The 55,921-nt window shown below is 68.4% G+C and carries 56 protein-coding genes (2 of these 56 running past the window's edge); 34 read left to right on the top strand and 22 right to left on the bottom strand.

Features of this window, described 5'->3' with window-relative positions; translation table 11 throughout:
• From G4H71_RS05040 to G4H71_RS05000, 9 genes are all read left to right on the top strand, one after another.
• On the top strand, positions 1-385 hold the 3' portion of the coding sequence (locus tag G4H71_RS05040) for a methylamine dehydrogenase light chain (RefSeq protein ID WP_072738093.1). It extends 281 nt beyond the left edge of the window; 385 of the gene's 666 nt are visible here — the last part of the coding sequence; the start codon falls outside the window, past its left edge; it ends in the stop codon at positions 383-385.
• Entirely contained in the window at positions 382-1,707 is a 1,326-nt protein-coding gene (locus tag G4H71_RS05035) for a hypothetical protein (RefSeq protein ID WP_072738018.1), read from the top strand. The genes G4H71_RS05040 and G4H71_RS05035 overlap by 4 nt, the downstream gene beginning before the upstream one ends.
• Positions 1,704-3,305 (top strand): multicopper oxidase family protein, encoded by a 1,602-nt coding sequence (locus tag G4H71_RS05030; protein ID WP_072738017.1) that lies wholly within the window; start codon positions 1,704-1,706, stop codon positions 3,303-3,305. Before G4H71_RS05035 ends, G4H71_RS05030 begins: the two co-directional genes overlap by 4 nt.
• A 10-nt stretch (positions 3,306-3,315) precedes the next feature.
• A complete protein-coding gene (locus G4H71_RS05025) occupies positions 3,316-3,660 on the top strand; it encodes a cupredoxin domain-containing protein (RefSeq protein WP_072738016.1) in 345 nt (114 codons plus the stop codon).
• Positions 3,657-4,004, top strand: a complete 348-nt coding sequence (locus G4H71_RS05020) for a cupredoxin domain-containing protein (RefSeq protein WP_072738015.1) — start codon at positions 3,657-3,659, stop codon at positions 4,002-4,004. Before G4H71_RS05025 ends, G4H71_RS05020 begins: the two co-directional genes overlap by 4 nt.
• 96 nt (positions 4,005-4,100) lie before the next feature.
• Positions 4,101-4,955, top strand: coding sequence for a methylamine utilization protein (locus G4H71_RS05015; protein WP_072738014.1), 855 nt, complete (start codon positions 4,101-4,103; stop codon positions 4,953-4,955).
• A gap of 224 nt (positions 4,956-5,179) precedes the next feature.
• A complete protein-coding gene (locus G4H71_RS05010) occupies positions 5,180-6,094 on the top strand; it encodes a tyrosine-protein phosphatase (RefSeq protein WP_072738013.1) in 915 nt (304 codons plus the stop codon).
• A gap of 12 nt (positions 6,095-6,106) precedes the next feature.
• On the top strand, positions 6,107-7,225 hold the full coding sequence (locus G4H71_RS05005; RefSeq protein ID WP_072738012.1) for an esterase-like activity of phytase family protein: 1,119 nt from the start codon (positions 6,107-6,109) through the stop codon (positions 7,223-7,225).
• A gap of 61 nt (positions 7,226-7,286) precedes the next feature.
• Complete coding sequence (locus G4H71_RS05000) at positions 7,287-7,775, top strand: DUF2505 domain-containing protein (RefSeq protein ID WP_072738011.1); 489 nt, start codon at positions 7,287-7,289, stop codon at positions 7,773-7,775.
• Positions 7,776-7,779: 4 nt separating this feature from the next.
• On the opposite strand, the gene soxR is transcribed toward G4H71_RS05000, so the two are convergent.
• Positions 7,780-8,244: a redox-sensitive transcriptional activator SoxR gene (gene soxR, locus G4H71_RS04995; protein ID WP_072738010.1), complete on the bottom strand. Its 465-nt coding sequence runs from the start codon at positions 8,242-8,244 to the stop codon at positions 7,780-7,782.
• 197 nt (positions 8,245-8,441) lie between these two features.
• Here soxR and arcA point away from each other — a divergent pair, with 197 nt between their 5' ends.
• The gene (gene arcA, locus G4H71_RS04990; protein ID WP_072738009.1) at positions 8,442-9,707 is read left to right on the top strand and encodes an arginine deiminase; all 1,266 of its coding nucleotides are present in this window, start codon (positions 8,442-8,444) and stop codon (positions 9,705-9,707) included.
• 21 nt (positions 9,708-9,728) lie between these two features.
• Here arcA and arsC read toward each other — a convergent pair whose 3' ends face one another.
• Positions 9,729-10,061: an arsenate reductase (glutaredoxin) gene (gene arsC, locus G4H71_RS04985; protein WP_072738092.1), complete on the bottom strand. Its 333-nt coding sequence runs from the start codon at positions 10,059-10,061 to the stop codon at positions 9,729-9,731.
• Between the two features lie 185 nt (positions 10,062-10,246).
• Between arsC and G4H71_RS04980 the strand changes: the two genes are divergently transcribed.
• Together G4H71_RS04980 and G4H71_RS04975 are read left to right on the top strand one after the other, a co-directional pair.
• The gene (locus G4H71_RS04980) at positions 10,247-10,948 is read left to right on the top strand and encodes an SDR family oxidoreductase (RefSeq protein WP_072738091.1); all 702 of its coding nucleotides are present in this window, start codon (positions 10,247-10,249) and stop codon (positions 10,946-10,948) included.
• 69 nt (positions 10,949-11,017) lie between these two features.
• Positions 11,018-11,377, top strand: coding sequence for a GntR family transcriptional regulator (locus G4H71_RS04975; RefSeq protein WP_072738008.1), 360 nt, complete (start codon positions 11,018-11,020; stop codon positions 11,375-11,377).
• A gap of 21 nt (positions 11,378-11,398) precedes the next feature.
• On the opposite strand, the gene G4H71_RS04970 is transcribed toward G4H71_RS04975, so the two are convergent.
• Positions 11,399-12,952 (bottom strand): dolichyl-phosphate-mannose--protein mannosyltransferase, encoded by a 1,554-nt coding sequence (locus G4H71_RS04970; RefSeq protein ID WP_072738090.1) that lies wholly within the window; start codon positions 12,950-12,952, stop codon positions 11,399-11,401.
• Positions 12,953-12,981: 29 nt separating this feature from the next.
• Between G4H71_RS04970 and rsmI the strand changes: the two genes are divergently transcribed.
• A complete protein-coding gene (rsmI, locus tag G4H71_RS04965; RefSeq protein WP_072738007.1) occupies positions 12,982-13,809 on the top strand; it encodes a 16S rRNA (cytidine(1402)-2'-O)-methyltransferase in 828 nt (275 codons plus the stop codon).
• Positions 13,810-13,857: 48 nt separating this feature from the next.
• Here rsmI and G4H71_RS04960 read toward each other — a convergent pair whose 3' ends face one another.
• From G4H71_RS04960 to G4H71_RS04935, 6 genes are all read right to left on the bottom strand, one after another.
• Positions 13,858-14,733, bottom strand: a complete 876-nt coding sequence (locus G4H71_RS04960; protein ID WP_072738006.1) for an RNA polymerase sigma-70 factor — start codon at positions 14,731-14,733, stop codon at positions 13,858-13,860.
• A complete protein-coding gene (locus tag G4H71_RS04955; RefSeq protein WP_169847151.1) occupies positions 14,730-15,872 on the bottom strand; it encodes an NAD(P)/FAD-dependent oxidoreductase in 1,143 nt (380 codons plus the stop codon). Before G4H71_RS04955 ends, G4H71_RS04960 begins: the two co-directional genes overlap by 4 nt.
• 194 nt (positions 15,873-16,066) lie before the next feature.
• Positions 16,067-16,582 (bottom strand): hypothetical protein, encoded by a 516-nt coding sequence (locus tag G4H71_RS04950; RefSeq protein ID WP_072738005.1) that lies wholly within the window; start codon positions 16,580-16,582, stop codon positions 16,067-16,069.
• 141 nt (positions 16,583-16,723) lie between these two features.
• Positions 16,724-17,869, bottom strand: coding sequence for a DUF2786 domain-containing protein (locus G4H71_RS04945; protein ID WP_072738004.1), 1,146 nt, complete (start codon positions 17,867-17,869; stop codon positions 16,724-16,726).
• Positions 17,870-17,963: 94 nt separating this feature from the next.
• Positions 17,964-19,523 carry a methionine--tRNA ligase gene (gene metG / locus G4H71_RS04940; RefSeq protein ID WP_072738003.1) on the bottom strand — a complete coding sequence of 520 codons (1,560 nt, stop codon included), beginning with the start codon at positions 19,521-19,523 and terminating at the stop codon, positions 17,964-17,966.
• Positions 19,524-19,530: 7 nt separating this feature from the next.
• On the bottom strand, positions 19,531-20,406 hold the full coding sequence (locus G4H71_RS04935) for an SDR family oxidoreductase (protein ID WP_246442562.1): 876 nt from the start codon (positions 20,404-20,406) through the stop codon (positions 19,531-19,533).
• A 91-nt stretch (positions 20,407-20,497) separates the two neighbouring features.
• On the opposite strand from G4H71_RS04935, the gene G4H71_RS04930 reads away from it, so the two are divergent.
• Both G4H71_RS04930 and G4H71_RS04925 read left to right on the top strand, forming a co-directional pair.
• Positions 20,498-21,340, top strand: coding sequence for a TatD family hydrolase (locus tag G4H71_RS04930; protein ID WP_072738088.1), 843 nt, complete (start codon positions 20,498-20,500; stop codon positions 21,338-21,340).
• Between the two features lie 98 nt (positions 21,341-21,438).
• On the top strand, positions 21,439-21,864 hold the full coding sequence (locus G4H71_RS04925; RefSeq protein WP_072738001.1) for a DoxX family protein: 426 nt from the start codon (positions 21,439-21,441) through the stop codon (positions 21,862-21,864).
• A gap of 172 nt (positions 21,865-22,036) precedes the next feature.
• On the opposite strand, the gene G4H71_RS04920 is transcribed toward G4H71_RS04925, so the two are convergent.
• Both G4H71_RS04920 and G4H71_RS04915 read right to left on the bottom strand, forming a co-directional pair.
• Positions 22,037-22,801 (bottom strand): amino acid ABC transporter ATP-binding protein, encoded by a 765-nt coding sequence (locus tag G4H71_RS04920; RefSeq protein WP_072738000.1) that lies wholly within the window; start codon positions 22,799-22,801, stop codon positions 22,037-22,039.
• Positions 22,798-24,198: an amino acid ABC transporter substrate-binding protein/permease gene (locus tag G4H71_RS04915; RefSeq protein WP_246442795.1), complete on the bottom strand. Its 1,401-nt coding sequence runs from the start codon at positions 24,196-24,198 to the stop codon at positions 22,798-22,800. Before G4H71_RS04915 ends, G4H71_RS04920 begins: the two co-directional genes overlap by 4 nt.
• A gap of 295 nt (positions 24,199-24,493) precedes the next feature.
• Here G4H71_RS04915 and G4H71_RS04910 point away from each other — a divergent pair, with 295 nt between their 5' ends.
• The 5 genes from G4H71_RS04910 (at position 24,494) to G4H71_RS04890 (ending at position 28,496) form a co-directional block, all read left to right on the top strand.
• Entirely contained in the window at positions 24,494-25,621 is a 1,128-nt protein-coding gene (locus tag G4H71_RS04910) for a resuscitation-promoting factor (RefSeq protein WP_072738086.1), read from the top strand.
• A gap of 15 nt (positions 25,622-25,636) precedes the next feature.
• The gene (locus G4H71_RS04905) at positions 25,637-26,764 is read left to right on the top strand and encodes a resuscitation-promoting factor (RefSeq protein ID WP_072737999.1); all 1,128 of its coding nucleotides are present in this window, start codon (positions 25,637-25,639) and stop codon (positions 26,762-26,764) included.
• A 25-nt stretch (positions 26,765-26,789) separates the two neighbouring features.
• The gene (rsmA, locus tag G4H71_RS04900) at positions 26,790-27,704 is read left to right on the top strand and encodes a 16S rRNA (adenine(1518)-N(6)/adenine(1519)-N(6))-dimethyltransferase RsmA (protein WP_072737998.1); all 915 of its coding nucleotides are present in this window, start codon (positions 26,790-26,792) and stop codon (positions 27,702-27,704) included.
• A gap of 51 nt (positions 27,705-27,755) precedes the next feature.
• Positions 27,756-28,022: a hypothetical protein gene (locus G4H71_RS04895; RefSeq protein ID WP_072737997.1), complete on the top strand. Its 267-nt coding sequence runs from the start codon at positions 27,756-27,758 to the stop codon at positions 28,020-28,022.
• A 270-nt stretch (positions 28,023-28,292) separates the two neighbouring features.
• Positions 28,293-28,496, top strand: a complete 204-nt coding sequence (locus G4H71_RS04890; protein ID WP_072737996.1) for a cold-shock protein — start codon at positions 28,293-28,295, stop codon at positions 28,494-28,496.
• A gap of 85 nt (positions 28,497-28,581) precedes the next feature.
• Here the strand turns inward: G4H71_RS04890 and G4H71_RS04885 are convergent, their stop codons facing one another.
• Positions 28,582-29,070, bottom strand: a complete 489-nt coding sequence (locus G4H71_RS04885) for a hypothetical protein (RefSeq protein WP_139183110.1) — start codon at positions 29,068-29,070, stop codon at positions 28,582-28,584.
• Between the two features lie 51 nt (positions 29,071-29,121).
• Positions 29,122-30,090 carry a helix-turn-helix transcriptional regulator gene (locus G4H71_RS04880; protein ID WP_072738084.1) on the bottom strand — a complete coding sequence of 323 codons (969 nt, stop codon included), beginning with the start codon at positions 30,088-30,090 and terminating at the stop codon, positions 29,122-29,124.
• Between the two features lie 117 nt (positions 30,091-30,207).
• Here G4H71_RS04880 and G4H71_RS04875 point away from each other — a divergent pair, with 117 nt between their 5' ends.
• From G4H71_RS04875 to G4H71_RS04850, 6 genes are all read left to right on the top strand, one after another.
• Entirely contained in the window at positions 30,208-31,137 is a 930-nt protein-coding gene (locus tag G4H71_RS04875) for a 4-(cytidine 5'-diphospho)-2-C-methyl-D-erythritol kinase (RefSeq protein WP_072737995.1), read from the top strand.
• Positions 31,138-31,191: 54 nt separating this feature from the next.
• Complete coding sequence (locus G4H71_RS04870; protein ID WP_072737994.1) at positions 31,192-32,973, top strand: ABC-F family ATP-binding cassette domain-containing protein; 1,782 nt, start codon at positions 31,192-31,194, stop codon at positions 32,971-32,973.
• Between the two features lie 111 nt (positions 32,974-33,084).
• Positions 33,085-34,746: a DUF262 domain-containing protein gene (locus tag G4H71_RS04865; RefSeq protein WP_072737993.1), complete on the top strand. Its 1,662-nt coding sequence runs from the start codon at positions 33,085-33,087 to the stop codon at positions 34,744-34,746.
• The gene (locus G4H71_RS04860; RefSeq protein ID WP_072737992.1) at positions 34,743-35,975 is read left to right on the top strand and encodes a type II toxin-antitoxin system HipA family toxin; all 1,233 of its coding nucleotides are present in this window, start codon (positions 34,743-34,745) and stop codon (positions 35,973-35,975) included. The genes G4H71_RS04865 and G4H71_RS04860 overlap by 4 nt, the downstream gene beginning before the upstream one ends.
• Before the next feature lie 117 nt (positions 35,976-36,092).
• Positions 36,093-36,569 carry a nuclear transport factor 2 family protein gene (locus tag G4H71_RS04855; RefSeq protein ID WP_072737991.1) on the top strand — a complete coding sequence of 159 codons (477 nt, stop codon included), beginning with the start codon at positions 36,093-36,095 and terminating at the stop codon, positions 36,567-36,569.
• 9 nt (positions 36,570-36,578) lie between these two features.
• Complete coding sequence (locus tag G4H71_RS04850) at positions 36,579-37,328, top strand: pyridoxine/pyridoxamine 5'-phosphate oxidase (RefSeq protein ID WP_072737990.1); 750 nt, start codon at positions 36,579-36,581, stop codon at positions 37,326-37,328.
• Positions 37,329-37,368: 40 nt separating this feature from the next.
• Here the strand turns inward: G4H71_RS04850 and G4H71_RS04845 are convergent, their stop codons facing one another.
• Together G4H71_RS04845 and G4H71_RS04840 are read right to left on the bottom strand one after the other, a co-directional pair.
• The gene (locus G4H71_RS04845) at positions 37,369-37,881 is read right to left on the bottom strand and encodes a hypothetical protein (protein WP_072737989.1); all 513 of its coding nucleotides are present in this window, start codon (positions 37,879-37,881) and stop codon (positions 37,369-37,371) included.
• 114 nt (positions 37,882-37,995) lie between these two features.
• The gene (locus G4H71_RS04840; RefSeq protein WP_072737988.1) at positions 37,996-39,681 is read right to left on the bottom strand and encodes a peptide chain release factor 3; all 1,686 of its coding nucleotides are present in this window, start codon (positions 39,679-39,681) and stop codon (positions 37,996-37,998) included.
• Positions 39,682-39,917: 236 nt separating this feature from the next.
• Between G4H71_RS04840 and G4H71_RS04835 the strand changes: the two genes are divergently transcribed.
• Positions 39,918-41,552 (top strand): fatty acyl-AMP ligase, encoded by a 1,635-nt coding sequence (locus G4H71_RS04835; RefSeq protein ID WP_072738083.1) that lies wholly within the window; start codon positions 39,918-39,920, stop codon positions 41,550-41,552.
• Between the two features lie 163 nt (positions 41,553-41,715).
• Here the strand turns inward: G4H71_RS04835 and pth are convergent, their stop codons facing one another.
• The 5 genes from pth to G4H71_RS04810 form a co-directional block, all read right to left on the bottom strand.
• The gene (gene pth, locus G4H71_RS04830; protein ID WP_072738082.1) at positions 41,716-42,288 is read right to left on the bottom strand and encodes an aminoacyl-tRNA hydrolase; all 573 of its coding nucleotides are present in this window, start codon (positions 42,286-42,288) and stop codon (positions 41,716-41,718) included.
• Positions 42,289-42,366: 78 nt separating this feature from the next.
• A complete protein-coding gene (locus tag G4H71_RS04825) occupies positions 42,367-42,984 on the bottom strand; it encodes a 50S ribosomal protein L25/general stress protein Ctc (RefSeq protein WP_072737987.1) in 618 nt (205 codons plus the stop codon).
• A gap of 199 nt (positions 42,985-43,183) precedes the next feature.
• On the bottom strand, positions 43,184-44,662 hold the full coding sequence (locus tag G4H71_RS04820; RefSeq protein WP_072737986.1) for an FAD-dependent oxidoreductase: 1,479 nt from the start codon (positions 44,660-44,662) through the stop codon (positions 43,184-43,186).
• Positions 44,663-44,776: 114 nt separating this feature from the next.
• On the bottom strand, positions 44,777-45,961 hold the full coding sequence (locus G4H71_RS04815; RefSeq protein WP_072737985.1) for an aminotransferase class V-fold PLP-dependent enzyme: 1,185 nt from the start codon (positions 45,959-45,961) through the stop codon (positions 44,777-44,779).
• A 13-nt stretch (positions 45,962-45,974) separates the two neighbouring features.
• Positions 45,975-46,220: a DUF2630 family protein gene (locus tag G4H71_RS04810; RefSeq protein WP_072738081.1), complete on the bottom strand. Its 246-nt coding sequence runs from the start codon at positions 46,218-46,220 to the stop codon at positions 45,975-45,977.
• Positions 46,221-46,337: 117 nt separating this feature from the next.
• On the opposite strand from G4H71_RS04810, the gene G4H71_RS04805 reads away from it, so the two are divergent.
• Both G4H71_RS04805 and G4H71_RS04800 read left to right on the top strand, forming a co-directional pair.
• Positions 46,338-46,982: a phosphate signaling complex PhoU family protein gene (locus tag G4H71_RS04805; RefSeq protein ID WP_072738080.1), complete on the top strand. Its 645-nt coding sequence runs from the start codon at positions 46,338-46,340 to the stop codon at positions 46,980-46,982.
• A gap of 142 nt (positions 46,983-47,124) precedes the next feature.
• Positions 47,125-48,081: a phosphodiesterase gene (locus G4H71_RS04800; RefSeq protein WP_083342782.1), complete on the top strand. Its 957-nt coding sequence runs from the start codon at positions 47,125-47,127 to the stop codon at positions 48,079-48,081.
• On the opposite strand, the gene G4H71_RS04795 is transcribed toward G4H71_RS04800, so the two are convergent.
• A complete protein-coding gene (locus tag G4H71_RS04795; protein ID WP_169847152.1) occupies positions 48,045-49,520 on the bottom strand; it encodes a stealth family protein in 1,476 nt (491 codons plus the stop codon). The two genes, G4H71_RS04800 and G4H71_RS04795, sit on opposite strands and share 37 nt — an antisense overlap.
• Before the next feature lie 677 nt (positions 49,521-50,197).
• Between G4H71_RS04795 and egtA the strand changes: the two genes are divergently transcribed.
• The 5 genes from egtA (at position 50,198) to G4H71_RS04770 (ending at position 55,728) form a co-directional block, all read left to right on the top strand.
• A complete protein-coding gene (gene egtA, locus G4H71_RS04790) occupies positions 50,198-51,430 on the top strand; it encodes an ergothioneine biosynthesis glutamate--cysteine ligase EgtA (protein WP_072737984.1) in 1,233 nt (410 codons plus the stop codon).
• Complete coding sequence (gene egtB, locus G4H71_RS04785) at positions 51,430-52,734, top strand: ergothioneine biosynthesis protein EgtB (protein ID WP_072738078.1); 1,305 nt, start codon at positions 51,430-51,432, stop codon at positions 52,732-52,734. The genes egtA and egtB overlap by 1 nt, the downstream gene beginning before the upstream one ends.
• Complete coding sequence (gene egtC / locus G4H71_RS04780) at positions 52,734-53,480, top strand: ergothioneine biosynthesis protein EgtC (RefSeq protein WP_072737983.1); 747 nt, start codon at positions 52,734-52,736, stop codon at positions 53,478-53,480. The genes egtB and egtC overlap by 1 nt, the downstream gene beginning before the upstream one ends.
• Positions 53,477-54,448, top strand: coding sequence for an L-histidine N(alpha)-methyltransferase (gene egtD / locus G4H71_RS04775; RefSeq protein ID WP_072737982.1), 972 nt, complete (start codon positions 53,477-53,479; stop codon positions 54,446-54,448). The genes egtC and egtD overlap by 4 nt, the downstream gene beginning before the upstream one ends.
• A 74-nt stretch (positions 54,449-54,522) precedes the next feature.
• The gene (locus tag G4H71_RS04770; RefSeq protein WP_072737981.1) at positions 54,523-55,728 is read left to right on the top strand and encodes a PQQ-dependent sugar dehydrogenase; all 1,206 of its coding nucleotides are present in this window, start codon (positions 54,523-54,525) and stop codon (positions 55,726-55,728) included.
• 47 nt (positions 55,729-55,775) lie between these two features.
• Here G4H71_RS04770 and G4H71_RS04765 read toward each other — a convergent pair whose 3' ends face one another.
• A protein-coding gene (locus G4H71_RS04765; RefSeq protein WP_072737980.1) for a DUF3558 family protein crosses the window boundary here: on the bottom strand, positions 55,776-55,921 show its final stretch. It continues 406 nt past the right edge of the window; the window shows 146 of its 552 coding nt (coding positions 407-552); its start codon lies beyond the right edge, outside the window; the stop codon is at positions 55,776-55,778.

The raw sequence follows: 55,921 nt of genomic DNA, 5'->3' as shown, positions 1-55,921 counted from the left end.
CGCCGAATGCGAGTACTGGCGCTGGTGCAACATGGACGGTACGTCCTGTGCCGCCTGCAACGGTGGCGGCGTCACCACCTGCGCTCCGGGTTCCAAGCCCGGCGCCGAGTTCTGGGTCGGATGCTGTACCGATCCCGACGACGGGAAGACCTATCTCATCGCCTACTACGACTGCTGTGGCGCGCCGTCCTGTTCGAACGCGTTCTGCGGCGAGCCCGACACGCAGGCGATCATGTACAACCCCGTGTCGGGCAGCTACGACCAGGAGATCATCTGGTGCGTGTCGGACGAGTCCCAGTCCTACACCTGCACGATGGCTCCCATCATCGGCGAGGACTGCCAGGTCACCCCGGCGGTGCGGCCGAAGGTGGGGGCGGGATCATGACACGTCGTTCCCGGCAGGTGTCCGGACGGACCTTCGTCCGTTCGGCCGCGGTTCTCGTTCCGGTCACCGCACTGGTGGTACTGACGGGATGCGGGTCGAACGACGACGAGCCGTCGTCGTCGGGCGAGGTCACCTATCAGACGGTCCCGGTCATTCCGCCCGAGGACGGCATCACCGTCGGATCCGAGGACCAGGAGATCGGAGAGATCCCGGAGAAGGTCTACACCAACGAGATCGATCCGATCGGTCCGAACGAACTACTCGCCGTGGCAGGAGGTTTCGGAAAGCTCGAACTCGGCGTCAACGTCATCGACCCGGTCACCGGCGTCGCCGGAAGCCGGATCGTGGTGGGGCCGGGAATCTGGGACCCGGTCATCCACGGCTTCGTCGGCGAGCAGTCGAGCGATCCCGCGGTGCTCGCCGCCGAGGTGTGGCGTCCACGCGGATCCCGTGGCGCCGCGGACTTCACCGTCACCACATACTCCGGCAACCTGATCGAACCCGACGAGGTGTTGCTGCCGGACTACGCCCGCGTGCATTCGCGCCCGGGTTCGAACGCGGTGACGTCGGACGGCAGGTACTTCGTCACGTGGGACGACGGCCTCTACGGCATCAGGGTCGTCGACCTCGAGGCGAAGGAGGAGAGCGGGTCTCTTCAGGTGATCGGCTGTGGTCCGTTCACCTGGATGGTCGGACACGAGCTGTACAGCGTGTGCGAGGACACCGGCGAGTTGCTGCACGTCGGCATCGACGACTCGGGTGTGCCGTCCGAGACCGCGCGCAGCGCAGTGCTCCCGGACGACTTCGTGAGCAACCGCAAGGCGGCCTGGGCGGCGGACGCCGATTCCGCTCTGCTGGTGGGAGCGAACGGGGACGTCTACGTCTTCGACTTCTCCGACGGCCTCCCGGAATCGGAGATCGCTCCGATCGGCAACGCCGGCCGGGACGGAGGCCGGTTCGCCGAGAACACGATCTCCGCCGACGGCACCCGGATCGCGATCGAGTACACCGATTCCGTGGTGCATCCACACTCGGCGCGCGCCGGAGACGTCGTGAGGATCGAGTTGTTCGACGCCGAGGGACTCGCCACCGTCGCGAGCCTCGATCTCGAGGCCCTGGGGCTCACTTCCATCGACAGCACGACCTTCTCGGTGGACGGAAAGACGCTGTACGTTCTCGGCAGTGGTCCGGAACAGGACGGCGAATCGGGTCAGAAGATCGTCGGGATCGCCGCGGAGGACGGCGCACAGGTCAGTTCCGCCGACGTCTCCGGCAACGTGGACGATCTCGGGACCCTGCTCACCCCGCAGGTGATCGAATGACACGACCCGACAACGGGTCGGTGCTCGGCCGGCGCCGGTTCCTCGCTCTCGGCTCACTCGGTGCCGGGGCGGTGGGTCTCGGTGCCCTCGGGTTCGGCGCCGCCGGCTGTAGCCCGGATTCGTCCGGGGCACAGTCGGCGGCGGCCGATCTCGACTACATCCTGCCGACCGACCCGGAAGTGGCCGCTGCGGAGGCGGCGCGCGAGACGAGCGGTGACGTAGCCGCATTCGCGCTGTCCGCCGGGTTCGCCACGGTGGACCTGGGCGGCCGGCTGGTGGACACGTGGGCGTACGGGGGTAACGCGGTCGCTCCCGAGTTGCGGATGACGAAGGGGGACCGCGTCGACGTCACGGTCGCGAACGGGCTGGATGCCGACACCACGCTGCACTGGCACGGAATCCGGATCCGCAACGACATGGACGGAGCTGCACCGGTCACCCAGCCGCCGATCCGGCCCGGCACGACGTTCGACTACAGCTTCGTCGTCCCCGATCCCGGTACGCACTGGTATCACTCGCACAGTGGGCTGCAGGCGGACCGGGGGTTGTTCGGGGCCTTCGTGGTGGAGGACCCGGACGACACGACCGGTGCCGACGTCGATGCCGTGCTCGTTCTCGACGACTGGGTCGACGGCATGGGTACCACGCCCGAGGCCGTGCTCATGGCGCTCAACCCCGACATCTCGGGGGGACACGGCGGACACGGGGGACACGGGGGATCGAGTACCCCGGCCACACATACCGACTCCGAGATGGCCGTCGCCGTCGAGCTCATCTCGGCCGGGCACGGGAACTCGGTGCCGCTGGGTGGGATGACCCAGCACGTCGCCTATCCGCTGCACCTGATCAACGGCCGCCCGCCGAATGATCCGGATCCGATCGTGGTGCCCCCGGGCAGCCGGCTCCGGCTGCGTGTCGTCAACGCCGCCGCGGAGACTCCGTACCGTTTCGCGGTGGCCGGCCACGAGATGACGGTGGTCGCGGCCGACGGGTTCGACACTGTTCCCCGGACGACGGACACCTTGATCATCGGTATGGCGCAACGGTACGACGTGCTGGTGACGGTGGCATCCGGCACGTGGCCGGTCGTCGCGAAGGTCGAGGGTCGGGACGGCTATGCCTCCACGGTCCTGCGTACCGACGATGCCGCACCGATGGCGAATCCCGATGTGGGGGGCTCGATCCCGGAGCTCGCCGGTCGGCTGCTGGCAGAGAGTGAACTGCGCCCCGCGGAGTCGGTGACGCTCGAGCGCCGCGAGCCCGATCGTGACTATCGGGTGGAACTGATCCAGGCGGGCGACCGCTACGTCTGGGGGATGGCGGGGGTGGATGCCGGAAAGCTGATCATGCGTGAGGGCGAGCGGATTCGGATCACGATGACGAACACCTCCACCATGTGGCATCCGATGCACACTCACGGCCACACCTTCGCCGTCGGAGAGTACGGGGGTCTTCGCCGGGACACGGTCAACGTCCTGCCCGGGACGGAACTCGCGATCGAGTTCGACGCCGACAACCCGGGTGAATGGATGTTCCATTGCCACAACGCATATCACTTCGAAGCCGGAATGACCGCGAACCTGCGGTACATCCGTTGAGAGGATCGTCATGAAGAAGCTGCTCGCTCTGCTCGTCGCCTCCCTGGCCGCGTTCACCGTGTCCGCGTGCTCCGGAGCGGACGCGTCCTCGGCCGAACCGGCCGTCGTCGTCGAGGTGAAGAACATGGCGTACTCGCCGGCCACCGTGACGATCGAGAAGGGGCAGACGGTGCAATGGCAGTTCGACGACAGCGGACTGCCCCACGACGTCGTCGGGGACGGCGCGCTCGGCGAGACGCTGAGGAGCGAATTACTCACCGAGGGAACGTATTCGTACACATTCGAGGAGGCAGGAACGTTCTCGTACCACTGCACCCCGCATCCCGCGATGGTCGGAACGGTCATCGTGCAATGAGCGGGTGTCGTCCGGTTCGGCGCGGCGAGGTGACGTTCGTGCTCTCCGTGGCGCTCGTGTCCGCGGTGGCCTGCGGGCCGGGCGCGGCCGAACCGGATGCCGTCGTGACGGTCGGACACCTGGCCTTCGGGCCGTCGGAGGTCACGATTCCCACGGGTGGGAGCGTGCGCTGGGAGTTCGAGGACGGTGGTCTGCTCCACCAGGTCGGGGCGCCGGGAGAGTTCGACAGTGGGGTCACCGGTGCGGGCAGTTTCACCCACACCTTCGAGCGGCCGGGCGTCTACGAGTACACCTGCTCCGTCCACCGATACATGGTCGGCGCCGTGACAGTCACCGACGACTGACCCGCCACCGACCCGCCACCGGGCACGAGGTGCCCGCCGAGACCGGCCTCCGCGGCCGGAAGTCCCACATCGACAACATCTTCGGAGGAGATTCCCATGACCACAGTTCTGCCACCCCGAGCGCTGTCCCACCCACCCCTGGCCACCGACCTCCCTGACATCCGGCCCGGCCTCGCCGCCGCGGTTCCCGCCTCGGCGCGGGCGGTACTCGTCGTGGGGGCGGGCCTGCTGGGCGCAGGGGCCGCCGCTCTCACCGCCCCGACCACGGCGGCGGCGCTCACTGCTTCCCTCGTCGGGGCGGGATCGGTGACCGCGCTCGCCGCCAACTGGTCGACGTGCGGGATGTCGGTCGCCGGTGTCGTGGCGGCGCCCAAGCAGCCCGATCGCGAGGGGGCCTCGACGCCGGTCCGCCGACTCGGCTGGCACGCCCTCGGTTCCGTCGCGACGGGAGCCCCGACCGGCGCGTTGCTCGGCGCGTTCGGCGCGGTCGCCGCCGGGTGGATGTCCCTGTCCGCGGCGCTGGTGGTCTGGGCGGCCCTGGCCTTCGCGTACGGGCTGCACGAGTTGGGCCTGGTGCGGATGCCGACGCCGATGCGTCGGCGTCAGCTGCCCCGTGAGCTGCGCCGATCCATGCAGCCGTGGAAGGTGTCGCTGCTGTTCGGTGCGATGATCGGCCCCGGCTTCGTGATCTTCATCCGCTCCAGCGCGTACTACCTGCTCGTGCTGGGAGTGGTGGCTGCCGGGTCTCCGCTGTGGGGCGCCGCGCTGTTCACCCTCGTATCGCTGGGCCGGTGCATGCCGAGCCTGCTGGCCGTCGTCCACACGCGTCGTGGCGGCTCGATGCCCGGCTTCCTGTCGGCGATGTGCGTGGTCGACCGTCGGGTGCAGACGCTGACCGGCGCGGTGCTGGTGGGGCTGGCCGCGTTCGCTGCAGTGGCCGTCCTGGTCTGATCCGGACCGGACCGGACCGGATCAGACCTGCTGAGAACACCCGCACAGGCATTCGGCAGCCGCACGGCGAACAGGGTCATATTCGCCGCGTGGCTGCCGAATCGTTGTGCGGCTGCCGATTCTGTTCGGTTCCCGGTGTTCCATTGGGCGGGAGAACCCGGCGCGCTGGGCGAACACCCCGCTCTACCTTCCGTGTGGCATACCCCACATTCGGAAGGTGCACGATGAATCGAACCCGGACCACCCTCGCCGCCGCCGTCGTGACGAGCGCCCTGCTCGGAGCCGTGACCACCGGAGTCGCGCAGGCTCAGCCCCCGGCGCCACCGCTACCTCCCGTACTCGATCTGGGGTCGCTCTCGTTCGGCAGCCTGGGGATACCGGCCCCGGACGCGCCCCGGCTGGCGAGCGTCCCGAATTTCCGGGATGTGGCGGGAACCGGGTCCGGCTACGTCGGACACGGCGGTACCCACCTGAACAAGGGAGTGCTCTACCGAGCCGACACGATCGTGCCGGACGACGCGGACCTGGCGGCGCTCGAACGTCTCGGCCTGGCAGCCGTCTACGACCTGCGCGCGGACGACGAGGTCGCCGAGAAGCCGGATCGGCTGCCCGCGGGCGTGGAATACGTCCGTATCCCGATCCTCTCCGGGAACATCGCGGACATGATCGACCAGATCGGTTCCGTCGAGGACTCGCGGAACATGATGCGGGACATGAACCGTGCATTCGTGGCCGGGGACGCCGAGCGCGCCGGGTTCACTCGTCTCCTCACCGAACTCGCCCAGAACGACGGACGGCAGGTGTTCCACTGCACGGCGGGCAAGGACCGTACCGGGTGGACGTCGATGCTGTTGCTGTCCCTCGCGGGTGTCGACCGCGCGACGATCGTGCAGGACTACCTGCTCACCAACGAGTACAACCGGGAGTGGGCCGCGAAGACGCGTGCGCACATCGCCGCCACCCAGGGTGAGGAAGCAGCGATTCTGTTCGAGCCCCTTCTCGGTGTCGAGGACAGCTACCTGCAAGCCGGTCTCGACGAGATCGACGCCCGGTACGGGTCCGTGGATGCGTACCTGACCGAGGGACTGGGCCTGAGCACCGACACCCTGGACGCGTTGAGGCACAAGCTTCTCGGCTGAGAAAGGGCTCGCATGTCGACCTCTCGCATTCTGGTCACGGTTCTGCTGTCCGTGCTCCCGTTCGGTATCGGCTCGCTCGATGCGGGTTCCACGGGCAGCGGGGTGGGTGACGACCGTGTCGGCCGGATCGACCACCTGGACACGCTGATCCTTCCTCCGGGAACTGCACTGGACGGGGTCCCTGTCGGCGGACTCTCGGGCATCGACTACACCCCCGAGGCCGGGTTCGTCGTGATCAGCGATGACCGCGGTGAGGTCGGACCGGTGCGGATGTACACGCTGTCGCTGCCGATCGACGACGGTGTTCTCGGTGAACCGCAATTCCTGACGCGGATCGATCTGCTCGATCGGGACGGAGCGCCTTTCCCGCCACGCTCGGCGGACACCGAGTCCGTGCGCTGGGCTCCCGGCGCTGACGGTGTCCTCTACACCAGCGAGGGTGAGGCGCAGGCCGGCCTGGCGGGGTTCGTCCGAGAAGCGGGCCTCGACGGCGGGTATCGCACAGAGGTCCCGCTGCCAGATGCGTATACGCCCCGGCTGGACGAGAGTGGCGGTCTGGTGTCCGGGATTCGGGACAACCTGGGATTCGAGGCGATGGATCTGGTGCGAGACGGTGCCGCGGTGGTCGCGGTCACCGAGAACGCTCTCGTACAGGACGGGCCGGAAGCCGGCCCGGACGTCGAGAGTCCGGCTCGGTTGCTCGAGATCGATCGCGGCAGCGGCGCCGTCCTCGGTGAGTACATCTATCCGGTGGACCGGGTCGCTCCGGGAGCGCTGCCGCAGGCGACCGGGGTATCCGAGGTGCTCGCGGTCGGCGACCGCAGCTATCTCACACTCGAACGCAGTCTGTTCCCGGAGACCGGACTGTTCACCGGCCGGATCTACGAGACCTCCACCGCGGAGGCGGAGAACGTGGCCGGGGAATTCGCGGTGTCGCCGGACACGGTGCGGATGGACAAGAGGTTGCTCTTCGACTTCGCTTCGGCGGGTGTCGATCCGCAGTGTGTCGAGGGCATGACCTGGGGGCCGAGGCTTCCGGACGGCCGCCGCAGCCTCGTGGTGGTGTCGGACGACAATTTCGGTGTGGCCGGACAGACGGCATTCCATCTGCTGGCCGTGTCCGAGAAGTAGGCGCGGGCGGCGGGCGGGCTTCGCGACGAGCGGGGCCCGTCCGCCGCTTAGGCTGTTCTTCATGCCCAAGACGTTCGAGTTCTCCGAGCAGCTCAGCTGCCCCGTGGACATCGCGTATGCGGTGATCACCGACCCCGACTACTGGCGGCGGCGGTTCGCCGAGGTGCCGGAGAAGTACGAGCTCGATCCGGTCCCCGGCGCCTTCGGGATCACGGTGCGGGACAGAATCGGGGCGGACGGGCTGCCGTCCGTGGTGCGCAAGGTCGTGTCGGGTGAGATCACCGCCGAGCGGGTCGACGTCTGGGGTCCGCTGGACGGAGATCGCGTGGCGGGCACCGTGACGGCCCGGGCGACCGGCATTCCCGTGGCCATCGACGGCGCTCTCCGACTCGCACCGGCCGGGGGAGGAGCCGAGCTGCGGGCCACCGGTTCGGTGGCGGTGAAGATCCCGCTGATCGGTGGCCAGATCGAGGTGATGGTGCGGAAGATGGTGGCGGACATGGTCACCCGTGATCGAGATGCGATCGAGGAGTGGCTCGCTCGCGAGTGACCGGTCAGTCGGTGTACTCCACGTCGAAGGTGCGCGCTCCCGGGCCGAGTTCGCCGAGTCGGTCGTGCGTATTGACCAGCGCGCAGCTTCCCAACGAGAGGCAGCCGCATCCGATACAGCCGGTGAGATTGTCGCGCAGCCGGATCAGTTGCTCGATGCGACGGTCCAGATCCGTGTGCCATGCCGTGGACAGGCGTTCCCAGTCCTTGCGGGTGGGAGTACGACCGTCGGGGAGGGTGGCGAGTGCATCGCGGATCTCGGCGAGGGGGATCCCGACTCGTTGCGAGATCCGGATGAAGGCGACCCGGCGCAGCGTGTCCCGCCGGTACCGGCGCTGGTTGCCGCTTGTGCGCCGGCTGGAGATGAGCCCCTCGCGCTCGTAGAAGTGCAGGGCCGAGACCGCGACCCCGCTCCGCTCGGACAGCTGGCCGGGGGTGAGCTCCTTGGCCTTCCACTCCGGCATCTCCATCGCTACCTCCACGGTCGCCGGTGACTGTCGACGTGACCGGGTCCGGGGCACGTCGCGAACCTCGATATTAGTAGAGGTTATCGACATCGGTGGAGGATGCTGTCGAGGGTAGTGGGTGTGTCGGGTTCGGGACGCGGTGTGAGGGTCGGCGGTGTGTCCGAGATGCCGCAGGGCACCGTCGGATCTACCGTTGGTACATGACGGACTCGGGATCGCCCGCGCCGGGACGTGGCGCACCGCCGACGTACGGCGTGGATTCGGAGGTCGGTGTCCTGCGCACCGTGCTCCTGCATCGCCCCGGCGCGGAACTCGAGCGCCTGACTCCCCGCAACAACGACCAGCTGCTCTTCGACGGTCTGCCGTGGGTGGGCCGCGCCCAGGAGGAGCACGACGCCTTCGCGGACGTCCTGCGTGGACGCGGCGTCGAGGTGCTGTTGCTCTCCGACCTGCTCACCGAGGCGTTGGTGGCGAGTGGGGCGGCGCGGATGCAGGGGATCGCCGCTGCCGTCGATCCTCGCCGTCTGGGCCATGCGCTGGCGGAGGATCTGGCGGGCTACCTGCGCGGTCTGCCCGCCGCGGACCTGTCGCTGGTCCTCACCGCGGGGATGACGTTCGACGAGCTGCCGGTGGCCGCCGCATCCTCGTCACTGGTGCGCAGGATGCACCACGGCGCGGATTTCGTCATCGACCCGCTGCCGAATCTGTTGTTCACGCGCGACTCGTCCTTCTGGATCGGTCCCCGCGTGGCGATCACCTCCCTGGCGATGCCCGCCCGCGCCCGGGAGACGTCGTTGACCGATCTGATCTACGCCCACCATCCCCGGTTCCGCGGTGCGCGGCGTGCCTACGAATCCCATACCGCGCCGGTGGAGGGCGGTGACGTCCTGCTCCTCGGCCCGGGGGTTCTCGCGGTCGGTGTGGGGGAGCGCACCACACCGGCCGGCGCGGAGGCTCTGGCGCGCAGTGTGTTCGACGACGGCCTCGCCCACACGGTGCTGGTGGTGCCGATCGCGCAGGCTCGGGCCACGATGCATCTGGACACGGTGTGCACGATGGTCGACGTCGACGCCGTCGTGATGTATCCGGCGGTGCAGGACACCCTGTGTGCCTTCACGATCCGGCGAGACGAGTCGGGCTCGGTGAGCATCCGTGGTGCGGAACCGTTCCTCGTCGCCGCCGCCGAGGCGATGGGCATCGGAAAGCTGCGCGTGATCGACACCGGGCTCGACCACGTGACCGCCGAACGTGAGCAATGGGACGACGGGAACAACACCCTCGCGCTCGCCCCCGGCGTCGTGGTCGCCTACGAGCGCAACGTCGAGACCAACGCCCGCCTCGAGGATTCCGGGATCGAGGTCCTGCGGATCGCGGGTTCGGAACTCGGGTCCGGCCGGGGCGGGCCCCGCTGCATGTCGTGTCCGGTGGCCAGGGACTCACTCACCCCGGCGAGCGAGCCGTCCTGACGGACCCGGAGGACCGGTCGGTCAGAGGACGTCGTCGACCCTGGTCGCCGGACGCGCCAGCACCGTGCCCTTGGCGGTGACGACGATCGGGCGCTCGATAAGAATCGGGTTCGCCGCCATCGCGTCCAGGATCTCGTCCTCGGTGGCGTCGCCGAGCCCCAGTTCGCGGAACACCGATTCCCTGCGACGGACCGCCTCGCTCGGCTTCAGGCCGGCAGCCTCGAGGAGGGAACGCAGTTCGTCGCGGGTCGGCGGTGTGTCGAGGTACTTGATCACCGTCGGTTCGATCCCCGCCTCGCGCAGTGCGGCCAGGGCGGTGCGGGAGGTGTTGCAGCGGGGGTTGTGGTAGATCACCGTGTCGGTCGGTGTCGAATGGTCGGTCGCTGTCGTCTGGTCGGTCGCTGTCGTCTGGTCGGTCACGGAGTCCATTGTGCCGTGACGTCCGCTGTGCAGTGACGTCCGCGGCCCGGCGATGCGGTGTGTTCCGGTGGTCTCGTGGGTACACCCTGCACGGGGCCGACCGGATCGAAGGAGACGCCATGTCCGAGCAGATCGAGACAGTCGAGGACCGGGAGATCGCGCCGCGTCGGGTCGTGATCGCCGGCGGGCACGGAAAGGTGGCCCGGTATCTGATCAAAGCGCTCACCGCCCACGGAGACCGGGCGGTCGCGCTCATTCGCGATCCGGCTCAGGCACACGAGGTGGAGGCGTTCGGTGCACTCTCTGTGGTGCTCGATCTGGAGAACGCCGAGGTCGACGAGGTCGTCGCCGCACTCGGACATGCCGACGCGGCCGTGTTCGCCGCGGGATCCGGCGCCGGAAGCGGTGCTGCACGCAAGGACTCGGTCGACCGTGCCGGCGCGGTGCTTCTGGCGGATGCGGCCGAGGCGGCGGGCGTGCCCCGATTCGTCCAGATCAGTTCCATGGGTGCGGGGGAGGCGATCCCCGAGGGCACGGACGAGGTGTTCGCCGCATACCTGCGAGCCAAGACGGCCGCCGAGGACGACCTGCGTGGCCGTACCGGCCTGGAGTGGACGATCCTTCGTCCCGGTCGGCTGCAGGACACCGACGCGACCGGGCTGGTCACGTTGTCGGAACCACCCGCCGACGCCGGGGAGGTCTCGCGAGGAGACGTCGCCGCGGTGGTGTTCGCACTGATCGGTGCACCGAACACGATCGGCAAGACCCTCGTGCTCACGTCCGGATCGACGCCCGTCGACGAGGCTGTTGCCGAGTTGTGACCCGAGCACGCTACCGTCCCGGAATCCGGTCGAGTGCGCGGCCGGAGAGAGGTGAGAGGTGACGTCCGCGTGGACATCCAGATCGACCCCAGTGCGCCGCAGGCCCCGTTCGATCAGCTTCGGCTGCAGATCATCGCCCAGGTGAGAGGCGGGCAGTTGATCGCGGGCACCAAGATCCCGACGGTCCGGGCACTGGCCGCGGAGATCGGTCTCGCGCCGAACACCGTCGCCAAGGCCTATCGCGAACTGGCGGAGGCGGGTGTCATCGAAACCCGGGGGAAGCAGGGCACATTCATCGCCTCGGCGGGGGACCCGACCCGGGCCCGTGCGGAGCGGGCCGCGACGGAACTGGTCCGCGACCTGCGTGCTCTCGGACTCCGGGACAGCGAGGTACTCGACCTGGTCGCGGCGGCGTTGCGAGGCGCATGAGCGGATCCGGCGCCACGGCTGTCAGCGCCAGCTGGGCAGCCACAGCTGTTGCTGCCACGTCTCCGGAGTGATCGGCAACGCGGTGAGTATCGGCCAGAGCCAGACGAAGTTGGCCACGACCAGGCCCACGTAGAGACACACCGCGAGCAGCCCCGTGGAACGGCGCTCGAGGGACGCGTTCGCCTTCCCGAGAATGTCGCCGAGCACCAGCGCCATCCCCATCACCAGGAACGGGGCGAGCGCGACCGCGTAGAAGTAGTACATCTGCCGGTCGAGGGTGGCGAACCACGGCAGGTAGGCGGCGGCGTACCCGGTGAGGACCGTGGCGTAACGCCAGTCGCGGCGGACGAGGGTCTGCCACAGGGCCCACGCCAGCATGGGGACGGCGAGCCACCACAGTGCCGGCGTGCCGATCAGCATGATCGCCTTGACGCAACTCGACGCGTCGCAGCCGGTGACCTGCTCGCCGTCGGCGAAGTAGTAGAGCATCGGCCGCAGCCCCATCGGCCACGTCCACGGTTTCGACTCCCACGGGTGTACGTTGCCGGCCGAGTTCGTGAGCCCGGAATGGAACGTCAGGACGTTGCCGCTGTAGTACCAGAGCGAGCGCAGGGCGTCCGGGACGAAGGACCAGGTGCCGTCGGTACCGATCTGGTTGCCCACCGCGTGCCGGTCCACGCCGACCTCGCTGGCGAACCACGCCCAGTACGTCGCCAGGTAGACGCCGAGCGGGACGAGTACGAGCGCGTACAGCGCAGGCCCGATGTCGCGCAGTGCGGTGCCGAACCAGGGCCGTCGCACCCCGTACGCGCGTCGGGCGGAGACGTCGAACGCGACGCTGAGGAGGCCGAAGAAGACGATGAAGTAGACCCCGGACCACTTCGTACCGCAGGCCAGGCCCAGGAGTACCCCGGCCCCGAATCGCCACCAGCGCACACCCAGCCGCGGACCCCAGTCGGTGACCGCGATCCGTCCTTCGGCGTGGACCCGGGCCATGCGTTCGCGTACTTGATCGCGGTCGACGACGAGGCAGCCGAGGGCGGCGACGACGAACAGCGCGAGGAAGATGTCGAGCATTCCGAGGCGGGACGACACGAACGTCACCCCGTCGGCGATCATCAGGATCCCGGCGAGCGCACCGATCAGCGTCGACCGGCTCAGCCGTCGGACGATCCGAATCACCAGCAGCACCAGGAGCGTTCCGGCGACAGCGGCGGAGAATCGCCAGCCCCAGCCGTTGTAGCCGAACAGCGCCTCGCCGATCGCGATCATCTGCTTGCCGACCGGAGGGTGGACCACCAGCCCGTAGCCGGGGTTGTCCTCGATACCGCCGCCGGTGAGTACCTGCCAGCCCTGCGGCGCGTAGTGCTTCTCGTCGAAGACCGGGGTGCCGGCATCGGTCGGGTAGTTCAGCATCGTGAACCGGGTGATCGCGGCGACCGCGGTGAGGAAGAGGGTGACGATCCATCCGCGGAGACGGTCGACCGGACCGAAGTCCGGCAGCGGTACCCGCGGTGCGGGAGAGGTGACCGACGACTCGTGCCCGGGGGGACTGGGGCGCGCATCCGACAGCATCGTCACGGGGCAATCGTAGGCTGTCGGGTATGACTGGTCGTCTGGTGCTCGCGGCAACTCCGATGGGAAACGTGGACGACGCGTCGCCGAGGCTGCGTGAGGCGCTCGGTGGCGCCGACGTGGTCGCGGCCGAGGACACCCGCCGGACCAGGTCGCTGGCTTCCGCACTGGATGTCAGCATCACCGGCAAGGTGGTCAGTTTCTACGATCAGGTGGAAACCGCGCGGCTCCCGGCTCTGGTCGCCGACGTCGCAGCCGGAAAGACGGTCCTGCTGGTCACCGACGCGGGCATGCCGTCGGTGAGCGATCCGGGGTACCGCCTCGTCGCCGCCTGCGTGGCGGAGGAGTTGGCCGTGACCTGTCTCCCCGGACCGTCCGCGGTGACCACGGCGCTGGCACTGTCGGGCCTGCCGGTCGAGCGTTTCTGTTTCGACGGCTTCCCGCCCCGCAAGTCCGGCCAGCGGAAGGCCTGGCTGCGCACGCTGCGCACCGAGCAGCGTGCGGTGGTGTTCTTCGAGGCCCCGCACCGACTCGCGGACTCGCTCGCCGACGCCGTCGAGGTCCTCGGCGGCGAGCGGCGGGCCGCCGTGTGCCGCGAACTGACGAAGACGTACGAACAGGTGCGTCGCGGGACGCTCGCCGAGCTCGCCGAGTGGGCCGCGGACGGCGTTCGGGGTGAGATCACCGTCGTCCTCGAGGGCGCGACGATGGTCGCCGCCGAACCGGAGGACCTCGTCGACGACGTCGAACGGCTCGTCGCCGACGGCACCCGGCTCAAGGATGCCTGCGCTCTCGTCGCCACCGAGGGTGTGTCCAAACGCGAGCTCTACGACGCCGTCCTCGCCGCCCGTCGGTAGCGGAACAGCAGGGGGTCGGAACAGCAGGGGGTCGGAAACACAGGGGCGTCACCGCGCCAGGACGACGTCCCGTCCGAGGCCGGTCAGTTTGTCCGGATTGCGGACCATGTAGAGGCCGGTGATCAAGCCCCCGGTCACCTCGAACATCATCGCCACGTCCAGCACCTCCGCGGAGTACACCAGCAGCGCGGGCATCGCGTTGAGACGGGTGGATTCGACCCGCATGTCGGGCAGGCCGATCCGGACGAGGCCGGCGACGAAACGTGCCACTCGCTCGGCGCCGACGACGGGAACTCGTGCTGCGGAGACCTTTCCGCCGCCGTCGGAGAGTTGCACCGCGTCCGGGGCGAGCAGATCCATGAGCCCCTGCACGTCTCCGGTCAGCCCCACCTCGAGGAACTTGCCGGTGATCTTCTCGGTCTCGGCGTCGGGCGGATCGAACCGCTTGCGTCGAGCCCGAACGTGTTCGCGTGCACGGTGACCGATCTGCCGTGCGGCGGCGGTGTTCTTCCCGATCGACTGCGCGATCTCGTCGTACCCGAATCCGAAGACCTCCCGAAGCACGAACACGGCGCGTTCGTCGGGTCCGAGCGTCTCGAGCACCAGAAGCATGGCCACCGAGACCGATTCGGCCAGCAGCACGTCGGCGGCCGCGTCGGGGCCGGTGCGCACCGGCTCGGGGAGCCAGTTGCCCACGTACTCCTCGCGGCGCCGCCGGGCGCTGCGCAGCAGGTTGAGCGACTGTCGGGTGACGACCTGGGCAAGGTAGGCGCGGACGTTGTCGACGGTGTCGGTATCCACCTCCGTGACCCGAAGGTAGCTCTCCTGGAGTACGTCCTCCGCATCGGTGGCGGAGCCGGTGATCTCGTACGCGACGGTGAACAGCAGCGGTCGGTACTCGGCGAACAGGTCCGCGGCGTTCACCGGACCGCGGTGCCCGTCGGTTCGCTCGCGTCCGGTCCACCGTGCGGCCAGCTGTAGGCGTCGCGGGCGCTGCGCTGCTTGCGAATCCACCGCAGCGTCATCCGCACCACCTGCTCCTTGCCCACGGCTCCGATCCTGCCACGGAGCGCTGTCGGGCGGAGGGTGTCGTCGCGATGCGTCGGCTGGACGACACCGTAGTGCCGTCCCAGCGAGACGCACTGCGCGACGAATCCGAGATCGAATCGGGTGGGTGCCGTGCCGTCGAGCAGGGCCAGGACCGTTTCGGCGCCGTGCGCGCCCATCGGTAGTGCTGCCTGGCAACTCGGGCGCGGTGCCTGCGGCGGCAGGGCTGCGTCGCCCACGCCGACGACGTCTGGGCGGTCGACGGACACGAGAGCGTCGTCGGTGACCATCCGACCGAAACGGTCGACCGTGAATCCGCTGACCCGGGCGAGGTCGGGTGCCTGGGCACCTGCCGCCCACAGCGTGCACGCGGAATCGAATCCCGCCCCGTCGGCAAGCTCCAGCCGAGCGTGCTGGGTTCGCGTGGCCTTGCCCGTGACCACCTCGACGTCCAGGCGGTCCAACCGTCGCAGCATCTTTCGCCGGGTTCGTGCCGGAATACCCGCGACCGGGGGTGTGTCGGCGACGAGGCGCACCCGAAGGCGAGGGTGCGTCTCGGCGATCTCGGTAACGGTTTCGAGGGCGGTCAGACCGCCGCCGATCACGCTCACCCACTCTCCCGCCGGGAGCCCGGCCAGGATCTCCCGAGCCCGGGAGGCCTCGCCGTGGTCGGAGACGTCGAGGGCTCCCTCGACGAGGGGCCTGCCCCGCGACCCGACGGCGAGGACGAGGATGTCGAACGGCAACCGTTCGCCGCCTTCGATCTCGATCACCCTGCCGACGATGCGCTGCGCTGTCGCGATCCGCACCCGGGCGGCGGGGTGGAGCAGATCGTCGAACTCCTGCTCGCCGCTCGCCGTTCCCGCGGCGACCTGGTGTAGGCGGATGCGCTCGACGAATCGTGGCCGGGCATTGACGACGGTGACGGTCACGTCGTCACGCCCTGTGGCGAGTATCCGGTTGGCTGCCATCGTGCCGGCGTATCCACCGCCCAGCACGATCACGTTCCTGGTCATTGCAGAGACCTCCCTCGTGTCGGTGACACCCCTGGGACACCGACCGGCCCCGAAATGTGACAGTGACTGACCCTGCACGTTCAGGAGTTCCTCGCCGACACCGCCGACGTCGTGGATCCGCGCAGCGCGTCGGGATCTGCGCACGAAATAGGGTGCTACTACGTGTGCGGATCCCGAATCGCTATGCGGGGAGCTCAAATGTGGGAGTGGATGAGGCGCCATCTTTGGCTGAGCCGCGTACCTGTCTCCGTGAGGAAGACATCGGTCAGCGGTGGCCAATTCATGAACGAGATACCGACGCACCCGACATACAGCGAGAAATGGTGTGCCCAGTCACCCATGGCCGCGTGGTATCCACAGCCGTTGCACTGCAATGAGGGCTCGATCCGAGTCGCCCACCAGCGCTCGATACCGCGGATGTGCTCGTCCGGTTCAACCGCGCGGTCGCAGGTCGGGCACGGTGGTGGCTCGTAGTTTCCGTTCGACGCGAACACCTGGTGACCGAGGTCTAGCCGGACAACGTTGTTCGGGCGGAATCCCTGAATGGCTGCCCACTCGGGATCCACCACGTCGGCAGCGCGAGGTCCAGGGACGAACTCCCAGTCGTTGGTGGTGTCGGGCGCTACGATTCCACGGGCACACAAGTCGTGTGCGAGTGTTCCGATCACGTCGATCGCTCGGTCTGCTCCCACGTCCAGCCCCACGATCATTTGCCAACTGTCTGACATGATCCCTTCCTTGACCGTTCGGGCGAACAGTACGTGCCCGCCTCATCCCGCGAGGAGTCCACATCTGCGGTGGCCCGGATCTGGAGGCTCCGGGCCACCGCACCCCGCGGGATCCCTCTTCGTTCAGCCGCCCGCGGCCAGCCGTGCCTCGTCCGCCGCGGCGCGCCCGGCATACCAGCCCTCGGCGTCCACCGACCGGCCGGTGCGCTTGGCGCGTGTCACCGGGAACAGGCGCTGGAACTCGGCGTCCACCGCCGCGGAGGTGTCGGCCAGGACCGGCAGCAGATCGTCCACGCTGATACGTGCCGCGTCCGCGGCCTCGAGGGTGGCGCGGGTGTCCGCGTCGCGCAGGCGCTGGCCGATCCGGGCTGCATATCCGGCCAGGAACGCCTTCCGGAACGACGTGGTGCGGCTGCCCTTGCGGGAGCCGGCGTCGGAGTGTTGCATCGCCCGGGTGGCCTGCAGCAGCAGCGACGTGAACAGCACGTCGACCTGCTCGAGATCCACCGGCGTGCCCACCACCGTCGCGGTGGCCAGAGTGTCCGCCCAGACCACGCGCACTCGGTTGGCGGCGGCGATCTCGCTGAGGAGATGCACCTTCTCCTTCACGTACGGGTTCTCCAGGTGGATGCGCCGCGCACGGACGGTGGGATTCTCGCCACGCTCGCCCGCGAGCATCGCGACACCGATCGAATAGCGGGACATCAGTTCCTGAGCCTTGGCGGTGAAGGTCTCCGCCTCCTCGGCGAAATCCGTGGCCTCGGCCTTGGCGAGCAGGCCGCGGATTCGGTTGAGCAGCTTCGGATCCGCGCTCCGGGCGCGGCCCGCGGCGCTGGTGTCGTCGACTCGGTGGTGCGGCCACCGGGAGGGGGGATCGTCCAGAAGCTGCCACGAACCGGCGCACCGCCAGGTGAGTGCCAGCAGCCTGATCTCGTCCACCGAGTGATACGGATCCTCGAACAACAGCCTCGCCGCGAGCGCCCGCGGGGACTGCTCGCCGGTGGCCACCTGCGCAGCGCGGGGATGCTGCTCCTCGGCGGATCGGAGCTGGCCGACCCACTCCCACGGCGCGCGCTCGTGCGCCCGGGCGCATCGGGCGTGGTGCAGCACCAGCCCCGCCGTCAGATCGGTGTGGTCGTAGTCGCCGGACCGGCGGGCCACATGGAGGAGATCGGCCGGCTGCCAACCACGTTCGTAGATATCGTCGAGGGCCGCGAGTGCCTCCTCCACGACCGCCACGGCCTGCGCGCCGACCTCGCCGTCGAACATGCCACCTCGCAATTGTCGAACACCTGTTCTATCTGACATGCCGGCAGTGTGCCCGACGGGTCCGACAGAGATGTTGCGGACGTCGCGGCCGGTCTCAGTCCTCGTCGACGTAACGCGGGAAGACCCCGGTCGGGGCCGGAAGCGCGGTCTGCGGCACCAGCCGCTTACCGAGGTCCGTGAACTGACGCGCGTTCTCGGGCTGGCCGACCAGGTCGAGGATCTTCGCGGCGGCGTCGGGCATCACCGGCTGCACCAGGATGCCCACGATCCGCACCACCTCGAGCGTCACGTACAGGACGGTCTCCATGCGCGCCGGGTCGGTCTTGCGCAGTACCCACGGCTCCTGTGCCGAGAAGTACCGGTTCGTCTCCCCGAGGACCGACCAGATCGCCTCCAGCGCCAAGTGCAGGGCCTGGACGTCGACATGTTCACGCACGGTGTCCACGAGGGCGTCGGCCTGCACCAGCAGCGCCTCGTCCGCGCCGGACATCGGCCCCGGCACCGGCACCTTGCCGTCGCAGTTCTTGGCCACCATCGACAGCGAACGCTGGGCGAGGTTGCCCAGTTCGTTCGCCAGATCGGTGTTCATCCGCGTGACGATCGCCTCGTGGCTGTAGCTGCCGTCCTGCCCGTAGGAGATCTCGCGCAGCAGGAAGAAGCGGACGGCGTCGAGCCCGTACTGTTCCACCATCGCGATCGGGTCGACGACGTTGCCGACCGACTTCGACATCTTCTCGCCCTTGTTGTAGAGGAATCCGTGGACGAACACCCGGTCCGGCAGTTCGATGCCCGCGGACATGAGGAACGCAGGCCAGTACACGGTGTGGAACCGGGTGATGTCCTTGCCGATGATGTGCAGGTTCGCCGGCCAGAACGTCGTGAACTTCGCCGAATCGGTGTCCGGGTAGCCGACCCCGGTGAGGTAGTTGGTGAGCGCGTCCACCCAGACGTACATCACGTGCTCGGGATCGCCGGGGACCGGGACGCCCCAGTCGAAGGTGGTCCGGGAGATCGAGAGGTCCTTCAGCCCGCCCTTGACGAAGCTGACGATCTCGTTGCGCCGGGTGGTGGGGGCGATGAACTCCGGCCGGCTCTCGTAGAGATCGAGCAGGCGATCCTGGTACCGGGAGAGGCGGAAGAAGTAGGTGGACTCCTCCGTCCACTCCACCGGGGTCCCCGACTCGGTCGCGATCCGGCTGCCGTCGTCCTGCAGCGTCGTCTCGCCCTCGGTGTAGAACGCCTCGTCCCGCACCGAGTACCACCCCGAGTAGGAGTCGAGGTAGATGTCTCCGGCGTCGACCATCTTCTGCCAGATCGCCTTGCTGGCCTCGTGGTGGTCCGCGTCCGTGGTCCGGATGAACCGGTCGTACGAGATGTTCAGTGCCTTGTCGAGCGCCTGGAAGTTGTCCGAGTTGCGCGCGGCGAGGTCGCGGACGTGGATGCCCTCGCGAGTGGCCGTCTGCTGCATCTTCAGCCCGTGCTCGTCCGTGCCGGTGAGGAAGAAGACCTCGTGACCGTCGAGGCGCTTGAACCGGGCGATGGCGTCCGAGGAGATGTACTCGTAGGCATGGCCGATGTGCGGTGCGCCGTTGGGGTACGCGATCGCCGTCGTGATGTAGAACGGGGGCCGGTGGGGGTGCGCTGCAGCAGTCATGGTGGCACTACTCTATCTGCCGTGATTCCGGGTCGGCGTGGCCTCCCGAGTCGACGACGCGCTGTTCGTAGCCACGGCGCGATGTGTCGCCGCGGACCGCTTCCACCTGGTTCGGAACGGCGCGGCGCAGGGCGAAGTCGCGCAGTGACTGGGGGAGCAGGCCGACGACGGCGACGAGTGGGCCGATGTAGCGCGGCACGGTCACCTGGAATCGGGGACGTTCGATCACCGAGACGACGGCGCGGGCGACGTCGGCGGGCTGGAGCATGTGCGCCGCCCCGGTGGCCGTTCCCGCGGCGAGTTCGGTGTCGACGACGGCGGGCATGATCGCGGAGATGTGGACCCCGCTGCCGCGTAGTTCCGCACGAACCCCCGTGAGGTACCCGAGAACGGCGTGCTTGGTGGCGGCGTAGGTGGACTCGCCGGGCGGCACCAGCTTGGCCGCGGCCGAGGCGACCGTGACGATGTGACCGGATCCGCGGGCCCGCATCGCGGGGGCGGCGAGCTTCACCGCGTTGATCACGCCGTGCACGTTGACGTCGAACTGGCGTCGCTGTGCCGCCTCGGGTTCCTCGTCGAACGGGCCGACCCACATGACTCCCGCGTTGGCCACCACGACGTCCGGTGCGCCCCACTGCGCCGTGACGGCCTCGAGGAAGCTGCGGAACGACGCCTGATCGGCGACGTCGACTCGGTGGCCGTGCAGCTCGCCGGACAACTCGTCCGCGGTGGCCGTCGCCGCGTCGCCGTCGAGGTCTCCGATCGCGACCCGAGCACCCCGTGCCGCGAGTTGTCGTGCGATGTCGCGGCCGATCCCTCGCGCACCGCCGGTCACGGCGATCACGGCGCCGTGGATGTGGTCTTTCTCACGGGTGTTCGTCACGACGTGATTGTGGCGCATGCACTCGTGCCGTGTGCCGCGGGTCGGTGCGGTCGCCGCGGTCGACGCCGCCGCTGTCCATCACAATGGCGGTATGAGCGCAGATCGTCCCGCCCCGGCCCTGCCCGCACCGCTGGCTCCACTCGTCGACGCGCACACGCACCTCGATGCGTGCGGTGCCACCGACGCGGCCGGGGTGAAGGAGATCGTCGACCGGGCCGCCGGCGTCGGAGTGGGCCGCGTGGTGACGGTGGCGGACGATCTCGATGCGGCGCGGTTCGCGGTGGACGCGGCGCACTGGGACGACCGGGTCTTCGCCGCGGTGGCCATCCACCCCACGCGGGCCGACGTGCTGGACGAGGCCACCCGCCGCGAGATCGAACACCTCGCCGGCGATCCGCGCGTGGTCGCGGTGGGGGAGACGGGGCTCGACTACTTCTGGCCGGGAAAACTCGACGGCTGCGCCGAGGTCGACGAGCAGATCGAGGGCTTCCGCTGGCACATCGACCTGGCCAAGCGGCTGGGCAAGACGCTGATGATCCACAACCGGGACGCGGACGCCGACGTCCTGCGCGTACTGCGGGAGGAGGGAGCGCCGGAGACGGTGGTCTTCCACTGTTTCTCCTCGGGGCCGGAGACCGCGCGTGAGTGCATCGACGCGGGCTACGTCCTCAGCTTCGCCGGCACGGTGAGCTTCAAGAACGCCAAGGCGCTGCGTGAGGCCGCACCGCTGGTGCCGCCGGGGCAATTGCTCCTGGAGACCGACGCGCCGTTCCTGACGCCGCACCCGTTCCGGGGTGCCCCGAACGAGCCCTACTGCCTGCCGTACACGGCCCGTGCGCTCGCCGAGTTGCGCGGAGAGGACGCGGAGGAACTCGCCCGCGCTGCTACATCGACCGCGGAGCGGGTATACGGATGGGGACAGCTCCGCGATTAAGTTGAACCTTCAACCTAAACTCTCGTAGGATTCGTTGCGGGTTCCCCACCAGAAGGCTGGTTTCCGACCGGCTGCCCCCGACGAAAGGCCAGCACCCCATGAAGACTCCCGTCGTCCCCAGCATCGGCATCCTCATCGCCCGCATCGGCATCGGCGTCATCTTCCTCGCGCACGGACTGCAGAAGTTCCGGGTGTGGGGGCTGGACGGCACGGCCGCGTCCTTCGAACAGATGGAGGTTCCGGCCCCCACGGCGAGTGCGTACGCCGCCGCGTTCATCGAGACCATCGGTGGTATCGCCCTGATCGCCGGCTTGCTCGTCCCCCTCGCCGGAATCCTGCTGTTCCTGGTGATGGCGGGCGCGTTCTTCATTGTGCACATCGACAACGGCATCTGGGTCGCCGACGGCGGATACGAACTGGTCCTGGCCCTCGGTATGGGCGCGTTGCTGCTCGCCGCGGTCGGCGCCGGCAAGTTCAGCCTCGACGCGATCCTGTTCCGCGGTCGCTCCCGCGTCTCCGCCTGACCCCTCACGCTCTCCCTCTCGCCTGGTCCCGCCCCCTGATCCCCGCCCCCCTGATCTCCTGGGTGAGTGGACCATTCGCCCGGTCTGACGAGGCGAATGGTCCATTCACCCACGAGGGGGTGGGGAGCGGGAGTGGAGGGAAGGGGCTCGAGAGGATCTCGCGAGGCCCCGGTCAGAGCACCTTCGCGAGGAAGTCCCGCGTGCGTGGTTGCTGGGGGTCGCCGAAGAGGGCGGCCGGCGGCGCCTCCTCCACGATGTTCCCGTCGGCCATGAAGATCACCCGGTCCGAGACCTCACGCGCGAACCCCATCTCGTGGGTGACGACGACCATCGTCATGCCGCCCTGTGCGAGGTCGCGGAGGACCTGGAGTACCTCGCCGACCATCTCCGGGTCCAGAGCACTGGTGGCCTCGTCGAAGAGCATGACCTCGGGCTGCATCGCGAGCGCGCGGGCGATGGCCACCCGCTGCTTCTGTCCGCCCGACAGCTGGGCCGGTCTCGCGTCGACCTTCTCCGCGAGACCGACCTGACCGAGCAGGCGTACGGCGCGCTCGCGGGCCTCGTCCTTGGTCGCTGTCTTGGTCTGCACCGGGCCCAGCATCACGTTCTCGACGGCTGTCATGTGCGGAAACAGATTGAAGTGCTGGAACACCATGCCGATGTGCTGGCGTACCCGGTCGATGTCCACCTTGGGATCGCTCACATCGGTGCCGTCGACGATCACCGAGCCGCCGGTGATGTCCTCGAGGCGGTTGAGGCAGCGGAGGAAGGTGCTCTTCCCGGAGCCGGACGGGCCGATGACGCACACGACCTCGCCGGAGGCGATGTCGATGTCGATTCCGTCCAGGACCAAGTTGTCGCCGAAGGCCTTCTTCAGGCCGCGGACGCGGATCTTGGGTTCGGCCGTCACCGGTGACGACTCGTTCGGCGCGGTCATGTGTTGATCCTCTTCTCGAGGCGGTTCGACAGCTTCGTCAGGGCCATGATGATGATGAAGTACATCACAGCGATGATGAGCCACATGTTGAAGGACTGGAAGTTGCGGGCGATGATGATGCGCCCGGTCTGGGTGAGTTCGGCCAGTCCGATCACGGACAGGATCGACGTGTCCTTGAGCGTGATGACGAACTGATTGATGTACGACGGGATCATCGTGCGGATCGCCTGCGGCATCACGACCTTGCGCATGGACTTGAGGTAGCTGATCCCCAGGCTGCGGGACGCCTCCATCTGGCCCTTGTCGACCGACAGGATGCCGCCGCGCACGATCTCGGCCATGTAGGCGCCGGCGTTGAGCGAGAGGGTGATGATTCCCGCGGTGAACGCCGACATCTGGAATCCCATGGCCGCGGGTATGCCGAAGTAGATGAAGAACGCCTGGACCAGCAGTGGAGTGCCTCGGAAGATGTCCACGTAGGTGGTGCCGATGCCGCGGAGCACGATGTGGCGTGACACGCGCATCAGCCCGAAGATCCCGCCCAGCACCAGTGCGATGGCGATCGAGACCACCGACAGCACGATCGTCAGCCACAGGCCCTTCAGCAACTGCGGATACGTGCTCTTCAGCAGCCCGAGAATCGAGTTGTCGGCCGAGCTCGCACCGGCTCCGAGGTAGCGGTCGACGATCTCGTCGTACTCACCGGAATCCCGCAGGTTCTGCAGCCCCGCATCGAACATCTCCAGGAGCTCGGCGTTCTGGCCCCGGTTGACGGCGAAGCCGTACTCGCTGCCGGCCTCCTTCTCGGTGACGGTCTTGAAGCCGTTGCCCTGGGTGATGCCGTACGCGAGAACGGGGTAGTCGTCGAAGATCGCCACCGAGTTTCCCGTACGCACCTCGTCGTACATGCTCGCCGAGTCGGCGAAGTAGATGGTGGAGAAGCCGAACTCGTCCTTGATGGACTCGGCGAACGCGGCCCCCTCGGTGCCGTTCTTCACCGCGACGCGCTGTCCGCGCAGGTCCGCGTACGAGGTCACGGCGTCGTTCGACTCGAGCACTGCCATCTGGGTGCCGGACTCGAAGTACGGATCCGAGAAATCGAAGACGCTCCGTCGCTCGTCGGTGATCGACATGCCGGCGATCACCCCGTCCGCCTGCCCGGACTGCACCGCCTGGAGGGCTGCGTCGAACCCGAGCGGTCGGATGTCGACCTGGAAACCCTGGTCGTCCGCGATCGCTTCGAGCAGATCGATGTCGATGCCGACGAAGTTGCCGCTCTCGTCCTGGAACTCGAACGGCGCGAAGGTGATGTCGGTCGCGATCGTGTAGGTGCGTCCCGGCTGGGCCGCGGCGAGGTGCGGGGCGAAGAACCCGGTGAGCAGAGCCAGGACGAGCAGGGGCAGAAGCCACGTCGGGCGCCTGCGGGGGCGGGACGGGGGAGTGGGAGGAGCGCTTCCTGTGCTCACGGGTGACACCAGCTTTCGTCGGACACGTACTCGAGTGGAACCTCCGAGAACCTACTGCCGACTCGCCCAGCTGCAGGCGAACGCGCCGATCTCGGACGGTGACGTTTCATCGGCCCGTGATGTCCGTTTCGTTATCGAACAGCCTGGTAGAACGCACCCAGTTGCCAGATAATCGCCGATTCGTTACCGTACCGTGATCAAGTTTTCCCCAGCATTGGATCCCGTCGTGTCACCTCTCGCCAAAATCAACTCCACGAAATCGCCCCTGCTGATCGTGGTGGTCGCCGCACTGCTCGCCACCCTGATCGTCGGCGGCCTGTTCGCCGTCGTGCGTCACAAGACCGTCACCGTCGACGTCGACGGGCAGGCCGTCTCTCTCGGCACGATGGCCACCGACGTGCGTGGGGTCCTGGATTCGGCCGGCTACGAGATCGGTGAGCGCGACGTGGTGGCACCGGAGGCGGAGGCGTCCGTGTCGGACGGCGACACCGTGGTGCTCCGCCGGGCCCGTGAGGTGGAGCTGACGATCGACGGCCGCCCGCAGAAGGTGTGGACCACCGCGCTGACCGTCGACGAGGCGATGAAGCAGTTCGAGATCGCGGACGACGTGTACGTGTCGGCCTCCCGCTCGCACCGGCTCCCGCTCGAGGGCACCTCGCTGGACGTGCACAGCCCCAAGTCGATCCGCATCGCCGACGGCGGCGCGCCCCCGGCCGAGGTTCGTGTCGCGGCACCCACGGTCGGCGAGTTCCTCGCCGCGCACGGCGCCCCGCTCGAGCAGGCCGACAGTGTCGTCCCGCCCGCGCACACCCCGCTCGCCGAAGGGCTCGAGGTGCACGTGACGCGCGATCGCACCGAGAACCGGACCGAGAACCAGCCGATCGCCCCGCCGGAGCACCGGGTGGAGGATCCGAACCTCGACCAGGGCACGACCGTGGTGGAGAACCCGGGTGCGCCCGGCGAGCGCACGGTGGAACTCGCCGTCAAGTCCGTCAACGGCGTCGAGGCCGAGCGACAGGAACTGAACGCGACCGTGCTGCGCGAGCCCGCTCCGGCGGTCCTGCGGGTCGGCACCAAGGAGAAGCCGGCCGCCCCCGCGTCCTCGCGCGGGTCCACCTGGGACGCACTCGCCCAGTGCGAGGCGACGGGCAACTGGTCGATCAACACCGGCAACGGGTTCTACGGCGGTCTCCAGTTCACCCAGCAGACCTGGGCCGGGTTCGGCGGCACCCAGTACGCGCCGCGGGCCGATCTGGCCACCCGCGAGCAGCAGATCGCGGTCGCCGAGAAGGTTCAGGCCACCCAGGGCTGGGGTGCGTGGCCGTCCTGCACCAGCAAGCTCGGACTCCGCTGAGAAAGGTCACCATCGATGTCGCCGTTCGCGAAGATCAACTCCGCGCGCTCGCCGTTGCTGTACGGGATCGTGGCGGCGCTGCTCGCCACCCTCATCGTGGGTGCGGCGACGGCGGTGGCTCGGCACAAGACCGTCACCCTCGACGTGGACGGTGAGCTGATCTCGTTGAGCACGATGACGTCGACGGTGGGTTCGGCGTTCGCCGACGCCGGGTACCCGATCGGCGAGCGGGACGCGGTGGCACCGGCGGAGAATGCGTCGCTGTCCGACGGGGACACCATCGTGCTGCGCCGCGCCAAGGAGGTCGTGCTCACCGTCGACGGTCGCCCGCAGACCGTGTGGACCACCGCGACGACCGTGGACGAGGCGCTCGAACAACTGGAGCTGGCCGGCGACGTCCATGTCTCCGCCTCTCGTGGGCAGCGCCTCCCGCTCGAGGGCGCGAGCCTCGACGTCCTGAGCCCGATCACCGTCAGCCTGGCGGACGGCGAGGCGCCGGCGACGGATGTTCGTCGTGCCGCGCCGACGGTGGGCGAGTTCCTGGCCGCGATCGGTGCCCCCCTCGAGCAGGCCGACAGCGTCGTCCCGTCCGCGGACACCCCGCTCACCGAGGGCCTCGAGGTGTCGGTGACCCGAGACCGGGTGGAGACCGTCGTCGAGACGCTTCCACTGGATCCGCCGGAGGAGCGGATCGAGGATCCGACGCTCAACATCAGCCGCACCGTGGTCGAGGACCCGGGCGCTCCCGGTCTGCAGGACGTCACGTTCGAGGTGCAGAAGATCAACGGTCGGGAGGTGGCCCGCACCCCGACCGACGCGACGGTGCTGAATCCGGCCACTCCGAAGACCGTGCGTGTCGGCGCCAAGCCGGGGACCGAGGTGCCGCCCGTGCAGAACGGTGCCGTCTGGGATGCGCTCGCCCAGTGCGAGGCGGGCGGCAACTGGGCGATCAATACCGGCAACGGGTACTACGGCGGCGTCCAGTTCGATCAGAACACCTGGGAACGTCAGGGCGGCCTCAAGTACGCACCGCGAGCAGACCTCGCGACGCGCGAGGAGCAGATCGCGGTCGCGACCCGCACCCAACAGACGCAGGGATGGGGCGCGTGGCCGTCGTGCTCGAGCCGCCTCGGAGTGCGGTGACCGGCGCGTGGGTTAAGTTCTCCGGGTGACCGACGCCGAATCCACCGCCGGCAGCACACCCGCCGCCGATCCGACCGCCCCGCGTGGGCGGGCAGCACTGCTGGGCCCCGCCGAGGTCCGCACGCTCGCCGAGGAGTTCGGTGTCCGTCCGACCAAGACCCTCGGCCAGAACTTCGTCCACGACGCGAACACCGTCCGGCGTATCGTCGCGGCGGCCGGCGTGGGGCGGGACGACGTCGTCCTCGAGGTGGGTCCCGGTCTGGGTTCACTCACGCTGGCGTTGCTCGACGTCGTCGACCGGGTCGTCGCGGTGGAGATCGACCCGAATCTTGCTGCGCGCCTGCCGAACACCGTCGCGGACCGTGCGCCGGAACTGGCGGACCGCCTGTCGGTCGTCGGCGAGGACGCAATGCGGGTGAGTGCGGAGCGGATTCCCGGAGCGCCGACGGCACTGGTCGCGAATCTGCCCTACAACGTCGCCGTCCCCGTCCTGCTGCACCTGCTCGCGGAGGTGCCTTCGCTGCGCACCGCACTGGTGATGGTGCAGTCCGAGGTGGCGGATCGGCTCGCCGCCACCCCTGGCGGCAAGATCTACGGGATTCCGAGCGTGAAGGCGAACTTCTTCGGACGCGTGAAGCGTGCCGGCGCGGTGGGGCGAGCCGTGTTCTGGCCGGTGCCGCAGGTGGAATCCGGGCTGGTACGTATCGATCGCTATCCCGAGGCGCCGTGGCCGCAGGATGCGGCGCACCGGCGCTCGGTGTTCACCGTGGTCGATGCGGCCTTCGCTCAGCGGCGCAAGACGCTGCGGGCCGCCCTCTCCGGTTGGGCCGGGTCGCCCGCCGAGGCCGAGCGCAGGCTGCGCGCAGCCGGGATCGATCCCACCGAGCGGGGAGAGAAACTCGACGTCGAGGCCTTCGTGCGCCTCGCCGGAACCGAGTGAACGGAATTCGTCCCGGACGTCCCCTGCGCTGACTGCGCTGCTCTTCACCGGGTGGCCTCTGTCGTCGACGTGCACGGCGATCTCGCGGTCCAGTGGTACAACGTGTCCACGGGTGCGTCCGGTGGGTACCGAGTGCCGGAGGACTTCGGCTCCGCGATCGGGAACCGGGACGAGCGGGTCGTCGACACCGGGGCCGGAAACGTGGTGGTCACCGTCGCACGAGTGCTCACGGCGCTCCCGGGTCAGCCGTCGATCGTTCCGGGACTGTCGATCGCTGCTCCCGTCGCGCTGAGCATCTACGTCAACGAGATTCCTTGACTACGTCAACGAGGTTCCTTGACGGGATTTCCGGGTGTGGAGGGGCCCAGGGGGCCTGGTCCCGGCGTTTTTCCGGGTTGGGCTCGCCAAGGCGCCGCAGATGTGGTTGACTATGCGTGGTCGTAAGTTTTGTGTTGTGTTTCCCACGCTCGCAAATCGATAGTGCGAGCGTTTGGACATCCTCCCCTGGAAGTTCCGCAAACGTCTCGTATGAGACGACTCGGGTGGCCGACCGGCCGCCCGCCGTGACATGCCAGAGAGGTTACAAAAATGGCTGAGGGCACCGTGAAGTGGTTCAACTCCGAGAAGGGGTTCGGCTTCATTGCTCCCGACGACGGCAGCGCCGACGTCTTCGTTCACTACTCGGAGATCCAGAGCGGCGGCTTCCGCTCGCTCGACGAGAACCAGCGCGTCTCGTTCGAGATCGGCCAGGGCCAGAAGGGCCCGCAGGCCACCGGCGTGACCGCGATCTGATTCGCTGATCCACACTCAGGCCCCGCTCGAATCGAGCGGGGCCTGAGTTGTCTTCGGAGAACGTGAGTCGGTCACGTTCGGGCGGTCACGACCGTGGCGGCAACGAACGTAGATGCGCGCCTTGGTATCCCAGGTTCATCGCGCAGACGAGCCACAGTTGCATCCCGGCCGGCGCCGTCGGAACCGCGAGGGCGTAGACCCCGCAGGCGCCGAGTGTCGCGGCCGCTGCCAGGGTGAGAGCGGCGGCGGTGGGACGCGGGCTCGCGTCGCGGCCGAGCAACAGGCGGGTGACGAGTACTGCCCATCCCGCGACGGCCACCGCGGCGGCCGCGGCGAACCAGGACGGCGAATACGGTTGCGGCCACACCCATTCGGTTGCTCCCGCGTCATCTTCGATCGTGCAGAGGAAGGCGAGCGAGCATGCTGCGATCACCACGGTGGTCGCGCCGAGTGCGGCATGGCCCCACCGCAACGCCCTGTCCCGGTGGGCCGGCGGCCCCGGCGCCCCCGGCGCCCGCGGCGCCGCGACTCCTTCGGCAGTGACGTTCCCGACAACGTTTCGGGTACCCGACATCCCCGACATCCCCGATGTACCGACCTTTCCGTGAACCGTGCGTGGCTGCGATCACGCGCCACCGTAACGGTCCGCCAGCCGGCGGTGTTCCTCGGCCACCGCTCGGGCCTCGACACGCAGCTCCTCCGGGCTCTCGATGGTGAAATCGACCTCGAATGCGCTGAGCCAGTTGGCAATCGAGCGCAGAGACTCGCCGCGGAGGTGGACGGCACAGCGGTCGTCGGGACGTTCCTCCAGGGTTGCCCAGTCCTCGTGGATCATCGGCGCGATGCGCTCGAACGGGGCATGGAGCAGGATCTGCGCCTGAGCGTGGGTGGTTGCCCGCTCGATGCCGCGGGCGACGAAAGCGGCAGCGCCGCCGTCCGGAAGCTCGCGCGGGACGTACCGGGGGCCGGTCGGGATCTTCGGAGTCAGCCGATCGATGCGGAACGAGCGCCAGTCCTCCCGGTCGAGGTCCCACGCCACGAGATACCAGCGCATACCCGAGCGCACCAGCCGGTAGGGCTCCACCTCACGGCGGCTCTCCTGCCCGTCGTACGTGCGGTAGTCGAAACGGAGCCGTTCGCGGTTGTGGCACACCGAGGCGACCGCGGCGAGCGTCGACGCGTCCACGGCGCTCGCGGCGGGCCCGCGCGCGACGACGTCCACCTCGAGGGCGGCCAGGCGATGCCGAAGCCGGGACGGCATCACCTGCCGGAGCTTCGCCAGGGCACGCATCGACGCGTCGCCGATACCGACCACGGAGCCGGAGGCGCCGGACTGCAGGCCGAAGGCGACAGCGACCACCTCGTCGTCGTCGAGGAGGAGCGGCGGCATCTCGGCGCCCGCACCCAGGCGGTAGCCCCCACCGACTCCGACGGCCGAGTCCACCGGATAGCCGAGGTCACGCAGCTTCTCGATGTCCCGTCGCACCGTGCGGGGAGTGATGGCCAGCCGCTCCGCGAGTTCGGAGCCGGACCATTCCTTCCGCATCTGCAACAGGGACAACATCCTGAGCAATCTCGCCGACGTCTCGCGCATGAGGGTCACCCTGCCAGAGAATGCGGACGATTCCCGTCCTCGTTGACCGGTTCGTCGGTGTCTTCCCGCGTTCGTCGGTTCGGCGAGGCTCACCTGGGGGAACTAAGGTGGATCATTGTGCTTTCCGTCGTTCATCGCCCCGTGGTCGTCCGGGCTCCGTCCAAGGTCAATCTCCACCTGTCCGTGGGTGACCTGCGCGACGACGGCTACCACGAGCTGACGACGGTGTTCCAGGCGCTCTCGCTCGCGGACACGGTCGCGGTCGTCCCTGCGGCGGAGCTGCGGGTCGAGGTGCGGGGTGAGGACGCGGCGCAGGTGCCGTCCGATCACACGAACCTGGTCTGGCAGGCGGCGGAGATGCTCGCCGAGGCGTCCGGGCGGCCCCCGCACGTGGCGATCACGATCGACAAGGGCATCCCGGTCGCGGGCGGCATGGCGGGGGGCAGCGCCGACGCCGCGGCCACCCTCGTCGCACTCGACGAACTGTGGAGCCTGGGCCTCACACGGCTCGAACTCGACCGCTATGCGGCACGCCTCGGCAGCGATGTCCCCTTCTGCCTGCACGGCGGTACGGCCCTGGGAACCGGCAGGGGCGAGAAGCTGCTGCCGGTGCTCGCCCGTAACACCTTCCACTGGGTGCTGGCTCTGGCGAAGGACGGCCTGAGCACTCCCGCGGTGTTCCGCGAGCTGGACCGGCTCCGTGCCGCGGGTGACCCGCCCCGAGTCGACGATCCCCAGGCGTTGATGCAGGCGCTGGCGGTGGGCGACGCGGCGGCGCTCGCCCCCCTGCTCGGCAACGACCTGCAGGCGGCGGCACTGTCCCTGCAGCCGGGTCTGCGGCGCACCCTGCGCGCCGGTGTGGCCGCGGGTGCCCTCGCGGGCATCGTCTCCGGCTCCGGTCCCACGTGCGCGTTCCTGTGTGCCGATCGCGACACCGCGGTGGAGGTGAGTGCCGAACTGGCCGGGGCCGGGGTGGCCCGCACGGTGCGGGTCGCGGACGGCCCGGTGCACGGCGCGCGGCTCGACGACGACGAATCGCAGCACTGACGGCGTGAACCCGCATTCCGGTCTGCAACTCCAGAGAAAGAAGATGTGACGACGATGGCCAATCTGATCAACCTCGAGCAGGTGTCGAAGTCCTTCGGCATCGCCCCGCTGCTCGATTCGGTGTCGCTCGGCGTCGAAGAGGGCGAGCGGATCGGGGTCGTGGGCCTCAACGGCGGCGGCAAGACGACGATGCTCGAGGTGTTGGCCGGTGTCGAACAGCCGGATTCGGGTCGGGTCAGCCGGGTCGGTGGAATGCGGATGGCGGTCGTCACCCAGCGAGGCAGCCTCCCGCCCGGTTCGACCGTGGGCGAGATCGTGCTCGGTCCACTCGGGGTGGAGCATCACGAGTGGGCAGGCGACGCCCGGATCCGTTCGATCCTCACCGGAATCGGCATCGACGAACTCGGGCTGGATGCGGAGGTCGACAATCTGTCGGGGGGCGAGCGCCGGCGAGTGGCACTCGCCGCGGCGTTGGTCCAGGACCTGGATCTGTTGGTCCTCGACGAGCCCACCAACCACCTGGATGTCGAGGGAGTGCAGTGGCTCGCCGAGCATCTGGTGTCGCGGCGCAGCGCGCTCGTCGTCGTCACCCACGACCGCTGGTTCCTCGACACCGTCGCCACCCGCACGTGGGAGGTGGTGGGCGGCAAGGTCGAGAGTTACGAGGGTGGCTACAACGACTGGATCTTCGCCCGGGCCGAGCGCTCCCGGCAGGCCGACGCGTCGGAGGAACGCCGGAGGAACCTGGCTCGCAAGGAGCTCGCGTGGCTGCGTCGAGGTCCGCAGGCCCGGACGTCCAAGCCGCGATACCGGGTCGAGGCCGCGGAGGCCCTGATCGCCGATGTTCCCGCACCGCGCGATTCCGTCCAGTTGGCGGCGTTCGCTCAGCGCCGTCTGGGCCGGGTGGTCGTCGAGCTCGAGGACGCGCGGTTGGAGACGCCGGACGGGCGTGTTCTGGTCGACGATCTGACCTGGCGTCTGGGTCCGGGTGAACGGGTGGGCCTGGTCGGCGTCAACGGTTCGGGCAAGACGACGCTGTTGCGGGCACTGGCCGGTGCCACCTCACCTGTCGCCGGTCGCCGTATCCAGGGCCAGACCGTCCACATCGGATGGCTCCGTCAGGAGTTGGACGATCTGCCGACCGACATGCGTGTGCTCGATGCCGTCAAGGACGTGGCCGAGCGGATCACTCTGGGGGACAAGGAGATGTCGGCAGGGCAACTGGCCGAGCGGCTCGGGTTCACGCCCGCTCGGCAGAGAACTCCGGTGGGCGACCTGTCCGGTGGTGAGCGCCGTCGTCTGCAACTCACCCGGGTGTTGATGGCGGAACCGAACGTGCTGCTGCTCGACGAGCCGACCAACGACCTCGACATCGACACTCTCCAGCAACTGGAGGATCTGCTCGACGGGTGGGCCGGGACCCTGGTGGTGATCAGCCACGACCGGTACCTGATCGAGAGGATCGCGGACTCGACCTGGGCTCTGTTCGGAGACGGGCGGCTCACCAACCTCCCCGGTGGGATCGAGGAGTATCTGCGCCGTCGCGCCGCAGCCGGGGCGAGTGCGGCACCGTCCGTGGCATCGCAGGCCGCCGGCTCCGCCACGAAATCGGTGCGGGACGGGGCGGCCGACCGAGCTGCGCGCAAGGAACTGGCACGCCTCGAACGTGCCGTCGCGAAGCTCGACCAGCGGGAGACCGCTCTGCACGCGAGCCTGGCCGAGGCGGCGACCGATCCCGAGCGGCTGCAACGCCTCGACGGCGAACTCAAGAGCGTCGTCGCGGAGAAGGAGTCGACGGAGGAACGCTGGATGGAGCTCGCCGCAGAGCTCGAGTGATCGGATACGTCACCTTCGTGGATGCTGTCGCAGGAGGTCTCTTGCGGTTTCCGCGCAGCCGGAAATGTGAGTGACAGATGCCATAATGGCCTGTATGCGAGAGGATTTGCTATGACTGAAAGCACCACCAGGTCACGTAACGAAAAGTTCCGGATTCAGGATCTCGTGTCCTTGGTGCGTTCCGGGCAGGTGAGGATCCCCGAGTTCCAACGCTCGTTTCGGTGGGCGGCGAGTGATGTCCTGGCGCTCTTCGACAGCATTCTCCGTGGCTACCCGTTCGGTGGCACACTCCTCTGGCGTCGAGACGCACCCGCCGGCCTGCTGACGATCGGAGCGATCGAGGTCGACGCCGCGGCGAGATCGGATGCACTGTGGGTCATCGACGGTCAGCAGCGGATCACCAGCCTGGTCAATGCAGTCGATCCGGTGGCGTCCGATGACGAGAGATTCGCGATTTCCTACGTGCTCGCGAAGCGGAAGTTCGCCCTAAGTCGTGACGTGCGGGATTCGCTGGCAATCCCTCTGCCCGATCTCTTCGACCTCGGCCGGGCGTTCGCCTGGCTTCAGAAGAATCCCGACGCGGCGGAGTTTGCGGAGGATATTCAACGGGTGACGGGGCTGTTGAGAGACGTCGAGGTTCCTGCCGCCGTCATCGACGAGGGCGACGAACGGCTTCTGCGCGAGATCTTCGATCGGATCAACTCGGCCGGTAAGCGCCTCCGAGGATCGGAGATCTTCGATGCCATTCACGGTGCCGCTGACGGGTCCGGAGCCGAGCTGTCCATGTCGGCGATTGCTGATCGTCTCGACAGACGGGCAGAGTTCGGTCTTCTGCCGGATCAGACCATCTACCAAGCGATTCTCGTCATTCGGCACCCTGATTTGACCCGGGACATCCGCACCGAGTTCAGCGGCGACCGCGAGGCCGCGGTGACATTCGCTGCCGACAATCGCGAGGACGCCTACCGGCGTGGCGAAGATGCTCTCTTCCGCGTGGCGAAGTTCTTACAGCAGAGCGCCGGAATCCCGCACAGCGCGTTCGTACCTTTCAGGTTCCACCTTCTGGTTCTCGCACGGTTCTTCGCGCACTTTTCTTCACCTGCACCTCGCAATCTCGAACTGCTATCGCGGTGGGTGTGGCGTTCGACAGCGCTCGCGGCGCCTCTCGGCTACACGGGCTCGACGGCGAATATTCGGACGCTTGCTCATCTCGTGCAACCGGACGACGAGAACGGCAGTGTCCAACGGCTGCTTCACGCGACGACGGGCATCGAGAGCATCCCGTCGCCCAACCTCGACTCGTTCCGGACCAACAACTCGGCAGGCAAGATCATCGTCGGCGCGTTGTGGGCATTGGCGCCGATCAATCCGGCAACCGGCGTGCCGCTCACACACGGCGAGCTTGCCGGAACTCTCGAGTCCGAGACGTCGCCGCGCGATGTTGTGCTCGAGTTACTCCCGAGGACACCAGCTTCGAACGCCGCCAATCGTGTGCTCGCAGTTGTCGACAGGGCCGAGTTCTTCGAGAGACTGAAGCCCGAGCATTGGCGGTCCCACCTCCTGAACGAGGATACGAACAAAGCTGTTCGGCAGGGAAGCAACGAGACGTTTCTCGCGCTCCGTCGTGCACTGCTCGAACAGCAGGTCGAACAGTTTCTCTCGGAGAAGACCGGAATGCACCTGGAGATGACCCCTCCGCTGACTGAGTTCGATTTCGACGATGTCGTAGACGAGGAAGACATCGTTCTGGAGAGCGTGGCGGATACACCGTGATCCAGGCTGCGCACACGGTTCGGCTCGGTGGCCGAAGAGTCGGGAGGATCCTCCAGCGCGGCGACGTCGCACGCTTCGTGTTCGACGACGACTATTGGGACAACCCGCAGCGCCACGTGCTCGGATTGTGGTTCGAGGACAATCCGAGGCAGTCGCCACAGGCGTCGTTGAACCTCCCCAGGTGGTTCTCGAATCTGCTCCCCGAGGGGCCACTTCGCGAGTGGATTGCCCGGGACCGCGGTGTGCCCGCACAGCGCGAACTGCAACTGCTCTTGCAGATCGGGCACGATCTGCCGGGCGCCGTTGAAGTGGTTGCGGGCGACGAGCACGATGTTCCGGTCGACGCGTTCGACGATCTGTCGGCGCGAGCCTCGGAGCCTCCGGAGGGCACGTCACCCTGGAAGTTCTCGCTCGCAGGCGTCGGGCTGAAGTTCTCGATGCTGCGTCGCGGTGACCGGCTCAGCATTCCGGCGAGAACCGAGCTGGGGGACTGGATCGTGAAGTTTCCGGACGCGGTGCACCCGGAGGTGCCGTCGAACGAGTTCGCGAGTATGTCCCTGGCACGTGAGGTCGGGATCGAGTGTCCGCGGATCGAGCTGCTGCATCGAGACGAACTGCCAGACGTACCCGACGTGATGTGGCCTGGGCAGGAGGAGCGTGCGTACGCCGTCGCGCGATTCGACAGGCTGGCTGACGGAGGTCGAGTGCACATCGAGGATCTCGCACAGGTGCGAAACTTCTACCCGGTCGACAAGTATTCCGGTTCATTCGAGACGGTTGGTGGTCTGGTATACCGCAACGAAGACAGCGCATCGCTTCGCGAATTCGTGCGACGGCTTACTTTCAATGTGCTTATCGGAAACGGTGATGCGCATCTGAAGAACTGGTCGCTGATCTATCGTGACGGGCGCCGCGCACAGTTGTCACCAGCGTATGACGTCGTCTCCACTGCGGGCTACTACCCGAGCGATCGGCCCGATGACCTCGGGCTGAAGTTCGGCGGTACGAAGAATCAGGAGCGTATCGGTCGTCCGCAGTTCGATAGGATGCAACGATTGTTGCAGGTTGAGAACGCGGACGTGCTGGACGTGGTGGACGAAACGATCGAGGGCTTCCTCGAAGCATGGGCTGGTGCGTCCAGGGACCTCTTCCCTGAAACTGCCCGCGCATGGATCGACCGCAATGTTCAGAGCACCGCGACGCGGCTTGCGGGCCGCGGTGGAGCCTGAGTACACCGCAGTCGAGGTTCGGTTGCCGCGGTACGCATCCATTCACCGCAACGTCACGGGGGGTTCCGACTAACCTGTAACCACGGCTTGCTCGGGCGTGTACAGGAGGCGGACCACATGGATCACGATGCGATCCGGGAGATCCACCAGCTCAAGCACCGTTTCGCGCGGACTCTCGACACCAAGTCCTGGCCCGAGTTCACCGAGACGATGATCCCGGAGGCGACGGCGATATACGGCGAGTACCTCAGATTCGACACTCGTGACTCGTTCGTGTCCTTTCTCGAGAACACGCTCGGCACGCACGTGATCACCGAGCATCAGTGCTGCCAGCCGGAGATCGAGATGGATGGTGACACCGCGACGGGCGTGTGGTTCCTGGCGGACACCACGATCGTTCCCGAGGACGGACTGCTGCTGCGCGGCTCGGCGTACTACCACGACCGGTACGTTCGCGACGACGCCGGGCGCTGGCGTATCGCGTACACGTCGTTCGAGCGGACGTGGGAATCGGCCATTGCGCTGTCGGACATTCCCAGTTTTCGTCTGGCGTTCAACAAGTGGGACATGCTGGAACCGCCGGCGTCCGCCTAGTCTGGTCCGATGAGCGAATCACGAACTACGGGTGGGCATCCCGAGCGGACAGAGTTTCACGATACGCGGGCGTGGATCCGCGCCATTGCGTCCGTCACCGGCGCAGCCGGTGCGCTCGATACGGTCACCGGCGCAGCCGGTGCGCTCGATACGGTCACCGGCGCAGCCGGTGCGCTCGAGGTGCGCGACACTCCCACGGCGCTGTTCCTCGACTGGCTGACGGACGCGGTGGAGGCCGGGGTGGTCGAGCCGCACGCCGCCACCCTGTCCACTGTCGACGAGGCGGGTGCGCCGGACGCCAGGTTCCTGTTGCTCAAGGACGTCACGGATCGTGGGTTCTGGTTCTCCGGCGATACCCGGTCACCGAAAGGTGTGGAGCTGGAACGGGATCCGAGGGCGGCTCTCACCTTCTACTGGCGTGAGGCGGGTCGTCAGGTACGGGTACGCGGGGTGGTCGAGAACGGTGGGGAAGGGGTGTCCGCACGCGATTTCCTGGAGCGGTCGGTGACCGCCCGCGCCGTGGCGACGGTGAGCCGGCAGAGTGAGGTGCTCGCCGACCCGGAGGAGTACGACCGGCTGGTGGCGGCGGCCGTGGACCGGATCGACGGGGAACCGGATTTCGTGTCCGAGACGTGGCGAGCATGGTGCCTCGTCCCGGACACGGTCGAATTCTGGCAGGCGGACCCGGGCCGCAGGCACCTGCGTCACCGGTATGCCCGCGCAGCCTCCGGCTGGACGGTGGATCAGTTGTGGCCGTGAGCCCCTCGGTCGGGACGGCGCAGGGACGACACGGACCGGGTCAGGAACGGCGGGCGGGTGAGCGCAGGTCCACGACGATGGACTGCCCGCCGAGCTTCGCGTGGATCTCGGGGCGCTCGAACCCTGCTGCCTCGAGGTAGTCCCCGAGCATCTCGAGCATCTCGTCGTTGTCGCTGAACGGATCGACGGGACGGTTGCGTCCGGAGGCGAGATGCTCGGCCACCAGTTCGGCGTGGGCGAGGCGCCCCGCGGTGCGCACGCCCGCGACTCCCATGGCGTCGCGGCGCATGATCGTCCGTCCGCGGGCTTCGAGATCGCGGCTGTGCTCCGAGGCGAACGTCGCGGAGCTCGAGGGCGATTCCTCGGTGGCGGGCGCGGTGTGGGACCCGGATGTGGTCGAGGCAGGTGTGGTCGATGCGGCGGAGGAGTTGCCGGGCAGGGGGAAGGTGAATGCCTGCGCGCCGGCGGCGGTACCGGCGCCCCCGGTGCCGGTGAGTCCGTTGCCGGGGTTCCCCGTGGTCGACTGGCCGTTGCTCGGCATCCCGTTCTCCATCGTCTCGCTCCCCTTTGTCACACAGTTTCGGCCGAACTCGGTTCGGATTCGCCCGATGAAACTATCAGCATGGGTGCGCCGGGTAACAGTTCCGCATCGCCGAACCCGGATCCGCTACTCGTCGCCGGCCGCCACCAGTGGCTCGAGCGTGAGCGACGGGAGCTCCTTCTGGATGTACTGCAGGCGCCACTTGTCGCTGACCAGAGCGAGCAGGACGCCGTCGGAGCGGGTGAACACCTCGACGCCGCGTTGGCGGTTCAGCTCGTCGACCGATGCGGCGTCGGTGCGCCGGGCGAGGGTGTACGGCAGCGGCTCCATCCGGGCTTCGACGTTGAACTCCGCCTTCATGCGGGCCGCGACGACCTCGAACTGCATCGGGCCGACGGCAGCCATGACGGGAGAGGCGTCGCCGCGGATGTCGTTGCGCAGGATCTGGACGACGCCCTCGGAGTCGAGCTGGTCGACGGCGCGGCGGAACTGCTTGTACTTGCCCGCGCTCTCGGCACGCAGGATGGAGAAGTGCTCCGGCGCGAACGAGGGGATCGGCGGGAACTGCACCTTCTTGTCCACGTAGAGGGTGTGCCCGGGGGCGAGGGCGTTCGCGTTGACCAGGCCGACGACGTCGCCCGGGTACGCGTTCTCCACGGTGGAGCGCTCCCGGCCGAACACCGTCAGCGCGTACTTGGTGGCGAACGGCTTTCCCGTCTGTGCGTGCGTGACGACCATGCCCCGCTCGAACACGCCCGAGACGATGCGCATGAACGCGAGCCGGTCACGGTGTGCCGTGTCCATGCCCGCCTGCACCTTGAAGACGACGGCGGAGAACGGATCGGTGACCTCGCGAACCGTGTCGTCGTTCGCGGTGCGGCCCTGCGGGGGCGGTGCCAGGGCGACGAGCGTGTCGAGGATCTGGCGGACACCGAAGTTGAGCATCGCCGACGCGAAGATCACCGGCGACGTCTGGCCCGCGAGGAACAGTTCCTGGTCGTGGTCCTGACCGGTCGCCGAGAGCAACTCGCTCTCCTCGGCGGCTGTCGCCCATTCGTCGCCTTCGCGCTCGAGAGCCGTATCGGGGTCCAGGATCTCCTCGGGCGCGATCTTCGCGCCGCCCGCGGTGCGGGTGAAGCGGACGTACTCGCGGGCCTGTCCGTCCTCGCCGCGGCGCAGGAGACCGCGGAAGTCGCCGGCAATCCCGACGGGCCAGTACAACGGGGTGGGGGTCAGCCCGATGCGCTCACCGATCTCGTCGAGGAGCTCGAGCGGGGTGCGGCCGGGGCGGTCCCACTTGTTGATCACGGTGATCACCGGAATCCCACGGTGACGGCACACCTGGAACAGTTTCAGCGTCTGCGGCTCGAGACCCTTGGCGGCGTCGATGAGCATCACCGCGGCGTCGACGGCGGTGAGGACCCGGTAGGTGTCCTCGGAGAAGTCGGAGTGACCGGGGGTGTCGACCAGGTTGACGACGTTGACCGCGTCGTCCGCGGACTCGCCTGCCTCGGTGGACCGGTAGTTGAACTGCAACGCGGTGGAACTGACCGAGATGCCGCGAGCCTTCTCCATCTCCATCCAGTCCGAGACGGTGGACTTGCGCCCGGCCTTGCCGTGTACGGCACCGGCCTCCGAGATCACCTTGGCGTGCAGCGCCAGAGCCTCGGTGAGAGTGGACTTGCCGGCGTCCGGGTGCGAGATGACGGCGAACGTACGCCGCCGTCCTGCCTCCCCGGCGACTGTCCGGTTCGGTGCCCGGTCCTGCCCGTCGGCGGTGGTGAGGTCGGCCGAATCGGGCGCGGTAGTCAACGGGGAACCTTTCGAGCGGGTGCGCGGGTGCGGGTCGTCCGGGAAAGCCCGGGGCCGACCGGCCACGCGGGGTGAGACGCCGATTCACAGGGTACTCGGGTGGGTGCGGTGGTGCGCGGACCGGGCGACGTGGGTAACACGGGGCCGGTCCTCCGCTATGAACCTGGTAGGCCGTCGGGGCGCCGGAGGTGCGCCTCATCGCGTTCTCGCACCCCGGGACTGCAGAGGAGGAACCGATGAGCAAGTTCACCGACGAGATGTACGCGACCGCCGTCGATTGCCGGCGTGGCCTGGTCACGGGGGAGCCGGACACGCCGCTGCGCCAGTCCTGGGGTGACATCCATCGGCAGGCCCGACGGATGGCGGGCGCGCTGGCTGCGGCCGGCGTGGGCCACGGCGACGCCGTCGGTGTGCTGGCCGGGCAGCCGGTCGACATCGCCCCGTCGTGTCAGGCCACCTGGATGCGCGGATCGTCGGTGACGATGCTGCACCAGCCGACCCCGCGTACCGACCTCCAGGTGTGGGCCGAGGACACCGAGACCGTCATCGCCATGATCTCGGCGAAGGCCGTCGTCCTCGGCGCGCCCTTCGACGCGGCGAAACCGCTGCTCGAGCAGCGGGGGATCTCGGTGCTCACCATCGAGGAGCTGCAGGAGGGCCCGGACACCGAGCCACTGCCCACCTCGGAGTCGGACATCGCGCTGCAGCAGTTGACGTCCGGCTCCACCGGGTCGCCGAAGGCCGTCCAGATCACGCACGAGAACTTCTACGTCAACGCCTACGCGATGATCAACCGCATCAAGTTCTCGCTCGAGGACGACGTGATGATCAGCTGGCTGCCGCTGTTCCACGACATGGGCATGGTCGGGTTCCTCAGCGTTCCGATGCAGGTGGGTGCGGAGGTCGTGAGCATCACGCCGATGGACTTCCTGCGTTCGCCGCTGCTGTGGGCGGAGCTGATCGGCAGGTACCGCGGCACCGTCACCGCGGCGCCGAACTTCGCGTATTCGCTGCTCGCGCGGCGCCTGCGCCAGGCCGAGGACGGCGCCGTGGATCTGCGGACCATGCGCTACATGTGGAACGGCGCGGAACCGGTCGACCCCGACACGATGGAGGCGCTCGCGGAGGCCGGTGCTCGTTTCGGGCTCGAGCCGTCGGCGTTGGCGCCCGTGTACGGCATGGCGGAGACCACGCTCGCGGTGTCGATTCCCGATCCCGACCAGGGACAGGTGCTCGACCGGGTCGACCCGGACTTCCTCGAGGCGATGAATCGCGCGGTGGCGTCGAACAAGCCGAACGCCCGGCCGCTGGCGACACTCGGCAAGCTGGTCGACGACCTCGAGGGGCGCGTCGTCGACGAGGACGGGGACGAGTTGCCGGCGCGGGGCGTCGGCGTCATCCATGTTCGGGGCCCGGCCGTGACCCCCGGGTACATCACGTTGGACGGCCCCCGGTCGGCGCAGGACGAGAACGGCTGGCTCGACACCGGCGACGTCGGGTACTTCACCGAGGAGGGCCTGGTGGTGGTGTGCGGCCGAGTCAAGGACGTCATCATCATGGGCGGCCGCAACATCTACCCGACCGACATCGAACGGGCCGCCGGCACGGTTGCGGGAGTGCGTCCCGGCAACGCCGTCGCGGTCCGCCTGGACGCCGGCCAGAAGCGCGAGAGCTTCGCCGTCGCGGTGGAGACCAACGACCACCAGGATCCCGACGAGGTCAAGCGGATCGAGCGCGAGGTCGTGCACGCGGTGTTCTCCGAAGTGGGTGTGCGGCCCCGCACCGTCGCGGTCCTGGGCCCCGGATCGATCCCGAAGACGTCGTCCGGCAAGCTCCGCCGCGCCAACTCGGCGTCCCTCGTCGGCGGCTGATCCAACCCGCCCGCGCCTCCACCCCTCACCCCCTCACCCCCTCACCCCCTCACCCCCTGCCCCCTCATCGCCCCTGGGTGAAGGGACCATTCGACCGGTCTGACGAGGCGAAGGGCACTTTCACCCAGGGGATCAGGGGCAGGGGCAGGATCAGGAGAGGCGGTCAGTGCAGGCGGTTCTGTGCTGCCTCGAGGCCGTACTGCAGGAGAAGTTCGACGGCGTCGGCCGCCTCCTCACAGGTCACGCCGAGATCCTTGCGTTCGACGGACGAGAACGGCTTGAGCACGTAGGACGCCGGGTCCATCCGGCCCGGCGGACGGCCGATGCCGATGCGGGTGCGCAGGTAGTCCTTGGTGCCGAGGGCCTGCGAGATCGAGCGCAGGCCGTTGTGGCCGCCTTCGCCGCCGCCGGACTTGAGCCGGATGGTGCCGAAGTCCAGGTCGAGTTCGTCGTGCACGACGACGATGCTCTCGGTCGGCACCGAGAAGAACCGCGCCAGGCCGGCGACGGCCCGGCCGGACAGGTTCATGTACGAGCGCGGTTTGCCGAGGATCACCGGACGGCCCGCGAGACGGCCCTGCACGATCTCCGAGCCGCTCTTCTTGTGGGCGCCGAACCGGGCGCCCATCCGATCGGCGAGAACGTCGGCCACCAGGAACCCGACGTTGTGCCGTGTCGTCTCGTACTGCGGCCCCGGGTTGCCCAGCCCGACGACCAACACGGTGTCTTCAGCCACCGACATGTCCTTTCACGCGAGCGGCGCGCTCTCCCCGAAGGGAGAACGCGCCGCTCGTCACCACTCGTGTGAGGTAGGTCAGGCCTCGGTGTCGCCCTCGGCGGGCTCCGCGGCGGCCTCGCCCTCGGCGGGCTCCTCCATATCGGACGCGGTGGGCGCCTCGACGATGTTGACGATCAGCGCCTCCGGGTCACCCTGCAGCGTCGAGCCCTTGGGCAGGTCGATGCCGCCGGCGAGGATCTGCGTCCCGGCCTCGACGCCTTCGATCGACACCTCGATCGACTCGGGGATGGCCAGGGCATCGGCCTCGAGCGAGAGGGTGTCCGACTCCTGGGTGACCAGGGTGCCCGCGGCGGGCTCGCCGGTCACCGTGACGGGCACGTCGACGGTGACCTTCTCGCCCTTCTTCACCACGAGCAGGTCGGCGTGCTCGATGAAGTTGCGGATGGGGTGGACGACGACCGACTTGGTGAGAGCGATCTGCTCCTTGCCCTCGACGTCCAGGGTGAGGATGGCGTTGGTGCCGTGCGCACGCAGCACTGCGGCGAACTCGCGCGAGGGCAGGTTCAGGTGCTGCGGGTCGGAGCCGTGACCGTAGAGAACGGCGGGGACGTTGCCGTCGCGGCGGGCACGGCGGGCAGCGCCCTTGCCGAACTCGGTGCGCACGGCGGCTACGAGGCGGTTTTGGTCAGACATGGTGGAACGGCTCCTACGATTCACGGTGGTTACTGGCTGGCGTCATGCCGTCGACGAGGTGACGGGCGCGCACGGCCAGGAGCGAGAACGCTCGAGCAGAGCCGTGGTCGCGTCGATCACGGTGAACCAGCTGTGGAACTTCGCGGTGCACCCTCGCCGAGACAACTTGTACGACTCTACCCGACACCGTGCCCGGAAGCTAAGCGGGGTTCCTCGCCGCGGCGATCCCGGCGCGCCTGCCGTAGAAGCTGCCGTCCCCGAGCGACGTTCCGCTCGCATAGCCCCAGGCGCAGACGCCGGAGGTGCAGCGCCCCGCGGCGTACAGCCCGGGGATGGGTGCCCCACTGACGTGCAGGACCTCCGAGTCGAGCGTGGTGCGCAGGCCGCCCAGCGTGAATCCCATGGTGTGCCCACGCAGGTCGAGGGCGGCGACGGGGGTGCCGATCGGCGTCACCCATTCGGGCTTCTTGCCGAGCAGTGGATCGCTGCCCTCGGCGGCGTGCCGGTTGTAGACCTCGACGGTCGATACCAGGGCGCCGGTGGGCAGGCCCATCTCCGCTTCGAGTTCGTCGACGGTCTCGGCCACCCACTTGGGCTGCAACTGCTGCATGAACGGCGTGGCGGACGTGGCCGCGGCCCCGGCCTCGTATGCCTGCTCGTCGATGATCAGATACGCCTCGTTGTCGTTCTGCAGCAGCGTGAGTTGCCCGATCCGGCCGGGGTAGGTGTCCTCCGGGACGTAGCGCTGGCCACGCCCGTTGACGAGGATGCCCCGGACCAGGTGCTGTGGGTCGGCGACGAACGCGACCTCGGTGGCGTCCATGTGTGCGACGGCGGCACCGAGTGCCTGACCCATGAGGATGGCGCGACCGTCGTGCTCCTCGATCGAGGCACCGGGACGGCCGATCAGACGGGGCGCGAAGGCCTCGACCATCTGTTGGTTGTAGGCGAAGCTGCCCATCGCCAGCACGACGCCCCGGCGGGCCCGGATCGCCAGCTCGCGGCCGTAGCGTCTGGTGATCACGCCGACGACCCGGCCGTCGGCGTCGGTCACCAGGGTCTCCACCCGCATGTCGTATTCCGCTCGGACGCCGAGTTTCTCGGCGGTGTGGACGAGCGGCTCCATGAGCATGTACCCACCGCCCTTCTCGCCGGTTCGCTTGTCCGACATCTGCGGGACGTGGCCGCGTGGTGCGGGCGTGGCGACGGTGTGGAACGGTGCGGAGTTCTCGCCGCCGGAGTACATGAGGCCGTCGTCGAACGGGGGCTCCCAGCCCGGTTCACCCCAGAAGCTCTCCTTGAACGTCACGCCGCAGTCGACCAGCCAGTGGTAGTGCGCGACACTGTGCTCGCAGTAGTCGGCGATCTTGGCCTCGTCGACGCCCGGGCCGAGAGCGGCGGTCATGAACGCCTTCATGTTCTCGGCCGAGTCGTCGAATCCGCATGCCTTCTGGAGCGGGGTTCCGCCACCGAGGTAGACGAAACCGCCCGCCAGTGCTGCGGCACCGCCCCACCCGCCGGTGCGTTCGAGGACCAGTACGTCGGCGCCTTCGCGGGCCGCCTCGATCGCGGCGGTGACGCCCGCGATGCCGTATCCGGCGATCACCACGTCGGCGTCGAGGTCCCATTCGGTGATGTCGGAGGCGGGCCTGGGGCGGACGGATACGGGGTCGGTCATCGGTGCGGATCCTCTCGCGCGGGTGTGACGTGGGTAACGTCGGACAGTAGCCCGCTGCGCGACGCACGGAGCCGAACGTTCCGGTCACCGGGAGACAAGGTCGGCGCCGCGCTCCTACCGGCCGGCGATCTCGCGGACCGCACCGACGAACACGTCCAGGTCCTCGTCGGAGCAGAAGTAGTGCGGAGAGGCGCGGACGACGGCGTCGAGGCCCCGCGCGCTCATGTCGAGAAGCGTCGAGGTGCGGGCACTGACCGTGACGACGACGTCGCGCGCGGCGAGGGCATCGCGAACCTCCGTAGGATCAAACCCGTCCACCGTGAACGACACTATCCCGCAACGTTGTTCACCGAGGTCGCGCACGGATACGCCGGGGATGTCGGAGAGGTCGGCGCGCACCCTGTCGGCGCCGGCCCGGACGGCCCGCTCGACCTCGTCCACGCCGAGTTCGAGGAGATAGTCGACGGCCGCCCCGAGGCCGAGCCGGGCCGCGACGTCCGCCTCCCAGAACTCGAACCGGGAGGCGTCGCCGGCGATCCGATAGCTGTCCGGTGCCGTCCATTCCGCGCTGTGCAGGTCCAGTTCGGCCGGCTCGATCTGCAGATCGGGGCGGACGTAGAGGAAGCCGGTTCCGCGCGGTCCCCGCAGCCACTTGCGGCCGGTGGCGGAGAGGGCATCGACGTGCAACTCGACGACGTCGAGCGCGAGCTGGCCCACCGACTGGCAGGCATCGAGCAGCACCAGCGCGCCGTGCTCGTGGGCCAGGTCGGCCACCTCCCGCACCGGGTTGACCAGCCCGCCGTTGGTGGGGACGTGCACGAGGGACACGAGGCGAACGCGCTCGTCCAGCATCCGATCGAGCGCGTCGAGATCGATCCGGCCGTGATCGTCGCTCGGGACGACATCCACCGACGCCCCGACGGCACGGGCACGCTGGAGCACGGCGATCGCGTTGCCGGCGTACTCGACCTCCGTGACGAGCACCCGATCGCCGGCAGCGAGCGGGACCGCCTGGAAGAAGTCGTTCCAGGCGCGGGTCGCGCTGTCGCAGAGTGCGATCGATGCCGCGTCCGCGGCGACGAGGCGGGCCAGCGACACCTTGAGACCGGACAGGTCGTCGGCGCGCTCGGCCGCAGCCACGTAGCCGCCGACCCGGGCCTCCCGGTGCAGATGAGCGACCATGGCTTCGAGTACCGGTGTGGGCGGCAGGGAGGACCCGGCGCTGTCGAGGAACACGCGTTCCCGGCATCCGGGGGTGTCGCGCCGAACCCGTTCGAGGTCGATTCCCGGTGCCGTCATCGGTACCCCACGATCACTGCAGGTAGCCCTCCACCTCGGAGGCCGGACGCACCTGCGCGTCGTCCGGGTCCTGCCCGGCATTCTTGCGGGCGTTGCGCTGGCGCAGCAGATCCCAGCACTGATCCAGTGCTTCTTCGACCTGCTTCAGCCGGGCTTTCTCCTCGTCGGGTGAGAGCTTGCCGGACTGGACGTCGGAGCGGAGTTCGTGTTCCTCGCCGACGAGGGCCTGGATGTGGTCGAGAATCTCCTGATGGTTCATCACGTCTCCTCATACGAGAGCCGCACCTGCCGGGTGCATCGGTATCCACGCTAATGCACACCACCGGTATCGGTGTCGCCTCGGCATTCCGGACTTCCGGACAACTACAGTGTCAAGATGCGTACTCGCCTGGACGAGAACATGGAGCGGCTTTCCGGAGAACTCGCGCAGATGTGCGCCGCGAGTGAGACGGCGATGTCGGATGCGACCGAAGCGCTCCTCGACGTGAGTCTGGCAGCGGCGGAACGCGCGATCGGGTCCACCGACGAACTGGATCGGGCAGCGGCCGAATGGGAGCGTTCGGCCTTTTCGCTGTTGGCGCTGCAATCGCCCGTCGCGTACGACCTGCGGTTCGTGGTCGGGGGCCTGCGGGTGGTGGCGGACGTGCAGCGGATGGGCGGGCTGGCGGTACACGTCGCGAAGATCACTCGGCTGCGACATCCGGACCATGTGGTGCCCGAGGTGGTGCGCGATCTCTTCACTCGTATGGGTGAGGTGGCGGACCGGCAGGCGGCGGAGAGTGTGGAGACCCTGCGTCAGCTCGACCCCGAGCGCGCCGAGGCGCTTCTGCACGGGGACGAGGCGATGGACGAACTCCATGCGGAGCTGTTGGCCACCGCGCAGTCGGAAGAGTGGCGGTACGGGGTCCAGGCCGCCGTCGACCTCACCCTGCTCGGACGGTTCTACGAGCGATTCTGCGACCACACCGTGGAGATCGGTCGCCGCGTCATCTGGATCGAGACCGGCGTCGCGCCGAGCTGACTCGTGACGGACGAGTTGGCCGGGTGTTCACCGCCCGTCCGCGAGTCCGCCGTGGCCGGTCCGGTCGGCGTGGCTAGGGTGGACACCCAGTAGGCGTCCACCCGGGCACCTGCCCGTCGGGGCGAGCGGAAGCGAGAGACCGATGAGCGGCAGACGGACGGCCGAGTATCCACGTCCGAGTCACTTCGTGCTGCATCTGAGTGACACCCATCTGATGGCCGGACCGGATCCCCTGTACGGGGTCGTCGACAGCGAGGCCAGGTTGCGTCAGATCTTCACCGAGGTCGCGGCCTCCCATGCGCGCCCCGATGCGCTGGTCTTCACCGGGGACCTCACGGACAAGGGCGAACCCGGTGCCTACGCGAAGTTGCGGGCGATCGTGGAACCGGTGGCGACGGCGCTCGGTGCCCAGGTGATCTGGGCGATGGGCAATCACGACGATCGAGCCCATTTCCGGACGCAGCTGCTCGATCAGGAGCCGTCTGCGGACCCGATCGACCGGGTGCACGACGTCGACGGGCTACGGATCGTCACACTCGACTCCACCGTTCCCGGGCATCACCACGGCGAGATCAGTGATCGGCAATTGGAGTGGCTCGCAGACCAGCTCGCGACCGCCGCCCCGCACGGAACGATCCTCGCGCTCCACCATCCGCCGGTGCCGTGTGTTCTCGATCTCGCGGTGCTGGTGGAACTGCGCGATCAGGCGCGGCTCGCCGATGTTCTGCGCGGCAGCGATGTGCGGGCGATCCTGGCCGGGCACCTGCACTACTCGACGACGGCGACATTCGCGGGCATTCCCGTGTCGGTCGCCTCCGCCACCTGCTACACCCAGGATCTCAACGTCCCCTCGGGGGCTCTCCGTGGTCGGGACGGCGCCCAGGGGTTCAACCTGGTGCACGTCTATCCGGACACGCTCGTGCATTCGGTGGTGCCGACGGGCACCTACGACACGGTCGGGGAGTACGTCGACCCCGAGGAGACGGCCCGCCGGCTCGCCGCGGCGCACGTGCGCATCCCCGGTGCCGGCGAGGCGGACGTGAGCGCGCTGTGGGAGGGGCGTCAGGCAGCTTCCCAGGGCGCCGGTATCGGGAAGTAGGCGTCGAGGAATTCGGTCACCTTCGCCGTGCGCAGTTCGAGATCGATCTCGGGTGCGCTGCCGTCGTTGAGGCAGAAGAAGTCCATCGACCGCTTCGCGAGGAGCCTGTTCATGGCGTCGAGTCCCGAAGCGACGGTGGTATCCACGTACTTCACCCGCGCCGACTTCTGTGCCACGGCCCTCCCGCTGAACAATGCGTAGTAGTGGTACAGAGAGTTGGTGACGGAGATGTCGGAACTGGACCGGAAGGTGCTCGACGCCGTGGCGGCGAACTCCTCGGGAAACTCCCGCTCCATCTCGGCCATCACGCTCTTGCGGAGCGGGGTGGCGGCGTGCTCGAGGTGGCGGGTGGTCATCATCCCGAAGCGATCCTGGAGCAGCCGTCGATTCACCCGGGCGGCGTTCTCGAAGCCGCTGCGCTCGTCGTCGTTGTGGCCCAGCCCGATTCGTGTGGTCGCCTCGATGAACATGCTGATTCCGCCGGGGGAGAAGAACATCTGCGGGCCCACCGGACGGCCGAAGAACATGTCGTCGTTGGAGTAGAGGAAGTGCTCGGCCAAGCCGGGGATGTGGTGCAGCTGGCATTCGACGGCTTGCGAATTGTGGGTGGGCAGCACCGACGGATCGGCGAAGAACTCCTCGCTGGGCACGAACGTGACGCGCGGGTCGTCGGCCAGCCAGGCCGGACGTGCCGAGTCGGTGGCGACGAAGATGCGCCGGATCCACGGCGCGTACATGTGGACCGAGCGCAGGGCATACTTGAGTTCGTCGATCTGCCGGAACCGCGCCTCCGAGTCGTCGCCCTCGCCGACCACATGGCTCCGCATTCGCTCGGCCCGCTGCGCCCGCCATTCCTCGGACGAACCGTCCACCCACGAGAACACCAGGTCGATGTCGAAATTGATGTCCGACGCATGATCGGCGAACATGTTCTCGATGGTCGGCCAGGTCCGTCCGAAACGCTGCACGGTGCCCCGGACGGCTTCCTCGGCGCGTACGGTGCGGCGGGTCAGCGAGTTCTCGACGGGGAGCACGATCTCGTCCTCACCGATCGACCACAGCTCGATCTGCACTCCCGTCGACGCCCCGTAGTTCAACCCACTGCTCGGTTGGACGCGGGGGCGGAACAGCCGGAAGATTCGCGCCTTCGAGGTACTGGCCAACGAGCCGTCCGCGACGAGCGCCGCCGGCCCGCGCGCAGCGTCCACCGTCTTGGAATAGAAGGGCGTGTTCTCGCACGCGGCCACCAGAGCGGTGCGCAGTGTCTTGCGGTCGTCCCAGTCGACGGCGATCACCGGACGCTCGTCGTTGCCCCGCACCAGCAGGTATTCGACCCCGGCCTCGTCGAGCACGTCGCGGACGAACAGCAGATCCTCGACCATCGCCTCGTGCGGGGTGGTCGCGGTGATCTCGAGCGCGTAGCGGCCCTTGAACCGCACCACCTCGGGGCGTTCCGTCAGTCTGTGCCGGGTGGCGGCCGAGGGAAGGGCGACGGCATCGCCGATCTCCTGCTCCGGAGGTACGAAGTAGACGTCGTGCGTGGCGACAGGGTGAGTGATGGCGGTCCTTCCGGGTGGCGAATCGCGCGGGAGGCGATCAGAAGGACAGTCTAGGTCCCTTCGCCGCCGGTGACCGACCTCGCCGTGTCGACCTGGCGGTCACCTCGACCCGGGGAAGCGCAACCCGGGGAATCAGCGGGAGGTCGGCTCGCCGCCGACGCGCGCCGCCTCGGGTGCGGGCTCCTGCGCGGCGTACATGGCCTCGATGCGGGCCTTGATCTCGGAAGTACTCATGGAACTGCGTGCGACCGGTGTGCCGAAGGGGCGGTGAGCGGTGGTCGTCGATGAGGGCATTCGTCGTCTTTCCCGTCGTCGGCGGCAACCGCAGGGCGGCCACTGCCGGTGGTGTCGTGAGCCAGGTCACACCGGCTCGATGACTGTTCTACCGGACAAGGGGGACAGTCCGCCACTCAGACGGTCGTCCAGGTGGGGAATTGTGTCGTTCACCTGCTGTTTTCGAGGAATGTTCGAGCGAATTCGCGGTACCTGTGCGGATGCGGCCACAGCGCTCTACTGTCGATGGCGATGTCCACGCGGCACCGACCGGGGAGGTCGATATGGCTACGGCAACCACATCCGTCGAGAGTCCGTCCGTCGAGAGCCCGCGGGTGACGTCGCGCCCCGCGGCGGAGGCATATGTCGGCGGCGTCTGCTTCAAGCTGGGACCTCCACGGCTGATCGGGGCGGAACTCGAATGGCTCACCGAGTGTCCCGGGGGCGAGCGGCCCGATCTCGCGGCCGTGGCCGCCGCGCTCGGCCGGCACGCGCCTCCCGTGATCGACCCCTGGTCGCCCGCGGAACCGCTGCCCGGCGGCAGCCGGGTCACGATCGAACCGGGTGGGCAGATCGAGCTGTCCAGTGAGCCCTGCAATTCGGCCAGGGAGCTGTGCGACGACCTGGTCGAGGACCATCGCACGCTCTCCGATCTGCTCGGCTCCCGCGGGATCCGACTGCGGGCGGAGGCCGCGGACTCGCGCCGACCAGCGGAGCGCAGTCTCGAGGCGCCCCGGTATCGCGCCATGGAGGGCCGGTTCGAGCGGATCGGCCCGTACGGCAAGCTCATGATGTGCAGTACTGCGGCGACGCAGGTGAGCGTCGACGCCGGAGCCGACGCGGACGCGGTGCAGCGGAGGTGGGCGCTGCTCCATGCGGTCGGCCCCGCCATGATCGCGGCATTCGCCTGCTCGCCGTCGCTGGACGGAATACCCAAGGGGAACTGGGTATCTCAGCGGATGCGTACCTGGCTCGAACTCGACACGGCACGGACCTGCGGCACCGCGCACAGCCGCGACTATCCGCGGTGGGCCCTCGACGTCCCACTGCTGTGCGTGCGGTGCGACGGCACCGAGGACTGGCAGGCTCCCTACGGAGCCTCGTTCGGGGACTGGATCGACGGTGGGCTGGACTCCGTGATCGGTCGGGGACCCACACAAGCCGATCTCGACTATCACCTCAGCACGCTGTTTCCTCCGGTGCGTGCCACCGGCCATCTGGAGGTGCGCTACCTCGACGCCCAGCCGGACGCCCTGTGGCAGGTTCCGCTCGCGGCATTCGAGGCGCTGCTGTCCGGCCCGGGAGCGATGGTCGAGGCGTGGGACGCCGCGCGTACCACTGCCGGGCGATGGACCGACGCCGCCGAGTTCGGTCTCGCCGATCTCGAATTACGCTCGGCGGCAACGGCTCTGCTGTCACTCGCCGCGTCGTACTCGCCGGACCCGGAGTTCGTGCGGCTGCTCGACGACGCCGCCGCGAGATGCTGCCGCGGGCTGGCGCCGGGCGAGGGCGACTGATGGTCACTCGTGCACTGATCGAGAGCGTGCTCACCCGCGCCCGCGAACGCAGCCGACTGCTCACCGACAGCGTGGACGACGGCGACCTCGTCGCTCAGCACTCGCCACTGATGAGTCCGCTGGTCTGGGATCTCGCGCACATCGGCAACCAGGAAGAGCTGTGGCTGGTGCGTGACGTGGGCGGCCGCGAACCGGTACGTGTCGACATCGACGCGCTGTACGACGCGTTCGAGCATCCGCGTTCGACGCGGCCGCAGCTGCCCCTGATGGACCCTGCGCAGGCCCGTGCATACGTACGGACGGTGCGCGAGAAGGTGTGGGACGTCCTCGACGGGCATCCCCTCGCGGGCAGCCCACTCGCCGAGAACGGCTTCGCCTTCGGGATGATCGCCCAACACGAACAGCAGCACGACGAGACCATGCTGGCGACCCATCAGTTGCGTTCCGGCGATGCGGTTCTCGTGGCGCCCGAGACGCCGGACCTCGGCGGAACCCCCGAAATCGATACGGAGGTCGTCGTCCCCGGCGGTGAGTTCGTGATGGGGACGTCGGTGGAGCCCTGGGCGCTCGACAACGAGCGTCCAGCCCATGCCGTCGACGTCCCGTCCTTCGGGATCGACACCTTCCCGGTTACCAACGAGCGGTATCTGGCCTTCATGGACGACGGCGGCTACGAGCGGCGGGAGCTGTGGAGCGAGCGAGGATGGTCGCATCGGCGCGAGGCCGAGCTGGCGGCGCCGCAGTTCTGGGAATGGGACGGAAAATCTTGGTGGCGGCGCCGTTTCGGAACGATGGAGCCGGTGCGTTTGCGTGAGCCGGTGGTACACGTGTCGTACTTCGAAGCCGAGGCGTTCGCCCGGTGGGCCGGGAAACGGCTCCCGACCGAATCGGAGTGGGAGAAGGCTGCGCGCTGGGATCCGCGGAGCGGTCGCTCGCGGCGGTACCCGTGGGGCGACGAGGATCCGGACGACACCCGCGCCAATCTCGGGCAGCGTCACCTGGGGCCGGCGGTGGCCGGCGCGTACCCGGCCGGCGCGTCCGGTCTGGGAGTGCACCAGCTGATCGGCGACGTGTGGGAATGGACTTCCTCGGATTTCCTGCCGTATCCGGGCTTCTCGGCCTTTCCGTATCGGGAGTACTCGGACGTGTTCTTCGGCGGCGACTACAAGGTGCTCCGCGGCGGCTCGTTCGGAACGGACGCGGTGGCCTGCCGCGGCACCTTCCGGAACTGGGATCATCCGATCCGGCGACAGATCTTCTCCGGCTTCCGATGTGCCCGTGACGTGCAGGGCGAGCAGGCCTGATGTGCCGTCATCTCGGCTATGTGGGCCCACCCGTGTCCGTGGGCGAGATGCTCGGTGCCGGAACCCACTCGCTGGTACGTCAGTCCTGGGCACCGAAGGAGATGCGCGGTGGGGGAACGATCAACGCCGACGGCTTCGGGGTGGCCTGGCGGTCGTCCGGCCGGTGGTCGCGGTACCGCAGCGCCCAACCCCTCTGGTCCGATCCGGCCGTGCCGGAGGTACTCGCCGATGTCGCGAGCGGGTCGATCGTCGCGGCCGTGCGTTCGGCCACCGAGGGCATGCCCGTCGAGCGCAGCGCGACCGCGCCGTTCGTCGGGGACGGCTGGGCATTCAGTCACAACGGGGTGGTGCGCGGATGGCCCGACACGCTGGCTCCGCTCGCCTCGGAGCTTCCGGTTGCCGATCTGCTCCGGCTCGAATCACCGACCGACTCCGCCACGCTCTGGCAACTGCTGCGGCACGCACTCGGCGTCCAGACGCCGGAAGCCGCGGTGACCGCGTTGGTGACGACCGTGGCGCGGGAGGCGCCCGGCTCGCGGCTCAATCTGCTGCTGTCCGGCGGGGACGAACTCTGGGCCACCGCCTGGGACCACGCACTGTACGCGCGTGTCGACGACACGTCGGCGCTGATCGCCTCCGAACCCCTCGACGACTCCGACGGGTGGCAGCCGGTACCGGACCGGCATCTGGTCGGTGCGCGTCCCGGTCATCTGATCCTCACCCCGCTCGAGATGGGAGACCCATGAGAACGCCGACGCTGGAGATCCACCTCCGGCCGGACCAGCTGCTGGAATCGCTTCGCGAGGACGTGCGTGTCGGTCTGACATCGGACCCGAAATGGCTCGCCCCCAAGTGGTTCTACGATGCGCGGGGCAGCGAACTGTTCGAGGAGATCACCCGGTTGCCCGAGTACTACCCGACCAGGACCGAACGTGCATTGCTGCAACAGTTCTCGGACGAGATCATCGAAACGGCAACGCCGTCGGTCATCGTGGAGCTGGGCTCGGGATCGTCGGAGAAGACCAGGCTGCTTCTCGACGCGGCGACCCGGGCCGGCACCGTACGCACGTACGTACCCCAGGACGTCTCGATCACCGCGCTCGAGGGCGCCGCGACCCAGATCAGTGCCGAGTACCCCGGCGTGGAAGTGCACGGCGTTGTCAGCGACTTCACCGATTCCCTGCACCACCTTCCGGCCGGCGATCGACGCATGATCGTCTTTCTCGGCGGCACACTCGGTAATCTCGTGCCTGCCGAACGGGCCGAGTTCCTCGCCGGTATCGCCGATGTGCTCCATCCGGGCGAACACCTGTTGCTGGGGGTCGGTCTGGTCACCGACCCCGGGGTCCTCGTTCCCGCCTACGACGACGCCGCGGGGGTCACCGCGGAGTTCAACCGCAACGTGCTCCGGGTACTGAACAACCGACTGGGAGCGAACTTCCCGGTCGAGAACTTCCGGCACGTGGCGCTGTGGGATGCGGAGAACGAGTGGATCGAGATGCGGCTCGAAGCCGAGCGCGAGGTGACCGTGGAGGTGGCCGACCTCGGGCTCACGGTCCGTTTCGGGGCCGGTGAACAGATCCGTACCGAGATCTCCGCCAAGTTCACGGTTCCCGGCATCCGTGACGAACTCGATCGTGCGGGATTCGTCGTCGACCGGACCTGGACCGACGAGGAGGATCGATTCGCCCTCATCTGCGCCGCCCGTCGCTGACCCGAGTGCCGCCGACCTGAAAGAACTGACCGTGTACGTGTTCTCGAATCCCGTATCTCCGAGGAGTGTGTGAAGTGCGTCGAACCCATCTCGTGTCCGTCGTCGTTGCGGCGGTGGCCGCGCTCGGACTGTCGTCCGCCCAGGCCTGTGCGGAACCGATTCCGATCGACACCGGCAGCCTCGGTACCGGGAGTCTGGGCACCGGCAGCCTCGACGGTGGTGAGCAGCCGCCCGTCGAGCCACTTCCCGCACTGGTGGCGACGCCGGTACTCGAAGGGCTCGATCATCCCTGGGATGTCGTGCAGGCGCCGGACGGGGCGATTCTCACGGGCCAGCGATCGGGTGGCTTCGTGGTGCGCCGGGCCGACGGCTCCACGGGCCCGGTGGCCGCGGACCTCACCGACCTGTTCGCGCAGTCGGAGACCGGGCTGATGGGCATCGCCCTCGCCCGCGACTTCTCGTCGTCGCGCACTCTCTACACGTGCCAGGGGTTCCAGGGTGGCGGCGTGACGGACGTACGGGTGGTGTCCTGGACCGTGGACTCGGGGTGGACGCAGCTCACCAAGGGCGACACGGTGGTGTCGGGCATGCCGGTGAGCAACGGTCGTCACGGCGGCTGCCGGATCCTCGTGTCCGAGGACGGTTCACTGTTCGTCGGCACCGGTGACGCGGCGCAGCCGCTGGCACCGCAGGACCCAGCGTCCCTGGGCGGCAAGGTGTTACACGTCAATCCCGACGGAACGCCCGCGGCGGGCAACCCCGACCCGGCGAGTGTCGTGTACTCCCTCGGGCACCGCAACGTGCAGGGGCTGGCGGTGCAGCCGGGGACCGGGCGGCTGTACGGAATCGAGCAGGGCACCAACGTCGACGACGAGGTCAATCTCCTGGTTCCGGGCGGCAACTACGGGTACCGGCCGGACCGGATTCCCGGGATCTACGACGAGTCGGTACCGATGACCGATCCGATCCGCGTCCCCGGCGCGATCGGTGCCGTGTGGAGCAGTGGATCACCGACACTGGCGACCGCGAGCGGAACGTTCGTCACCGGAGACCAGTGGGGCGACTGGGACGGTGCACTGGTGATCGGCGGCCAGAAGAGCAGGCAGTTGCTGTTCCTGCGCCTGTCCGAGGACGGTCAGACCACCGTGGCCCGGGCGGACGGGTTGAAGAACGAGTTCGGCCGCATCCGGTCGGTGACCCCGGCACCGGACGGGTCGCTGTTGATCACCACCGACAACGGCGACACCGACCAGGTCCTGCGGGTGGTGCCTCAGGGGTGACGACCCGCCCGGCGCGGTTGCCGAGACATGCGGCTGCCGTCGGTGGATCAGAGTCGGTCGGGGAGGTGGGGCGCGAGTGCGGTGAGGACGCGTTCGGCTTCGCCGCAGGCCTGCTCGATGGTGGTCACGGATTCGTCGGGGCGATTGGCAGTGGGGGAGTAGGTGACGGAGAACTGGAAGACGCCGGGTTCGA

The organism is Rhodococcus triatomae, from assembly GCF_014217785.1.
Classification (GTDB): domain Bacteria; phylum Actinomycetota; class Actinomycetes; order Mycobacteriales; family Mycobacteriaceae; genus Rhodococcus_F; species Rhodococcus_F triatomae.
Note: the sequence above shows the minus strand (reverse complement) of the source record. Positions and strands in the feature narration are given on the sequence as shown.

What these genes read in the sequence shown, in the direction of transcription:
- G4H71_RS04890 (WP_072737996.1), top strand. Translation starts at nt 28,293, where the DNA reads ATGGCTGAGGGCACCGTGAAGTGGTTCAACTCCGAGAAGGGGTTCGGC.
- G4H71_RS04805 (WP_072738080.1), top strand. Translation starts at nt 46,338, where the DNA reads ATGCGTACTCGCCTGGACGAGAACATGGAGCGGCTTTCCGGAGAACTC.
- metG (WP_072738003.1), bottom strand. Translation starts at nt 19,523, where the DNA reads ATGACTGCTGCAGCGCACCCCCACCGGCCCCCGTTCTACATCACGACG.
- G4H71_RS04970 (WP_072738090.1), bottom strand. Translation starts at nt 12,952, where the DNA reads ATGCTGTCGGATGCGCGCCCCAGTCCCCCCGGGCACGAGTCGTCGGTC.
- G4H71_RS04925 (WP_072738001.1), top strand. Translation starts at nt 21,439, where the DNA reads ATGAAGACTCCCGTCGTCCCCAGCATCGGCATCCTCATCGCCCGCATC.
- G4H71_RS05015 (WP_072738014.1), top strand. Translation starts at nt 4,101, where the DNA reads ATGACCACAGTTCTGCCACCCCGAGCGCTGTCCCACCCACCCCTGGCC.
- G4H71_RS04920 (WP_072738000.1), bottom strand. Translation starts at nt 22,801, where the DNA reads ATGACCGCGCCGAACGAGTCGTCACCGGTGACGGCCGAACCCAAGATC.
- G4H71_RS04950 (WP_072738005.1), bottom strand. Translation starts at nt 16,582, where the DNA reads ATGATCGTGGGGCTGGACGTGGGAGCAGACCGAGCGATCGACGTGATC.
- G4H71_RS05010 (WP_072738013.1), top strand. Translation starts at nt 5,180, where the DNA reads ATGAATCGAACCCGGACCACCCTCGCCGCCGCCGTCGTGACGAGCGCC.
- G4H71_RS04835 (WP_072738083.1), top strand. Translation starts at nt 39,918, where the DNA reads ATGAGCAAGTTCACCGACGAGATGTACGCGACCGCCGTCGATTGCCGG.
- G4H71_RS04870 (WP_072737994.1), top strand. Translation starts at nt 31,192, where the DNA reads ATGGCCAATCTGATCAACCTCGAGCAGGTGTCGAAGTCCTTCGGCATC.
- G4H71_RS05025 (WP_072738016.1), top strand. Translation starts at nt 3,316, where the DNA reads ATGAAGAAGCTGCTCGCTCTGCTCGTCGCCTCCCTGGCCGCGTTCACC.
- G4H71_RS04945 (WP_072738004.1), bottom strand. Translation starts at nt 17,869, where the DNA reads ATGTTCGACGGCGAGGTCGGCGCGCAGGCCGTGGCGGTCGTGGAGGAG.
- G4H71_RS04825 (WP_072737987.1), bottom strand. Translation starts at nt 42,984, where the DNA reads ATGTCTGACCAAAACCGCCTCGTAGCCGCCGTGCGCACCGAGTTCGGC.
- G4H71_RS05005 (WP_072738012.1), top strand. Translation starts at nt 6,107, where the DNA reads ATGTCGACCTCTCGCATTCTGGTCACGGTTCTGCTGTCCGTGCTCCCG.
- G4H71_RS04865 (WP_072737993.1), top strand. Translation starts at nt 33,085, where the DNA reads ATGACTGAAAGCACCACCAGGTCACGTAACGAAAAGTTCCGGATTCAG.
- egtC (WP_072737983.1), top strand. Translation starts at nt 52,734, where the DNA reads ATGTGCCGTCATCTCGGCTATGTGGGCCCACCCGTGTCCGTGGGCGAG.
- egtD (WP_072737982.1), top strand. Translation starts at nt 53,477, where the DNA reads ATGAGAACGCCGACGCTGGAGATCCACCTCCGGCCGGACCAGCTGCTG.
- G4H71_RS04955 (WP_169847151.1), bottom strand. Translation starts at nt 15,872, where the DNA reads ATGACCAGGAACGTGATCGTGCTGGGCGGTGGATACGCCGGCACGATG.
- G4H71_RS04845 (WP_072737989.1), bottom strand. Translation starts at nt 37,881, where the DNA reads ATGGAGAACGGGATGCCGAGCAACGGCCAGTCGACCACGGGGAACCCC.
- G4H71_RS05000 (WP_072738011.1), top strand. Translation starts at nt 7,287, where the DNA reads ATGCCCAAGACGTTCGAGTTCTCCGAGCAGCTCAGCTGCCCCGTGGAC.
- G4H71_RS05030 (WP_072738017.1), top strand. Translation starts at nt 1,704, where the DNA reads ATGACACGACCCGACAACGGGTCGGTGCTCGGCCGGCGCCGGTTCCTC.
- G4H71_RS04885 (WP_139183110.1), bottom strand. Translation starts at nt 29,070, where the DNA reads ATGTCGGGTACCCGAAACGTTGTCGGGAACGTCACTGCCGAAGGAGTC.
- G4H71_RS05020 (WP_072738015.1), top strand. Translation starts at nt 3,657, where the DNA reads ATGAGCGGGTGTCGTCCGGTTCGGCGCGGCGAGGTGACGTTCGTGCTC.
- G4H71_RS04815 (WP_072737985.1), bottom strand. Translation starts at nt 45,961, where the DNA reads ATGACGGCACCGGGAATCGACCTCGAACGGGTTCGGCGCGACACCCCC.
- G4H71_RS04850 (WP_072737990.1), top strand. Translation starts at nt 36,579, where the DNA reads ATGAGCGAATCACGAACTACGGGTGGGCATCCCGAGCGGACAGAGTTT.
- arcA (WP_072738009.1), top strand. Translation starts at nt 8,442, where the DNA reads ATGACGGACTCGGGATCGCCCGCGCCGGGACGTGGCGCACCGCCGACG.
- G4H71_RS04820 (WP_072737986.1), bottom strand. Translation starts at nt 44,662, where the DNA reads ATGACCGACCCCGTATCCGTCCGCCCCAGGCCCGCCTCCGACATCACC.
- G4H71_RS05035 (WP_072738018.1), top strand. Translation starts at nt 382, where the DNA reads ATGACACGTCGTTCCCGGCAGGTGTCCGGACGGACCTTCGTCCGTTCG.
- G4H71_RS04800 (WP_083342782.1), top strand. Translation starts at nt 47,125, where the DNA reads ATGAGCGGCAGACGGACGGCCGAGTATCCACGTCCGAGTCACTTCGTG.
- G4H71_RS04880 (WP_072738084.1), bottom strand. Translation starts at nt 30,090, where the DNA reads ATGCGCGAGACGTCGGCGAGATTGCTCAGGATGTTGTCCCTGTTGCAG.
- G4H71_RS04855 (WP_072737991.1), top strand. Translation starts at nt 36,093, where the DNA reads ATGGATCACGATGCGATCCGGGAGATCCACCAGCTCAAGCACCGTTTC.
- G4H71_RS04930 (WP_072738088.1), top strand. Translation starts at nt 20,498, where the DNA reads ATGAGCGCAGATCGTCCCGCCCCGGCCCTGCCCGCACCGCTGGCTCCA.
- G4H71_RS04810 (WP_072738081.1), bottom strand. Translation starts at nt 46,220, where the DNA reads ATGAACCATCAGGAGATTCTCGACCACATCCAGGCCCTCGTCGGCGAG.
- egtB (WP_072738078.1), top strand. Translation starts at nt 51,430, where the DNA reads ATGGTCACTCGTGCACTGATCGAGAGCGTGCTCACCCGCGCCCGCGAA.
- G4H71_RS04905 (WP_072737999.1), top strand. Translation starts at nt 25,637, where the DNA reads ATGTCGCCGTTCGCGAAGATCAACTCCGCGCGCTCGCCGTTGCTGTAC.
- rsmI (WP_072738007.1), top strand. Translation starts at nt 12,982, where the DNA reads ATGACTGGTCGTCTGGTGCTCGCGGCAACTCCGATGGGAAACGTGGAC.
- egtA (WP_072737984.1), top strand. Translation starts at nt 50,198, where the DNA reads ATGGCTACGGCAACCACATCCGTCGAGAGTCCGTCCGTCGAGAGCCCG.
- soxR (WP_072738010.1), bottom strand. Translation starts at nt 8,244, where the DNA reads ATGGAGATGCCGGAGTGGAAGGCCAAGGAGCTCACCCCCGGCCAGCTG.
- G4H71_RS04980 (WP_072738091.1), top strand. Translation starts at nt 10,247, where the DNA reads ATGTCCGAGCAGATCGAGACAGTCGAGGACCGGGAGATCGCGCCGCGT.